The sequence below is a fragment of the Gordonia shandongensis DSM 45094 genome (assembly GCF_000423025.1).
Classification (GTDB): domain Bacteria; phylum Actinomycetota; class Actinomycetes; order Mycobacteriales; family Mycobacteriaceae; genus Gordonia; species Gordonia shandongensis.
Genome location: NZ_AUHE01000017.1, coordinates 1 through 57,671, shown reverse-complemented (window position 1 = coordinate 57,671; position 57,671 = coordinate 1). Strand labels below are relative to the sequence as shown.

Genomic DNA, 57,671 nt, shown 5'->3' with positions numbered 1-57,671 from the left:
CGGCGCGTCGAGCAGGAGCCGCTCCTCGCCGTATGCGCCGACGTCCAGGGGCGGATCGTCGGCCAGCGACGTGGCGCGCCAGAGTCGCGGGACGATGCGTCCGGCACGCGCGAAGTCGTCGGCGCCGTAACGGCCGCCGTGCAGTTGCAGCACGGTGAAGCCGAGGCGGTGCGCCGTCCGCGCGGCCTGTTCGGCGTCCATGTCGTTGACCACCAGGACGATGTCGAGCGGGCCGTCCGCGGCGAGGTCGCGGGCGGCCGCAACGATGCCGCGAGCCGCGTCGGCCGAGAGCGCACGCGGACTGCTCCGGTTCATCACGACGCCGATCGCGTCGGCGCCGGATCGCACCGCGGCCTCGACGGCGTCCACCGACGTCAGTCCGCACACCTTGACGTACACGGCGCCCATCATGGCACAGCGTCGGCCGGCATCGGACTCCGCGGCGATGCAGATGTGTGTTACCGTTCCGAGGAAATTAAGCGATCGCTTAATTCAGGTGGGGTCGGCGGATACGGAGGTGAGCGTGCCCAGCGACCCGGACGCACGAGCAGCCAAGTCCGAGCAGACGCGCGCACGGCTGCTCGAGGGCGCGATGACGGCGTTCTCCGAGCTCGGGTTCCATGGCACCAGCACCCGTCACATCGCGACCGCCGCCGGGATGAGCCCGGCAGCGGTCTACGTCCACTACGACTCCAAAGAGGAGTTGCTGTTCCGGATCTCACTGCAGGGCCACCGGGAGATCCTGGAGATCGTCCGTGTCGCCGCGGCATCGTCGGACGACCCGGTGACGCAGTTGCACACGGTCGCCCGCGACTTCGCGATCTACCACGCCCGCCATCATGTGAGCGCTCGCGTGGTGAACTACGAACTCGCCTCGCTGAACGCCGACCACCTCGCCGAGATCGTCGCACTGCGCGCTCAGATCGACGACGTCGTCACCCGCGTGCTCGCCGACGGCATGGCGGCCGGCGTCTTCTCGACCCCGGACCCGCGGATGGCCGCCGTCGCCATGATCGGCAGCGGCATCGACGTCGCCCGCTGGTTCCGCGACGGTCGATCGTGGTCGCCGCACGATGTCGGCGCCTTCTACGGCGACGCGGCCCTCCGTCTCGTCGGCGCCACCGCGGACTCCCCCGAGACACCCGCAACCCCGTCCCCCGAACCCTGACATCCGAACCCTGACATCCGACCCCTGAAAATCAACCCCCTTGAAAACCCAACCCCCAACCCATCGAGGAGGTGGCGTCATGCGCCGCACCGTGTACACCGACGACCACGAGGCCTTCCGCTCCACCCTGCGGTCGTTCATCGAGTCCGAGGTCGTCCCCGTCTACGACCAGTGGTTCGACGACGGCATCGTGCCCAAGGACTTCTATCGTCAACTCGGCGAACTCGGCATCTTCGGCATCGAGGTGCCCGAGGAGTACGGCGGCGCCGGCATCGAGTCGTTCAAGTACGAGGCCGTCCAGATCGAGGAGATGGCCCGCGCGGGCGTCTCCTTCGGCGGATCGAGCGTCCACGTCGCCCTGTGCCTGCCGTACCTGCTGCAGTTGGCCACCGAGGAGCAGAAGCAGGCGTGGCTGCCGGGGATGGTCTCGGGCGAGACGATGTTCGCGATCGCGATGACCGAACCCGGCACCGGCTCCGACCTGGCCGGCATGAAGACCACCGCCACGCTCTCCGAGGACGGGACCCACTATCTGCTCAACGGGGCCAAGACCTTCATCACCGGCGGCGTCAACGCCGACCGCGTGATCGTCTGCGCCCGGACCGCGCGCCCGAAGGACGACGACCGCCGGTTCGGCATCAGCCTGCTGGTGGTCGACACCACGTCGGAGGGCTACGCGGTGGGCCGGAAGCTCGACAAGATCGGCCTCCGGACGTCCGACACCGCCGAGTTGTCGTTCACCGACGTGCGCGTGCCGGTCGGCGACCTGCTGGGCGAGGAGAACAAGGGCTTCTCGTACCTGGGGAACAACCTGCCCCGCGAACGCCTGTCGATCGGCTTCGGCTCGTACGCGCAGGCGGCCGCGGCCGTGCGGTTCGCCACCGAGTACACGCGCGAGCGGACGGTGTTCGGCAAACCCGTCGCGTCGTTCCAGAACACGAAGTTCGAGCTGGCAGCGTGCAAGGCCCTGGTCGACGCGATGGAGTCGATGGTCGACCGAGCCCTGGAGGCCCATGATGCGGGAGAGCTGACGGCCGCCGCCGCCGCCGCGGTGAAACTGTTCTGCACCGAGACGGCGTCGGATGTCATCGACCGCTGCCTGCAGCTGCACGGCGGGTACGGGTACATGAACGAGTACCCGATCGCCCGGCTGTACGCCGACAACCGCGTCAGCCGCATCTACGGCGGAACCAGTGAGGTCATGCGGTCGATCATCGCCAAGGACATGGGCCTGTAGGCCTTCGCGACCGTCCCCGCCGTGCCGGAGCGGCTCACACCACGTCGGCGCGGCGGGGATGGTCCTCGTCACTTCCCCTTGCCGCGAAAAGTGGGACTGACTAACAATCGTTAGCATGTCTTCCATCCTTTTCCGCCTCGGGCGGTTCTCGTTCCGCCATAAGTGGTGGGTGCTCGTCGCGTGGGTCGCGGCCGTGGCCATCGCCCTCGGCGGCGTCTGGCTGCTGAACCCGAAATTCGCACAGGACTTCGATCTGCCCGGCACCGACGGCGGCGTCGCGATGGAGCAGATCCAGGAGAACTTCCCGGCTGCCACCAAGCAGCAGGAGGAACCGTCGACCACCGTCGTGGTGCAGGCCGACGACGGGCTGGCGAAGCACGCGGCGCAGATCGACTCGCTCGTCGCGGACCTCGGGACCCTCGACGACGTCGATCGCGACGGTCTGCAGAATCCGGTGACGGTCGCCGAGAAGATGCCGCAGACGGCGTCCACGGTGCTCGGCGACGACGGCCGCATCGGCCTCATCACCGTCCACCAGTCGATGAACCTGATGGACGTCGACATGGACACCAAGCAGGCCCTGCTCGACGTGCTCGCCGAGCACCGCGGGGACGGGCTGACCGTCGAGGCGATGGGCGGGGTGATGTCGACCATGGAGCCACCCGGCAAGGCCGAGCTCGTCGGTCTCACCGTCGCCTTCGTCGTCATGATCGTCGCCTTCGGCGCGCTCATCGCCGCGTTCATCCCGCTGGTCACCGGCATCGTCGGCGTCGGTCTCACGATGCTCCTGGTGATGCTCAGCACCGAGGTGCTGTCGATCAACCAGGCCGCGACGGCCATCATCACCATGCTCGGCCTCGCGGTGAGCATCGACTACGCCCTGTTCATCGTGTCCCGGTACCGCACGGAGGTCGACCGCGGCGGCAGCCGCGACGACGCCGCCGGTCGCGCGGCCGGAACCGCCGGCTCGGCCGTGGTCTTCGCCGGACTCACGGTGATCATCGCCGTGGCCGCCCTGATGGTGATCGGCATCCCGATCATCACCCAGATGGGACTGGGCGCCGCCGTGGCGATCCTCGTCGCCGTCCTGGCCGCACTCACCTTCATCCCGGCTCTGCTCGGCGCGTTCGGCCGGTTCGCGTTCCTGCCGCGCATCCCGTGGATCAAGCACGCCGACCAGCACGCGCACGACGGCGACAGCCTCGGCGTGAAGTTCGGCCGCATCGTCGTCCGCCGCCCAGTGGCGTTCGTCGTCGCCGGCCTGGCGATCCTCATCGCCGCCGCCGTCCCGATGAAGAACATGCAGTTGGGCATGGACATGACCACCGACGATCAGGTGGCCGCCCAGAAGCTGGTGGCCACCGGTTTCGGCGAGGGCATCGGCGGCGAGCTGTTCGTCGTCATGCACACCGACTCCGGGACCATCGACGACGCCGCGAACGCCGCCGTCGAGACGATCAAGACCCTGCCCGACGTCGCGACGCCGCAGACCCTCACCTGGATGGGCAACGGCCCGTCACCCGAGGCCCCCAACCGCGACGCCGATTCGGCGCTGATCGTGGTCACCCCCACGAGTTCCCCGTCCTCGGAGGCCACCCACGACCTCGTCGAGGCCATCCGCGCCATCTCCGGCGACATCGAGAAGAAGGGGGCCGAGATCCACGTCGGCGGGCAGACCGCCATCATGTCGGATCTGTCGGCCAAACTCGACGCCGCGCTCATCCCCTACCTCGTGGTCGTCGTGGGCCTGGCGTTCCTCATCATGATCGGCGTCTTCCGCTCACTGTGGGTCCCGCTCGTCGGCACCCTCGGATTCGTGTTCTCGATGATCGCGACGTTCGGGATCACCACGGCGATCTTCACCGACGGCACCCTCGGGCTCATCGAGCACACCAAACCGATCCTGTCGTTCCTGCCGATCTTCCTGATCGGCGTGGTGTTCGGCCTGGCGATGGACTACCAGGTGTTCCTGGTGACCCGCATGCGCGAGGAATACCACCACGGGATGAACGCGCGCGACGCCATCGTCGCGGGCTACCGCCACGGCGCTCGCGTGGTCGCCTCGGCGGCCGTCATCATGATCAGCGTGTTCTCCGCGTTCATGCTCTCGAGCGACACCACCGCCAAGCTGATGGGGTTCGCACTGGCGATCGCCGTCTTCTTCGACGCGTTCATCATTCGCATGACGGTGGTCCCCGCTCTGCTGGCGCTCCTCGGCGATCGGGCCTGGCGGCTGCCGGCGTGGCTGGACAAGCTGGTGATCAACTTCGACATCGAGGGCGAGAAGGTCCGCAACCACGGGCTGCCGGTCACCGAGACGCCCGTCGACACCGACGCCGCGAGGTGAGCGTTCAGCGATGATCGCCGACGAGACGGTCCCGTCCCCGGAGCACGGCGCTCCGGGGACGCGGGCTCCCGAGACGCGGCCGGGGCTGCGCGAACGACAGAAGGCCCGCACGCGCGCGGACATCCGCGCGGCCGCGATCGACCTGTTCACCTCGCAGGGCTACGACGCGACGACGGTGGCGCAGATCGCCGACGCCGCCGACGTCTCGCACACGACCTTCTTCCGGTACTTCCAGTCGAAGGAACAGGTGATCGTCTCCGACGATCTCGACGAGAAGCGGGCCGCGGCGTTCGCGGCCATCCCCGCGGGTCTCGATCACTTCGCGCTGGTGCGGGAGATCCTCACGCGCATGTACCGGATCGAGGTGGACGACCCGTGGGCCTCCAACCTCGACCGGCTGCGCATCGTGCGCGCCGAGCCCTCCCTGCGCGCGATGTTCCAGTTGGAGTCCGACCGGGTGATCTCGGAGGTCACCGGGATGATCGCGGAGTACCTCGGCGTCGACCCCGACTCGATGCGGCTGCGGGTCTTCGTGGCCGCGGTGGCCGGCGTGATGTTCCACATGGTCGACATCAGCGAGAAGGAGCTCCCCGACCTCGAGGAGTACCTCGACGCCCTGGACTGCATGGAGCGCGGGTTCCCCCTGTAGATCGCTGTAGCCCGCTGGAGCCCCCCTGTAGATCGCTGTAGATCGCGGTAATTCTCCGGGGTGTCGAGATCCCCCGGTTTCTCCATCGGCCGCCGACGGGCCGCCACTAGTCTGAACGGGTGGACGCGCTGCTCGGTTTCATCGGTTCGTACTGGTGGCTGGTCTTCGTGTTCGGCGGCTCCATCGGGGGCGCCGTCCGCGCGGTCACCGCCTGGAACGAGCGACGGTCCGAGCGCCGGTTGGAGAAGTTCCGGCTCAAGCAGGAGGCGAGGATCGCGGCCGCCGAGGCCACCGGTCGCGGCCGGATCGACGCCGAGGCGCTGCGGCGCGACCTGGCTCGGTGCACGGCCGAGCATCGGGCCGCCGACGATCGGTGGTTCGCCTACGAGACCGATCTGGCGACGGTGATCGACTACCCGATGCTGATCGACATGCGCGAGCCCCTCACCGCGGAGTTCCATCGGGCGCGCACCCGGGCCGAACTCCTGCGGCCGACCGACGATGAGCTCTCCGCCGACGCCGCGGCCGCGGACGCCGTCGCGGCCTACCGCGATGCCGTGCACGAGTACCGCGCCGCTCTCGAGGTGGCCGAGGCGGAGGCGCGTCGCCGTCGCCGCGGCGATTTCGCCCCCGCCGAACGGGAACGGCTGGCTCGCGCTCGGCGGCTCCTCGACCTCGCGTCCGACGACGGCGCCTCTCCCGAGGAGCGGCAGGCGGCCTATGCGCGGGCGCGCCGGGAACTGGACGGTCTGATCGATCTCCCCGCGGCGGGCACCGCCGCCCTCGAGCACCGCCTGCGCTCGGCCCTGGAGGGTCCGCCGGGGAACGATTCCCCCGCGGACGATTCCCCCGGACAAATTTGAGACATCCGTCCCATATTGCGGTCGATCATTCGTACGATACGGCGAACACAACAGTCCGCCGAAGGAGAAGCCATGCCCTCATCGATCCGCCGCGCGCTGGCGTCGATAGTCGCCCTCATCGTCGCCGTGTCGGCCACCGTCGTCACCTCCGTCCCCGGACCCGCCGACGCGGCGCCGACCGGCGACCTCCTCGGCCCCCTCGGCACCCGCGGCGAGCGGATCGTCGACGAGCACGGCCGCACCGTCCTCATCCACGGCGTCAACAACGTCGACAAACAGGCCCCCTACATCCAGCCCGGCGACGGACTGACCCTCACGGCCCGCGACGCGAAGGACCTCGCGCGCCAGGGCTTCAACGCCGTGCGCCTCGGAATCTCGTTCGACGGACTGATGCCGACCCGCGGCCGCGTCGACACCGCGTACGTCGACCGCGTCGTCGACGTCGTCGACACCCTGGCCGCCGAGGGCATCCGCACACTGCTCGACAACCACCAGGACGGTCTGTCGTCGGTGTGGGGCGGCAACGGGTTCCCTTCGTGGTCGATCAAGGCACGGCCCTCGAAACTCGAACCGAACCCCGGCTTCCCGCTGTACTACATCATGCCGAGCATGAACCTCGCCTGGGACGAGGTCTGGACCAACCGATACGGCGTCCTCGACCACCTGGGCACCGCACTCGCCGCACTCACGTCCGCCCTCAAGGGTCACCGCGGCGTGATGGGCGTGGAGCTGCTCAACGAACCGTGGCCCGGCACCGCGGCGCCCACGTGCTTCCCATTCGGCTGCCCGGTCTTCGACCGCCAGTATCAGCGCGCCATGGAGAAGCTCACCCGCTACGTCCGCGGCGCCGACGCGCGCATGCCGGTGTACTGGGAACCGAACGTGACCTGGAACCAGCTGATGCCGTCGAATCTGGGACGCTCGACCATCCGCTCGTCGAACGTGGTGTTCGCACCCCACGACTACTGCATCGCCTCCCAGTTGGCGATCTACCTCGGGCTCCCCGAGGAGTTCCGAGCCCTGTGCACGCCGCAGCATGACCTCACCTGGCGCCACCTCGACGACTTCCGCGCCCGCACCGGACGCCCCGCGCTCGTCACCGAATTCGGCGACGGCGACCCGACGGTCCTCAACAGCACCCTCACCCGCGCCGACAGCCGTCGGGTCGGCTGGATGTACTGGCACTACTCGTCGCGGTACACCGGCTCGACGGTCGGATCCGACCCGCTCGCCGGCGAGGCCGGACGACTTCTGGTGCGCACCTATCCGCAGGCGACGGCGGGCCGCCCCGAATCGTTGAGCTTCGACGCGACCACCGGCGCCTTCGACTACACCTACCGACCCGACCGTTCGGTGTCGGCACCCACGGTGGTCTACGTCTCCTCGCGACACTACCCGCGCGGGTACACCGTGCGCGTCGACGGCGGAACACACCGTGTGACCAGCGACGGACGACTGCTGATCAGCGCGGACGGGACGTCGCCGGTGAGGGTTCGCGTCACCGCGAAGTGACCGCGACCGACAGCGGGGCGGGCCCCCTCGCCGCCCGCCGGCGTCCCCGCCCCGCCAACCGGTCGAAGCTGTTCACCTGAAGGCGCTACCATCCAGGCGTGCTGGAAGATCTGAACAAGAAGGCAAAGAAGGCCGGGCTCCACGTCGCGAACGCGAAGAAGGCTGACCTGTACAGCATTCGCAAGGTCAAGAACGGCAAGCTGGTCGCCAAGAACGTCGATGCAGAGGAAGCCCTGCAGGTGATCAAGAAGTACAAGTGACCCCCGCGATGAACGCCGTCGTGAACGCGCTGCTGAACCCGCCCCGGACCCTTCACGGACTTCGGCACCTCCTGGGCGGCGGAACGCGCGATCTGACCGGCGCGACGATCGTCGTCACGGGCGCCTCGTCCGGCATCGGCGAAGCCGCCGCACACCGTTTCGCGCAGCGCGGCGCGACGGTGATCGCGGTGGCCCGCCACCTCGACGCCCTGCAGTCCGTGTGCGGCTCGATCGCCGACGACGGCGGGCACGCCGTCGCAGTCACCGCAGATCTCTCCGACACCGCCGACGCCGCACGCCTCGCCGAGACGATCCTCGACCGTTTCGGACCGCCGGACGTCCTGGTCAACAACGCCGGTCGGTCGATCCGTCGACCCGTGATCGACACCGTCGACCGCTTCCACGACTACGAACGCACCATGGCGTTGAACTACTTCGGCCCCGTCCGTCTCATCCTCGGGCTGCTGCCCGCGATGATCGACGCCGGCCGCGGCCACATCGTCAACGTGGTGACCTGGGGTGTGACCGCCGGATCGATGCCGAAGTTCAGCGCCTATCACGCCTCCAAGTCGGCACTCGCCGCCTTCGGCCGGTCGCTGGACGCCGAATGCGATGGCACCGGCGTCCGCGTCACCAACGCCGGCTTCCCGCTGGTGCGGACGCCGATGATCGCGCCGACCGCCGACTACGACACCGCCCCCGCCCTCACCAGCGACCAGGCCGCAGACTGGCTGCTCGACGCCGTCGACTCCGGGGCCGCCGAAGTGTATCCGCGATACGCGGTGATCCTCCGCGGGGTGTCCGCGCTGTCACCGCGCGCCGTCGGCCGCATCATCGGCCGCGTGGGCATCTGACCGGCCCGAAGTAGCCCCGACACCATGACCGAGCATCTCTCCCGCCGCGACGTCGACTTCCTGCTCTACGAATGGTTGGGCGTCGACGATCTCACCGGCCGCGAGCGGTTCGTCGAACACTCCCGTGAGACGTTCGACGCCGTCCTCGACCTCAGCGAGGACATCGCGACCAAGAAGTTCGCACCGCACAACAAGAAGGCCGACCGGATCGAACCGCGGATCGCCGACGACGGCCGCGTCGTCCTGATCGACGAGATCGGCGAGGCCCTGGCCGCGCTGTCGGAGGCCGGGCTCATCGCGGCGACATTCGACGAGGAGATCGGCGGCATGGCGCTGCCGAACACCGTCGCCCGCGCGGCGACGACGTTCTTCCAGGCCGCGAACGCCGCGACCACGTCGTACGCCTTCCTCACGGTCGGGAACGCGAACCTGCTGGCGAAGTACGGCACACCCGAGCAGATCGACACCTGGGTGCGTCCGCAGCTGGCGGGCCGGTTCTTCGGCACGATGTGCCTCTCGGAACCGCAGGCCGGATCGTCCCTCGCGGACATCACCACCAAGGCGACGCCCGCCGACGACGGCACGTGGCGGATCAGCGGCACCAAGATGTGGATCTCGGGCGGCGATCACGAGCTCACCGAGAACATCGTCCATCTGGTGCTGGCGAAGGCACCCGGCGGCGGTCCGGGGGTCAAGGGGATCTCGCTGTTCATCGTCCCCAAGTTCCTGCCGGACGGCACCCGCAACGACGTCGCGCTGGTGGGCCTGAACCACAAGATGGGCAATCGCGGCACCACGAACACCCTGCTGAACTTCGGCGACGGCACGCACGCGCCGGCCGCCGAACCCGGCGCCGTCGGCTATCTCGTCGGCGAATCGCACCGCGGTCTCGCCTACATGTTCTCCATGATGAACGAGGCGCGGATCGGCGTCGGCTTCCTCGCGACAGCGCTCGGCCATGCGGGTTATCGGAAGTCGTTGGAGTACGCCAAGACCCGCACGCAGGGACGGCCTGTCACCGCGAAGGACCCGTCGTCGGCCCCCGTCCCGATCATCGAGCACGCCGATGTCACCCGCATGCTGCTCGCGCAGAAGTCGTACGTGGAGGGCGCCCTCGCGCTCGGGTTGTACTGCGCCCATCTGCTCGACGAGGAGCAGACCGCACCCGCCACCGCCGACCGGGAGCGCGCACACCTGCTGCTGGAGGTCCTCACGCCGATCGCCAAGAGCTGGCCGAGTCAATGGTGTCTGGAGGCCAACAGCCTCGCGATCCAGGTGCACGGCGGCTACGGCTACACCACCGAGTTCGACGTGGAGCAGTTCTATCGCGACAACAGGCTCAACCCGATCCACGAGGGCGCCCACGGGATCCACGGTCTGGATCTGCTGGGTCGAAAAGTGGTGATGGACGGCGGTCGCGGACTGGCGCTCCTGGTCGCGACGATCGGTGAGACGACCGAGCGGGGCCGCACCGCCGGCGGCGAGGCCGCCGCCATGGCCGACCGCCTGCACACCGCGACGACCCGCCTGGCGGAGGTCACGGCCGCACTCTGGGCGCCCGGCGATCCCGAGCTGGCACTGGCGAATGCCACCGTCTACCTCGAGGCCGCGGGCCACGTCGTCGTCGCGTGGCTGTGGCTCGACCAGTTCCTCGCGGCCGCCGACGAGGGTTCCTTCTACGCCGGTAAACGGGCCGCTGCCCGGTACTTCTTCGCCTACGAGCTGCCCGCGGTCGGACCGCGGTTCGAGCTGCTGGCCTCCCTGGACCGCACGACCCTCGACACCGATCCCGCCTGGCTCTGAGCGCGCACCGTCACCGGCGGTGAGACTCGATCCAGTCGGTCACATCGTGCAGGACGGCGTCGCGCTCGGGCTCGTTGAGGATCTCGTGGTAGAGGCCGTCGTAGATGCGGGTGGTCACATCGTCGCCGCCCGCGAGGCGGCCCACCATCCGCGTCCCCTCCGGGTCGACCAGGGTGTCCGCACCGCCGTGCAGCGCCAACACCGGCATCCGCAGCGACGGCAGCCGCGCCGGGAACGTGCCCATCATCGCGACGAGTGCGCCGCCGAGACCCGCGGGGATCTTGCCGTGCCACACCAGCGGATCGGCCTCGTACTCGGCGACGACCCGCGGATCGCGACTCACACCGGACGCCGACAACGTCGTCGCCGGCAGGCGCGGCAGCAGTCGGCCGAGGAGCGGTGCCAGCTTCACGAGGACCGTCGGCATGTCCGACCCCGGGGTCACCGCGGCACCGGAGAGGACGAGCCCGTCGAGGGCGTCGGGCCGGTCGAGCGCGTAGTCGAGGGCGATCGCGCCGCCCATGCTGTGTCCGAGCAGGAAGGTCGGCCGTCCCCCGCGGTCCACCGCGTCGACGACGGTCTGCAGGTCGGCGGCGAAGTCCGCGAAGTCGACGACCGCCAGTCGGCGACCGCCGGATCGTCCATGCCCCGCGTGGTCGGGGGCCACCACGAGGTAGCCGAGTCCGGTCAGCGCGGCCGCGACGTGCAGGTAGCGCTGCGCGTGCTCGCCGAGCCCGTGGCTCAGAACGACCACGCCCACGGGTTCGGCCCCGGGGCGGTGGACGTCGTAGACGATCTCGATGCCGTGACGACCGGTCACGGCGAGGGTCTGGGATCTCACGGTGCGTCGCTCAGCGGATCCCGAATCGGGATGCCACGCCCCGACCGACGGCTTCGATCGTGTGGCCGGCCGACTCGAGCATCGTGAGGGGTTTGAGGGCCTGTTCGGCGACGGCGACGACGGCCTCGACCCGACCGGTGACGGTTTCGAGGCGCGAGACGACGCTCGCCATGCGCAGCACGGTGTCGTCGACCTTCGCGATCGTCGTGTTCATCTGGTCGAGCGTCACGTTCAACCTGTCGATCGTGGAGTCGAGCCCCTCGATCGTGGCGCCCATCGAGGCCAGGACCGGGCCGATGTCGCCGACGATGCCCTCGACCTGATCGACCGTCTGGTCGGCGTTGAGCGCCGCCTGCGCGAGTTTGCGCAGACGCTGACGGTCGTTGCCGCGCCCGGGACGGTCGACGATCGGATTGATGGCCATGGCCCCAGAGTATGACGCTTCGTGCGCTGTCGGGGAATGAAACCTCGGATATGCGTGTTGAGCCGACCACAGTCGTTCAAATCTGAACTAAACTGGACGCGCAGCCAGGGAGACCCGCGAGGCGGGACTCCCCGAAGGAGGACACCATGCCCGCCGTCACCGCCGACACCCTCACCCTGCCCCGCATCAGCCGCCCCGGCCCCGACAGCGTGGGCCGCCCGGTCACCGGCATCACGACCGGACCGCACGGATTCGAGGGTGAGGGCTTCCCCGTCGTCCGCGCCTTCGCCGGCGTCCACCCCCGACTCCTCGACCCGTTCATCCACATGGACCAGATGGGCGAGGTCGATTACGAACCGGGGCAGCCCCGCGGCACCGACTGGCATCCGCACCGCGGATTCGAGACCGTCACCTACATGATCGACGGACGTTTCGCGCACCAGGACTCCACCGGTGGCGGCGGCGTCATCGAGAACGGCGCCACCCAGTGGATGACCGCGGGGTCGGGAATTCTGCACATCGAGACCCCGCCCGTGGAGCTCGTCGACTCCGGCGGTCTGTTCCACGGCGTCCAACTGTGGGTGAATCTCCCCGCCTCCGACAAGTTCCTCACGCCGAGGTACCAGAACCTGGAGAGCGGGCACGTGGAGCTCCTGTCGTCCGACGACGCCGGCACGCTCGTCCGGCTGATCGCCGGCGAGATCGACGGGCACACCGGCCCCGGAGCCACCCACACGCCGATCACCTTCGCCCACGCCACCGTCGCGCCGGGCGCCCGCCTGTCGACGCCGTGGCGTGCCGACTTCAACGCGCTGGTGTACGTCCTGTCCGGCCGCGGCACCGTCGGCGACGAGCAGCGACCCGTCCACCAGGGGCAACTCGCGGTCCTCGGAACCGGCGACCACCTGAGCGTCGCCGCCGACGACGGCCAGGACTCGCACCGGCCCGCCATGGAGGTGCTCCTCCTCGGCGGCCGCCCGATCCGGGAGCCCGTGGCGCAGTACGGTCCCTTCGTGATGAACACCCGCGAACAGCTCGTCGAAGCCCTCGAGGACTACCGGTCTGGGCGATTCGGCGTCGTCCCACCGGACGCACTGACACCGCACACGCGCTGATGTCCGACGACGTGCGCACCGCGGCGTGGCGGATGTTCATCGAGAACTCCGCCCGCCTGCAGATCGAGCTCGACCGGCGGCTGCGCGACGCCGGCATGAGCCTGCACGAATACCACCTCCTGCTCCGACTCCACGAGAGCCCGGGGCGTCGACTGCGCATGCACGAACTGCGTCGACACCTGGTCTTCTCGGCGTCGCGCCTCTCCTACCAGGTCGACGCCCTGTGCCGTCGGGGGTGGTTGCGGCGCGAACCCGCACGCGAGGACCGTCGCGGAAGCTACGCGATCCTCACCGAGGCGGGCACCGCGGCGTTCGAGGCAGCGGCACCCGCCCACGTCGCCGACGTCGACGAGCTGTTCTTCACCGCGGTCCCCGACGACGCGTGGGGACCGCTCGCCGACACCATGACGCACCTGTCCACCCACCTCGACCGATTCGAGCAACCATGACCCCACCCGCACCGACGGCGCGCCTCATCCCGTCGAGCAGCCGCCACTTCTGGGCGAACGAATGGCTCACCTCCCGGCAGTCGTTCCCCGGCACCGGGAACTTCGACCTGTTCGGCAATGCCCACGGCGTCCTCGCGATGCACAACGACGACGTGGTGGCACCCGGCGAGGGACTCGACGCCCACCGGCACCGGAACATGGAGATCGTCACGTGGGTGGTGGACGGCGCCGTCGCGCACCGCGATTCACACGGGACCGCCGAGACCCTGGCGGCGGGCACCGTGGGCGCGATGACCGCCGGCCGCGGCGTCACCCACTCCGAGCGGAATGCGAACACCACCCACCGGGGCGCCTCGGTGCGCGTGGTCCAGATGTGGGTGCCGCCGCACACCGACGACCTCGAGCCCGCGCACCGTTCGGCGGATCTCACCGACGCCCTGGCCACCGGTGATCCGGTGGTCGCCGTCTCCGGTCGCAGCGACGCCCCCGAGACCGCCCTGCCGATCCGGAACCGGTATGCCGCACTGCACATCGCGCGCCCGCACCCCGGACGTCCCGTCGAGCTGCCGGGTGCGCCCTTCGGCCACCTGTACGTGGTGCGCGGGGCCGTGACCGTCGAGGTCGCCGGGACCGACGCCGCATCGTTCGACACGAGCGCACCCGGCGGCGCGCTCTCGCAGGGAGATGCGCTGCGCCTCACCGACGCGGGACCGGTCACGGTCACCGCCGAGGGCATCGACGCCGCGGAGATCCTCTACTGGGAGATGCACGCGTCGTTCGACGTTCCCCGGTCGGTGTGACGGCCCCGAGCGCGGCAGCCGCGAGCACGACGGCACCGAGCACGGCAGCCGCGGGCGTGCCATCCTTGATGTCATGACCGATGGCTCCGCTCGTTCCGTCGTCGCGCCCGACCCGGCCGACCTGTCCGCCCGCGTGACGACCCTGATGGACCGCGCCCGCGACGATCTGGCGGCACTGGTGTCGTTCGCGTCGATCCATCTCGACGCGAGCCGCGCCGCCGAGTGCCGTGCGAGCGCCGACTGGGTGGCCGCGGCATTCGGCGACCTCGGATTCGACACGGAGGTCATCCCCACGTCCGACGGTTCGTTCGCCGTGACGGGATACCGCCCGGGACCCGAGGGCAGCCCCACGGTGGCCCTCTACAGTCATCACGACGTGCAACCGGCCGGCGATGAGTCCCTGTGGGATTCGCCGCCCTTCGAGCTCACCCCCCGTGACGGACGCTGGTACGGGCGCGGCAGCGCCGACTGCAAGGGCAATCTCATCGCGCACCTCACCGCGCTGCGCGCCGCGGCCGACGACATCGCCTGCGGTGTCCGAATCATCATCGAGGGGTCCGAGGAGGCCGGCGGTGAGGGGATCGAAGACCTCGTGGCCGAGCGTCCCGACCTCTTCGACGCCGACCTCATCCTGATCGGCGACACCGGGAACGTCGCGGTGGGCGTCCCGACCCTCACCACCAGCCTCCGGGGTGTGGTGAACGTGAAGGTCACGGTCTCGGCCTTGGAGAACGGCGTCCACTCCGGTGCCGCAGGCGGTCCCGCGCCGGACGCGATGGCCGCTCTGATCGCGGGGTTGGCGTCGCTGCGCACCGATGCGGGCGACACCGCGATCGACCAGCTGGCCGCCGATCAGCGGTGGAGCGGCGTCGACGTCACCGCCGCGCAGTTCCACGAGATGGTCGGCGCACTCCCCGGCACCGAGGTCCTCGGCAGCGGCACCCCCGCCGACATGGCGTGGGCGCGACCCGCCGTCACCGTCATCGGCATGGACGCCCCGAGCACCGCCGAGTGCGCGGCGGCGATCATGCCGACCGCCGCCGCGATGCTGAACCTGCGTGTTCCGCCGGGCACCGAACCGCGCGAGGCCTATGCGCGACTCGAGGCGCATCTGCGTGCGCACATCCCGTGGGGGTGCACCGTGGAGTTGGAGCCCGACGCGTTCGGTCGGCCGTTCTCGGCCGCCACGGACGGGCCGGCCTACCGGCGGTTGATCGATGCGATGTCGTCCGCATACGACGGCCTCCCCGTGGTGTTCTCCGGGCAGGGCGGGTCGATCCCCCTGTGCACGGTGCTCGCCGAAGCGGTGCCGCACGCCGAGATCGCCCTCCTCGGCGTCGAGGAGCCGCTGTGCGCCATCCACGCGCCCAACGAGAGCGTCGACCCCGAGGAGATCCGGCGGACGGCGCTCGCCGAGGCCCTGCTGCTGTCGAGGTTCACCGACCGCTGACGCCGGCAGTCCGGGTCCCACAGCCCGGGTACTACAGCCCGGGCACTACAACCTGGGCAGGGCCGGGCCGCACGCACCGACGGTCAGGTGCCGCAGGTTCTTCCGCACCCAGCCGGCCATGCGCGTCAGCATGCGTTGGCCGTCGACGAACGTTCCGCTCTTCGGGAGGGCCACGAGGCTGACGCCCATCGAACCCCGCGAGGTGGTCACGACGGCGAGCTGACGCACCACGTATCTCCCCGTCTCATCGGAGACCGGCCCCCACCCGCCCTTCACCGCTGTCCGGACGGTGCGCGAGGTGCTGCGCGCCAGACCCCACCGCTGATTCGCGGCCACCGACCCCATGTTCCGCAGGACCGGGTCGGCGCCGTCGAGGCACGGCAGGTTGGCGGCGAAGACCGACTGATCGGTGGTCGCCCACCGGGTGGCACCGGGGAAACCCGGCGGCCGGCTCAGCTCCGAGATGACCCTCGTGCGCGTGTCGCCGCCCTCGCGCAGTACGCCGGTCACCGCGTCGACCGCTTCGCGCGTCGATCCCAGCGACGTCCACAGCGTCTCGGCGGCGTCGTTGTCGGACCGGCGGATCGACGATGACTCCAGCCGCGCCAGATCGTCGACTCCCGCGCGTTCGGCGGCCACGGCAACGGGAACCTTCAGTGTCGACCAGGCACGTGCCGTCCGTACCGTTCCGAAGAACTGGCCTCGCGCACCGCCCGTCGGAGTGAGGGCCAGGCCGATCCGCCCCGGTGTCGCCTTCGTCAGGCTCCGGCTCAGCGACGAGAAGCTCTTCTGCAGGTCGACGGTGGGCGGCGGCGCAGGCAGTCCCGGGATCGACGGCAGTGTCGGCAGTGTCGGCAGGGGCGGCAGTGGGGGAAGTCCCGGTAGCGCCTGGGCCGTCCCGGCCCCCGCACCCGTCACCACGGCTCCCAGCATCACCGCGGTCACGCTCACCGTTCCCGCCACACGCGCCAACCGCACGACACCACTCCTCACCCCAAACACCTATCGCCACTCCAGTAACATCTGTAACAATAGGGTGCCCGGGGTGCCCCGTCATCGGCGCGTACTGGACCCGCAATCAGCGCGTAGCCGGAGCGTTACCTCGAGACGTCAGCGGCAGCGACCCGACGGCACGGCCGTGAGGTTCTCACCGATCCACTCGCCCACCGAGCTGAGCACCGCGGCACCCTCGGCATCCGAACCCGCGGCGGTCTGCGTCGCCATCGCCACGGCCACGCGCGCGCCGTTGCGGAGCGTCACGATCCCGATCTGCCTGACCAGATATCCGCCGTTCTCGGCCGGTCCCCAGCCGCCCTTCACGGCCGTCGCCCGCTTCTCGATCGCCTCCAGACCCCACTGCTGGTTGCCCGCGACACCGCCCATCAACTCCAGCACGTGGTCGGTGCCGTCCATGCACGGCAACGCCGCCGTGAACGTCGCCGCATCCCGAACCGACCAGCGCGTCTGGCCGAAGATCGAGAAGCCCTCGCGAGCACGCTCCGAGGGCACCGTCGACTTCTCGTCGCCCCCTTCGCGCAGGACCTCGGTCACGGCCGCGGCCGCCTGCTTCGGCGTTCCGAGCGACCCCCAGAGGGACTCGGCCGCAGCATTGTCGGAGTTCACGATCGCGGCCGCCTCGGCGTCACTCCGACCGTTCTTCCGCTCGGCTGCCACCGCGAGCGGCACCTTGATCGTCGACCACGCCACCCGCGGCGTCTGGTCGCCGAACACCACCGGATCACCGCCGCCGACCGGAACGATCGCGACGCCGACCGGCGACGACAGCGACGCCTGCAGCTTCGTGAAGCCCGCGGCCAGCTTCGCGCCGGAGTCGGTGTGCCGCGTCGACGGTTCCGACGGGGCCGACGACGCGCCCGGCGTCGACGTCACGGTCACCGTCGTCACCGGCTCGTCGTCGGACGATCCGCACGCCGCCGCCGACAGCGCGCACACCGCGGCCGTCACCGCGGCGACCGTTCGGCCGAACCGCCCGCGCCCCCACCGAACGGCCGTCACATGATCACCACCACTGCGTTGTTACCGCCTCGACACACCACGACCCCCGTCTCCGGCGCACAGGTCATCGTGTATCCCTCGCGCGTCACCGGGCTGTGCGCCCGGACGACCCGGGGTTCCCCCTTGGGGCCGCCGGCCACATACGCCCGGTACACGTTCTGCGCGAACTCGCAGGACGTGACACCGCCCCACACGCCGACCTGCCCGTTGCACGGCACGGTGCCCGGCGGCGGGCTGGGCACCTCGGACGGCGACGGCTCCGGCGGATCATCGGACTGCGAGGCGACGTCGGTGACCGTGGTGGTCGGCGCAGCCTTCTCGTCGCCGCTGTCCCGGAACCCGAACCAGTAGACCCCCATGGCGATCAGCGCCGACACCAGCAGTGCGATCAGCACCCCCAGAACCACCTGGACCGCGTTGCCACCGCGATCGTCCTCGTAGACATAGCCCTGCGGCCCGGTACCCATCGGCGGTCCGTAGCCCATCGGTCCCGAGAACTGTTGGGGACCCGAGAACTGTTGGGGACCCGAGAACTGCTGGGGACCCGAGAACTGCTGGGGGCCCGAATACGGGGAGGTCGGCGGTCGCTGCCCGATCACGGTCGGGTCGTACGCCGCGGCACCGGCACCCGTGACCGCCGTCGCCGAGGAGTCGCCGTCGGGCCAGTGCCCCTCCAGGGCGGCACGCGCAGCCTTGGCGAACGCACCCGCCGACCCGAATCGGGCCGCGGGATCCTTGTCGAGGCCCCGGGCGATCACCGCGTCGAGCGCCGGCGGCACCGCGGGGTTCACCAGGCTCGGCACCGGCACCGGCGACATCACCGTCGACCGGACCACCGAGCTGACCGAGTCGCCGGGATACGGCGGTCGGCCGGTCAAGATCTCGAAGAGGACCGCAGCCAACGCATAGGTGTCGGAGGCCGAAGTGGTCGGCACGCCGTCGAACTGCTCGGGCGCCATGTACGCCAACGACCCGATCGCGGTCCCCGCCTGGGTGAGCCTCGTGTCGTCGTTCTGATGCGCGATGCCGAAGTCCACCAGGTAGGCGAAGTCGTTCTCCGTCACCAGGACGTTCTCCGGCTTCACATCGCGGTGGACGAGCCCGGCCCGGTGCGCGGCGTCGAGCGCGCCGGCCACCTGCTCGACGACGGCGACCGCATCCCCGGGGATCGCGGCGCCGGTCCGGCGCAGCCGCGCCCGCAGATCCTCACCCTCCACGAGCCGCATGTCGAGGTACAGGACGCCGTCGATCTCACCGTAGTCGTGGATCGGAATGATGTGCGGCTCACCGAGTTTCGCCACCGCCTGGCATTCCCGACGGAACCGTTCCTCGTAGGTGGCGTCGCCCGCGAACTTCTCGTGCAACACCTTGATCGCGACGTCTCGATCGCGAACCGTGTCGTAGGCCCGGTAGACCTCACCCATGCCGCCGTGGCCGAGCAGCGCGTCGAGACGATACGGCCCGAACCGGGCGCCCACGCGCGATCCCTGCTGTGTCATGCGTCAATGATCCACCATGACTCGGACATCCGCGGCGTCGGGCGCACCGCCGTCCGTCAGACGGTCGACCCGATCAACCGCGTGGACGCCACTGATTCATCCCGAGAAAGACCATCACCAACTGCTTCTCGGCGCGCTCCACCAGAAGCCGTTCGGACGCATCCCGTCCATCACCGTCGAGGAGCTCGGCGACGGTGGTCATCATGATCGCGACGATCAGATCCGCGGCCACCTCGAGATCCTCGGCCTCCCACGGGGCCAGTTCGGGCACCCGAGCCAGGTCGATCGCCAGCTCGCGAGAGAACAGCCGCAGCTCCGTGCCGATGGCGCGACGCACCTCGGCGACTCCGCCGTGCTGTTCGCGGACCAGGAATCGGAACTGGGACTCGTCGGCCCGCACCTTGCCGAGCAGGATCGACAGCGACTCCATCGCCGTCGGCATGCCGCGGCCGGCCAGATCGCGACGGGCCTCGCGGAGCGCGCCGCGCAGGACCCGCATCGCATCCTCGACGAGGGTGACGCCGAGGTCCTCCATCGACGCGAAGTGCCGGTAGAAGGCGGTGGGCACGATACCCGCACCCCGCGCGACCTCCCGCAGGCTGATGCTGCCGAAAGAACGGTCGTCCACCAAGTCGATGGTGGTGTCCAGAAGCGCCTGGCGCGTCTGCTCCTTCTTCTCCGCCCGACTGCCGACGGACTCGCCGCGCGGCCGCTTGGAACGGCTGCGACGGGACGTCGTCCCAGGTGAATCGGGTGCGGGGGTCACAGCGCCCCAGTCTAGGCGGTCGACCGTCACGCATCGAACCCGGTGACCCGCCCGACGTGACGACGCCCACACGGCAGCACTGTTGACAGCCCATCGGGACGATGTGTCATGCTCATTTGTGTACAGTCGTTCACTGAACGATGCGAACACATTCATCCCCACGAACGAGGAGCACAAGGATGCCGAACACACTCGCCCGCCTCGTCGAGACCATCGTCGAGGCCACGGCGTCTCCGTACCCCGTCGACCGTTACCTGGAGCTCATCGACCCCATGCTCACCTGGCGCGACACCCGCGCCAAGGTCGTCGACGTCCGCCGCCAGACCGACCGGTCGGTGACCCTCACCCTGCAGCCGACCCGCCAGTGGACCGGCCACCGACCAGGACAATACGTCGAGGTCAGCATCGTCATCAACGGTGTACGCCAGCGACGTCACTTCTCGCCCGCCAACGCCGCGACCCGCTCCGGGGAACTGGAGCTCACCGTCACCGCGCACTCCGACGGCTTCGTCTCGCGCCACCTGCGCGAGAACGCCCGGCCCGGCATGGTGCTCGGCCTCGGCCGCGCCGAGGGCGACTTCACCCTCCCCACCGAGCTCCCCGACCACGTCGTCCTCATCAGCGGCGGCAGTGGGATTACACCTGTCCTCTCAATGATGCGCACGCTCGTCGCCGAGGGTTACCGCGGTGGGATCACCTTCGTCCACTACGCGCGGACACCGGACGACGTCCCCTACCGGGCCGAACTCGAAGCGCTGGGACGCACTGTCGACAACGTCGACGTGCGGCTTCACTACACGCGGACCGCGACCGGCGAGCACTTCACCGGTGCGCACATCGCCGATGTCGCCGGCATCGACGGTGCACAGCTGTACCTGTGCGGTCCGAGCAGCCTGATGGCAGCCGTCCGCGAATACGCCGACGCCGCCGGACTCGCCGACCGCCTGCACACCGAGGCGTTCAGCCTCGACACCTCGGTGGTCGTCGACCCCGACGAGCCGATCACCGGCGACGTCACCTACTCCGCGGCCGACGTCACCGCCCCCAACGACGGACGCACCCTGCTCGAGCAGGCCGAGGCCGCCGGCCTGACCCCCGAGTACGGCTGCCGGATGGGCATCTGCTTCTCCTGCACCAAGGTCCGCACCAGCGGCTGCACCCGCAACATCCTGACCGGCGAGCTCGACTCCGAACCCGACCAGCACATCCAGATCTGTATCAACGCCCCCGTCGGCGACGTGGAAATCGAGGTTTAACCATGACTGTCACCCCCGCACACGACATCCGCACCGCACCGAACGCCGTGGCCCGCACCGCCGAGGACGCCACCGAGATCGTGCTGACCCACGAACAGGTGGAACAACTCGGCCGCGACCTCGACGCCCTGCGAGCACGCATCGTCGACGACCTCGGCGAAACCGACCGCGACTACCTCTACGGCATCATCCGCGCGCAGCGGAAGCTCGAGTTCGCCGGCCGCGCCATGATGTTCGCACCGTTCCTGCCGCCCGTCTGGCTGGCCGGCGTCGGCGCCCTCGGCGTGGCGAAGATCCTCGACAACATGGAGATCGGCCACAACGTCATGCACGGCCAGTACGACTGGATGCGCGAGGACACCTACAACTCACGCGAGTTCGACTGGGACACCGTCTGCCCCGGCGAACAGTGGAAGCACAGCCACAACTACCTGCATCACACGTTCACCAACATCCTCGGCCAGGACCGCGACATCGGATACGGCATCCTGCGCATGGCGCGCGATCAGAAGTGGAACCCGTACTTCCTCGGGAACCTCGGATACGCGACCGCACTGATGCTGCTGTTCGAGTGGGGCGTCATGCTTCACGACCTCGAAGCCGAGAACGTGATCGCAGGCAAACGCAAGTGGAGTGACATCAAGGGCCTCGTGAAGGGCATGTGGCGCAAGGCGAGCAAGCAGGTCGCCAAGGACTACATCATCTGGCCCGCCCTCACCGGCCCGTTCTTCGCGTCGACCCTCGTCGGCAACGCCGGGGCGAACCTGATCCGCAACATCTGGTCGTACTCGATCATCTTCTGCGGGCACTTCCCCAGCGGCGCCCAGACGTTCACCCCCGAGGAGTGCGAGAACGAGACCAAGGGTCGCTGGTACCTGCGGCAGATGCTGGGCAGCGCCAACATCCACGGCAGCTCGCTGTTCCACATCATGAGCGGCAACCTCTCGCACCAGATCGAGCATCACCTGTTCCCCGACGTGCCCGCCAACCGCTACCCGGAGATGGCGGTGGAGGTTCGCGAGATCTGCGAACGCTACGGACTGCCGTACAACACCGGACCGCTCCGCCGGCAGCTCGGATCGACCTGGCTGAAGATCGCCAAGCTCTCCCTCCCCAACTGGATGACCCGCGACGACGCCGACGTCGTGGTGACCGTCGAGCCCGCGCCGACGGCCGGAGCGGCCTGAGCTCCCCTGGCGTACCCTCGGGGTGCACGACAACCGTCGTGCACCCCGAGGACCTGCCCACCCAGCGGAGAACGGAGCCATCGTGGTCGGCCGCGCCGAGCGCAACAAAGATCTGATCCAGGACGTCGTGGAGAACGCCGCACACCGCGTCGGGAACATCTCGTCGATCATCACCGGCGCCGTCGCCGACGTCGCCCGCGAGATCGGCGACCTGGTGACCGACGGCTTCGAGATGCGCGACGCCGCACGGGCCGCCCGCAAGGCGTCCGACGAGCCCGACGACGCCTGATCGCGCGGTGTCCGAGCATCACCGGGTTCTCCGCGACGTCTTCGGCTACGACGAGTTCCGTGGCGACCAGGAACGGATCGTCTCCCATGTGATCGGCGGCGGCGACGCCGTCGTGCTCATGTCCACCGGCGGCGGCAAGAGTCTCTGCTACCAGATCCCCGCCCTCGTCCGCGACGGCTGCGCGGTCGTCGTCTCCCCGCTCATCGCGCTGATGGCCGACCAGGTGGGGGCACTGCGTCAACTCGGCGTCCGCGCCGCATTCCTGAACTCCACACAACTGCCCGACGAGCGCGCGGAGGTGGAGCGGACCTACCTCGACGGTGATCTCGATCTGCTCTACATCGCACCCGAACGTCTCAGCGCACGCGGCACCCGCGAGTTCCTCTCCCGCGGCCGACTGTCCCTGATCGCGATCGACGAGGCACACTGCGTCTCCCAGTGGGGACACGACTTCCGACCCGACTACCTCGCCCTCGGCGACCTCGCCGAACTGTGGCCCGACGTCCCGCGGATCGCGCTGACCGCCACCGCGACGCGACGCACCCACGAGGAGATCACCGCGCGCCTGCACCTCGAACGGGCCGAGCACTTCGTGTCGAGCTTCGACCGCCCCAACATCACCTACCGGATCGAACCCAAGGCGCAGATCACGCGCCAACTGCTGGAGTTCATCCGCACGGAGGGCAGCCCCGACGGGCAGCCCTCGACCGGAATCGTCTACGCCCTGAGCCGGGCGACCGTCGAGAAGACCGCCGCCTTCCTCGCCGCCAACGGCATCGACGCGATGCCCTATCACGCCGGCCTCGACCGGCAGGTCCGCGACGACACCCTGCACCGCTTCCTCCGCGAGGACGGCGTCGTCGTCGTCGCGACGATCGCCTTCGGCATGGGCATCGACAAACCCGACGTCCGGTTCGTCGCGCACATCGACCTGCCGAAGAGCATCGAAGGCTACTACCAGGAGACCGGGCGCGCCGGACGCGACGGTCTGCCGTCCATCGCGTGGATGGCCTACGGTCTGGCCGACGTCGTCAACCAGCGCCGCCTCATCAGCCGATCCGACGGCGACGAGGCGCACCGCCTGGTGCAGACACGCCTCCTCGACGCGATGCTCGCGCTCTGCGAGACGCACACCTGCCGCCGCCGACAGCTCCTGGGATACTTCGACGAACACATCGAGCCCTGCGGGAACTGCGACACCTGCCTGCAGCCTCCCCCGACATGGGACGGGACCGTCGCCGCGCAGAAACTGCTGTCGACGGTGTGGCGCCTGCGCCGCGAGTTCGGCCAGGAGTACGGCGCCGGACATCTCATCGACATCCTGTGCGGCGCCGAGAACGCCCGCATCACGCAGCTCGGTCACGATCGCCTGTCGACGTACGGGATCGGCACCGAACTCGATGCGAACGGCTGGCGCTCGGTGGTCCGTCAGCTGGTCGCCGCCGGCACCCTCGTCCCGCACGGCGACTACGGCGTCCTGCGGATGAGCGAACAGGCCGGACCGATCCTCCGCGGCGACGTGACGGTGACCCTCCGCGAGGACGTCACCGCCCCGGCCGCACGCCGGGCCCCCGCCCGCCGTGCCGCCGTCGACCTCGCCGACGACGACCTCGAACTGTTCGAGACCCTGCGCCGGTGGCGTGCCGCCGTCGCCCGCGAGGCCGGGCTGCCCGCCTACACCGTCCTCGGGAACCGCACCCTCGAAGAGCTCGCCCGCATGAAGCCGACCGACTCCGACGGTCTGCTGGCCGTCAGCGGGATCGGCCGCAGCAAACTCGAGAAGTACGGCGAACAGGTCCTGGAGATCATCACCGCGACCCCGCGGGATTAGCCTCCGCCGCACCGGGCCGCGCCGTGCGGGCGTCGGCGACCGCCTCCTCGTGCACCTTGAGCTGATCGACGCGGCCCGCGTCCAACGCCCGATCGAGCGCGTTGTAGGCGTTCTCGGTCCCCACCGTTCGCATGGTGACGAGCAGATCGGTGACCCACGCGACGTCCTTCTTCGACGTCGGCTCCCAGCCCGCCCCGCGGCGGCGGATGATCTCCTCATGCGCCGCCTGCATCAGGACGCGGACCGCGCCGCCGAGACGATCGGCGAACTCCGCGTGGACCTCGATCAGCCGCGCCAGCGGCATCCCGCGGTCCACGAGCCGCCCCAGGTTGGCCACGATGGCGTCGTCGGCCGTCGCATACACCCCCGCCCGTCCGGTCGGCCGCACGATGTCGGCGTCGACCAGGGCGGCCAGCGTCGCCTCGTCCAGCGGACCGAGCATCGCCTCCAGGTCGGCGCGCGTCACCTGGGTCCCGTGCCCCTTGGACCACTGCTCGCCCAACACCTCCGAGAGGTCGAGCGCCTCGCCGATCCGAGCGCGCGGATCGGTCAGGAACGTCGCGCTGTGCGACAGCGTGAAACCGTTGCCCAACAGCTTGTTGATCGCCCGGAGCTTCGCCAGATGCCGCTCGGTGTAGATCGCGACCCGACCGCGACGCAGCGGCTTCGGAATCAGCCCGCGCTCCTGGTAACCGCGGATGTTGCGCGTCGTCGTCCCCGACTCACGCGCCAGGTCGTCGATCCGGTACTCGGCCATGTCGCCTATCGTGACACGGCGACGGCCGGCTCCCGGTCGTGTACCAGGATCCGGAAGTCCTGCAGGTCCACGCGGCGCAGCTGATTCACGTATTGCGTGGCGAATCCCGGGAACATCGTCGCGTTGAAGCCGTCGTCGGTGAGATACCAGCTCCGGCATCCGGAGTTCCACGTCGTGGACCCCAACCGGCGCTGCAGATCCCGGTTGTACCGCTCCTGCGCATCCGCGCGGACGTCGAGCGCCTTCCACCCGGCCCGCTCACGCTGCGCGATCACATCGCTGATGAAGTCGATCTGCGCCTCCATGTACACCAGCGCCGAGTTGTGGCCCGGCCCGGAGTTCGGGCCGAACGTGAAGAACAGGTTCGGGTACCCCGACACCGCGACGCTCCGGTACGCGAACGCGCCGTCACTCCACTCGGTGCCCAGGTCGCGACCGTCGAGACCGGTGATCGGGTACGGCGTCCCCTGCTTTCCGACCTCGAACCCGGTCGCGAACACGATGGCGTCGAACCGGTGCTCGATGCCCTCGACCGTCCGGATGCCGCGCGGCGCGATCCGAGCGATCGGCCACGTCACCAGCGTGCAGTTGTCGGCCTGCAACGCCGGGTAGTAGTCGCTGGTCATGAGCAGCCGTTTGCAGCCCGCCGCGAAATCGGGACTCAACTGTCGACGCATCCACGGATCGTCGACCTGCAGGCGCAGGTGCAGTGCGCTCACCGACTCGACGACACGCGTCAGGGGCGTGTTCCAGACGACGCCGAGCGCCACCGACTCGTGCGCCCAGAACCACGCGCTGCGCGCCAGCTCCTGCGCCCCCGGGACCGCCCGGAACACCCGCTTGGCCAGACCGCTCGTCGACCGGTTGACGCGCGGCAGCACCCAGCCCGGCGTCCGCTGGAACACCTTCACCGCCTCCGCGGTCTTCACCAGCTCCGGAACGATCTGGACGGCGCTCGCACCGGTGCCGACCACCGCGACGCGCTTCCCGGCGAAGTCGTAGTCGTGATCCCACCGTGCACTGTGGATGACCCGCCCCTCGTAGTCGTCGATGCCTCGGATGTCGGGGAGCGACGGGTTGGCGAGCGGCCCGGACGCCACGATCACCGACCGCGCGCGCACCGCTCGGCGTCGACCGGCGAACCGGATGGTCCACTCCCCGGTGTCCGCGTCGTACTCGACCCCCGTCACCTCGTGCCCGAACCGGATCTGCTCGGCGACCCCGAAGTCCTCGACCATCCGGTCGATGTACTCGAGGATCTCACCGCTCGACGAGTACGTGTGACTCCAGTCGGGGTTCTGCGCGAAGCTGTACGAGTAGAGGCGCGACGGGATGTCGCACGCCGCGCCCGGGTAGGTGTTGTCACGCCAGGTGCCGCCGACGCGGGTGCCCCGCTCGAACAGGACCACGTCGTCCACACCCCGCTGCCGCAGGCGGATCGCGGCGCCGATGCCCGCGAAGCCCGCGCCGATGATCGCTACCGAGATCGTCACGCCGTCCCCCTCACGCCGCCGGCTCGTAGGTCAGTTCCTGCGACCACGTCGGAGTGCGGTGCACCAGACCGAACGGAATCTTCCCGGTCAGCTTCACCAGCCCGTCGGCCACAGCGTGATACGGGACGAAGTCGCGGTTGACGACCAGCCGACCGTGCAGCGACACCAACTGGAACATCGGCAGTCGCCGCGCGAACGCACTGCGCTCCCCGACCGCCTGGTACTTGCGCATCGCGCCGTACAGCTTCTCCTCGTCGACGCCCATCGCGACGATGTTGTCGCGCATCTTGTTCAGCAGCGGAATGTACGACAGGACGCCCATCATCAACGACGGGCTGGCCCAGGCGCCGACGAACTCGGTGATCAGCTTGCGCACCTTCGCCTGCCCGAGCAGGTCCATCACCTCGTAGTCGACGGCCAGATGCCGCGACTCGTCGGAGTTGATCTTCTTGAACACCTCCTGCGCCACCGGGTCCTTGACCTCGTCGGTGATGAACTTGATCAACGCACCGTCGAGTGCCACCTCCAGCATCGGGATCACCGTCCCGAGCATCGACAGCGACATGTCGTCGGAGTACTTGTCGAGCCAGTTGATGACCAGCTGGACGTTGACGTTCGGCGACGGGATCTCGTCACCGTCGAGCATGCCCCACCGGCGCATCAATGCGAGCTCGGCGTTCGCGTGCTTCTGCTCCTCGGCGTGGAAGTACTCGTAGATCGTCTTCAACGTCGGATTCGGCGCCTTCTTCGCCATCGCCGCGAAACCACGAGCACCGACGTTCTCGATCCACATCAGATCCGAGAGGAAGGGCTTGAGCTTCGCATGCAGTTCGGGCTCGATCAGTTCAGCGCCGGGTGCATCCCAGTCGATGTCGACGAGCGCCCACTGGCGGTCCTTGATCATCTGGAGCATCCGTTCCAAATCCATGGCCATGACGGGATCCTTTCGCGGTGTCTGGTGCTCAGCGGTGAGCGGAAACGGTGGTCGACGGGGTCGCCGCCTCGTCGGCGCCGTCGGGGTCGTCGGTCGGGAGAAAGCGGGCGAGGACGCCGGCGCCGCGGGTGTAGAGCGCCGGAGCGTGGCGTTTGAGATGCCAGATCACGGTCGCGTCCAACTGCGGCACCACATACAGGCGGCCGAGGTCGTTGGCGTCGAGCGTCTGCGCCGCCACCGACTCCGGGGAGACCCCCGTCCACGCCATCAGCGTGCTCGCCAGTCCGCGGCCCGCCGCCGTGATCCGACCGTCGCGGGCGACGTTGGTCTTCACGAACGTCGGACACAGGACCGTGACCGCCGAACCGGAGCCGGCCACCTCGGCCGCAAGAGTCTCCGACAGCGACACGACCCCCGCCTTGGACACGTTGTACGGCCCCATCGACGGGGCCGCGGCGAACCCGGCCGCCGACGCCACGTTGATGATCCCGCCGCGCCGCGCACGGCGGACGAGGGGGGTGAAGACCTCGCACCCGTGGACCACGCCCCACAGGTTGATGCCCAACGCCCAATTCCAGTCGTCGACACCGACGTCGCCGACGGTGCGGCCGCCGATGCCGACGCCCGCGTTGTTGATCACGAGGGTCGGCGGCCCGTCGAACATCCGCTCCGCGGCCCGTGCCAGGTCTTCGACCTGGCGGCGATCGGCGACGTCGCAGCGATGCGATTGCGCGATGCCGCCCGCCCCGACGATCCGCGCCGCCGTGTGCGCCGCGCGGTCGGCGTCGATGTCGGCGCACAGCACCCGTCCGCCGCGACGCGCCAACTCGAGGGCGAACGCGCGGCCGATGCCGCTGCCCGCCCCGGTCACCACCGCGTCGGCGTCGTGACTCCGCCGGTCGCGGACCAGGTTCACCAGCAGTCGGTCCAGTCCCATCATCGAATGTCTCCTTGCAGTCGTGGGGTCGACGTGGTCTTCCGGAGGAAGTCGCGCACACGCAGCAGGGCGGCGTCCGCCTCCGGTCCGAGCCGCGGCAGCGCTTGGAAGACGTGCATCTGGCCGGGCCAGATCTCGAGGTCGGCGCGGCCGCCGGCGGCGACCACCCGGGTGGCGAGATGCCGGGCGTCCGCCGACAGCATCTCCGCGCCGCCTGCCTGGATGAGCATCGGCGGGGCGGCGGCCGCACCGCGATAGTCGAGTTCGATCCAGCGGTCGTCCGGGGCGGCGTCGCGGGTGTAGAGATCCAACAGTTCGCGCGCGGCCGCCGCGGTGATCAGCGGATCGCGCCGCCGCCGCTCCTGCCGGGCTGCGAGACCGAAGGTCACGTCGACCACGGGCGAGAACATCACCGCGGCCGCCGGCCCGGGCTCACCGTCGGCGGCCAGGTTCAGCACGAGCGCCGCCGTCAGGTGACCGCCCGCGGAATCGCCCGCGACCACCAGGTCAGACGGCGCGTACCCGGAGTCGATGAGCCACCGCCACCCGGCGACCACGTCGTCGGACGCCGCCGGGAATCGGTTCTCCGGCGCCAGCCGGTAGTCGACGACGAAGCAGGGCAGTCCGGTGACCTGCGACAGGCGGGCGACGAAGCTGCGGTGCGTCGCCGGCGAGCACAGGACGTATCCGCTGCCGTGCAGGAAGTACACGGCCTGCGGGCCGGACCGATCGACGCCGGGTGCGCACACCCACTCGCCGATCACGGCCCCGTCGCGCACCGGCGTCACCGTGGTTCCGCGCGGCATGCGCCCACCGGCCGCCATCAGCGCGGCGATCATCCGTCGAGACGCCCGCACACCCCGGCGTCCGGTGCCGATGCGTTCGGTCACCGAGCCGAGTCCGACACGCGTCACCGCCGCAGCGGCCCGCGTCCGGGGCGAGGCTCGTCGGGGCACCGGTCGTGCTCGTCGTTCTTCGGATCGCATCACACGCTTCATGCCACCACCGACTGTTACAATTGTCAATGGCAACATCGGGGGTGTCGGCGATCACGTCCCGCCGTCGACCGGCACCCGACCCCCGCGCGACCGGTGTCGACCGCCGGCGGTCAGCGCCCGCACGTCGGCGAGGACGTCGGGCCAGGCGTAGAAGACGTCCTCGTAGGTGAGCCGAAGCGTCGACCATCCGTCCACCAGGGCGCGGCGATCCCGCCGCCGGTCCGTGCGATAGCCGTCGGCGGTCGCGTGGTGCCGCCGACTGTCGCACTCGATGATCAGGGTGCCGATCCGCAGGTCGGCGCGACCGACTCCCGGGATGCGGGGTTGAACCACCACCGAGAACCCCGCCGACCGGAGACGCACCCGGGTGACGCTCTCGGTCCCCGACTGCGCCCGGCCGTCGACCTTCGCGATCCACCGGCCGACCGTCGCCCCGGTCCCGGCCAGCTGATCGGACAGATCGGCTCGGGTGAGCCCGGTGGTGTTGAGGTACGAGTCGCACACCGCCACCCACTCGTCGACGGGCAGGCACCGCGTCGCATACGCCAGAGCGGTCGGCACCGGATCGACCGCCGTTCGCGCGCTGCGACGCACTCCGACCCGCGGCCGGCACGCCGGCAGACGGCCGGACATGTTGCTGCTTCGGCGCAGGTGAAGGTCCCGGTGTCCCGGCGGCACCCAGAGACCGTGGAAGCGCAGGGCGTCCACGCACGTGAGGACGCCACCGTCGCGAACGGCTGCGGCCGCACGGTCGTCCCGTCCCGGCGCGGCGAACCATCCGGATCGCAGCCGTTCCAGCGCGCCGACCTCGACTGCCCGCCGCATCGCCGGATCGTCATAGCCGCGAGCCAGCAGTTGGGCCCGTGTGTAGATCCCCGGATCCCGGCCCCCGATGTCGGTCATCGCCCATCCCCCGTCGACGCCTCATGTGTCGCACCCTTCCGTCACTGAGACGTTCGCGGCGGGCTCCCGGATCCCCGACACGCCGCAATGCCGCTGAGATCAGGACGGATCTCGACCGCTGGCTGCACTATGTCGTCGCCGCCCGTTATCTGGACTGATCTCAGCGCGAGCCTTTCGTTCAGCGTGAGAGAAAACCTGGGCTGGTCGTGCACGCGCTCGTACGGTGAGGTGTCTGCACAACTGAGGTGTCTGCACAGCAAGGAGCGCACCGTGACCGACCCCGCCGTCTTCACCCGCATCGATTCGCCGGTCGCCGTCGACGGGCCCGCATCGTGGCATCGGGGCCTGCTCGACTTCCCCGACCCCGTGAACGATTACGCGGCGCGTTCCACCGCCGGACTCGTGATCGCCCTGGCCGCCGCGGCCGTCGCCGTCGATTCGCCGTGGCTGTACGGGCTGCTCGCCATCGGCTTCGCACTCCGCGTGGCCGGCGGGCCCGCGGTACTCCCCGTTCGGCCGGCTCGCCGTGCACGTCATCGTGCCCCGACTGTGGCGCAAGACGAAGACGGTTCCGGGTCCGCCGAAGCGTTTCGCCCAGACGATCGGGCTGGCGTTCTCGGCGACCGCGGTCGCGCTCAGTCTCTCCGGGTACGGCCTCGCGGCACAGATCGTGGTCGGCGCGCTGATCGCCGCGGCCTTCCTGGAGTTCGCGTTCGGACTGTGCCTCGGCTGTGTGGCCTTCGGCCTCCTGCAGCGCGCCGGGGTGATCCCCGCCGACGTCTGCGAAACGTGCGCCGACTTCCGGCGGTGAGCAACGGCTCGAGCGTCAGCTCCCCAGCAATCCCAGAACAGCGTGATTCAACCGTTTCGAGGGCACCGCAGGAAGACTGTGGTGTGAGGCACCGGGCAGGATTCGGACGTTCCACTGTGGGTACTGCGCCGCGACCCGTCGACCGATGAGGTGCGACCGATGCACTCGACTACGTGCCGCCAGGATGATACCGATTCGCGGGCCGCTTTCGAGTCCAGCGAGGGTTTCAGACCCCACCTTCGGGACGATCAAGTTCCGGATGCTGAACTCCGTTGCCGCAAGATCCGTCAGTCGGATCCACTCGTCATCGAGTTCCAGTTCGGCGGCCTCCCACTCGACGAGTCTGCGGCGTCGGCCACCTCCGGGGATCACGATGCCCGGAAACGCTCGCAGCACGTACCGAATACTCATCCGAGCGAAGATGGAGTTGGGATCTACCAGGATCAACCTTGACACTCTCGCCGGCGCACGGCTCGCAACCGCAGTCCCCACTATCGCACCGTATGAGTGACCAACGATCGCAACCTTCTCCACTCCCAGTCCGTCGACGACCTCCCAGAACCAGCGCGCCAAGTGTTCAGCGGTTCTAAAATCCTCGTCCGACGGGACACTCATGCCCGCATCGCCCAAGACATCGACCGCGTACACACGCCAGCCCACCTCAGCCAATGCATGCGCCATCGACCCCCACACGGTCGACGTCGCTCCGGCTCCCGACAAGAGCACGATCGGTGGACCGTCGGTTCGGCCAACGGCATTCACACGAGTCCGGCCGAAGCGAGTCGGAACCATCCGACGTTCGGCCTGCAATGGCCACGCCGCCAAACTCTTCTCGTACAGGTCAGCAAAAGTATCCACCGAAACCACTTCTCTCGTTTATCGAGATACTAGCAAGTCGAGGTTCTGCTGTATGGTGTTCCGGTATGGCGCCTCCCGATCAGACGACGATTCACCTGATACGGAATCTCGTGTCCAGCGGAGGCCTTGCTGCGGAAAGGTTCGCCGACCGACATGATCTCGGATCGACCGACTTGCGAGCACTCATCGCGCTACTCGACTGTGAACGCAGCGGCATCGCCGCTACCCCGGGCCACCTCAGTCGGCACCTGAATATCAATTCGGCATCCACCACGACACTCGTCGACCGACTCGTCGCACGTGACCTCGTGCACCGAGGCCCCGATGCGGATGATCGGCGGCGAATTCTCATCACCGTCACCGAGTCCGCTCGCGAGATGGGCGAACAATTCTTTCAGTCGGCCTTCGATCGCATCTCACTCGTCGAATCCAGACTCACCGATGCCGACCGCACCGTCGTCCGCGACTTTCTCCGGGATGCGACCGACGCGCTCTCGTGCGCCGACTTCCGGCGGTGAGCAACGGCCCCACCGTCTGGCGCTGACCGTCAACGCAGGCTCAGGGCGATCCCGTCGAGGATGTCGTGCTCGGAGACCACCATCGCGGTGATCGCTGCGCGGTCCGCGAAGTGTCGAGCCAGTTCGCGCGTCACCAGCGCGCCGCCGCCGATCACATCCGCGCGCCCCGGGTGCATCGGCCCGAGACCCAACCGCTCCTCGCGGGACATCCCGACGATGCGACCGCAGAGGACGTGCAAGTCGGCGAGCGGGATGCGGGCATGGTGGATCCTCGCCGGATCATACGAGTCCAAGCCCAGATGAAGCGCCGCGAACGTCGTCAGCGTGCCCGCGACACCCACCCACGTCCGCGCCGCAGAGACGTCCACCGCGGCGAAAGCCCTCCCCAGCTCATCCCGGGCGACCTCGACCGCGCGATCCACCTCGTCGAGCGTCGGCGGATCGGAGGCCAGCGCCCGCTCGGTGAGCCGCACACAGCCGATGTCCGCCGAGTACGCACCCGTCACACCGTCGGCGTCACCCACGACCACCTCGGTGCTCCCGCCGCCGAGATCGGTGACCACGAACGGTCCGTCCGCGGCATCCAGACCGCGGACCGCACCCCGAAACGACAGGCGCGCCTCCTCGTCCCCGGTGATGACCTCGGCGACCGCACCCGACTCCACCCGACCGAGAAGCTCGGCCGTCATCGCGAAGAACACGTCCCGATTACTCGCATCGCGCGTCGCCGACGTCGCGACCATCCGCACCCGCTCCACATCGGCGGCCAACATCCGCTCCACATAGGCCGCCAACGCCTCACGCGTCCGCTCGATCGCCTCGTCGGCGAACCGTCCAGTCGCATCGACGCCCTGGCCCAAACGGACCACCACCATGTCCCGATCCACATCCACCAGCGTTCCGGAATCGTCCAGATCGGCGATGAGCAGACGAATCGAGTTCGTGCCGCAGTCGACCGCGGCCACCCGAGTCACCGCGAGCCCCCAGCCGTCGGCGACTCCCCGGCGGACGACGCAGCCGGCGGCCAGTCGGCTGGCACGGCGACGCCGCGGAAACCCTCCTCATCGGCCAGCAATGCGACGGCCTCATCCCCCAGCGGATTCACCCCCGGCCCCTTCGCCAGCGAATGCGCCACCAGCACATGCAGGCACTTCACCCGGTCGGGCATGCCGCCGCCCGCGAAATCCGTGCCCAGCGACTCGATCGCGTCGCGCTCCGCCAGATAACTCTCGTACGCGCCGCGATAGGCGGCAGCCAACGCGACATCGTCGGCCAGCCGCGCCGTCATCGCACGCATCACACCCCCGGACTCCAGGCGACTGCACGCGCCCGTCAACCGCGGATCGGTGAGGTAGTACAGCGTCGGAAAAGGCGTCCCGTCCGGGAGACGCGGTGCGGTCTTCACGACCGCCGGCGCCCCGTCGGGCGTGCGGTAGCTGATCTCGAGAACCCCTCGCGGTTCACGTCCGAGCTGTCGCGCCACTACCTGCAGATCGTCGTCGGCGATGCTCACCGGGCGTGACTCCTACTCGTTGGGCGGTGTCGACACCGCGTCCATCAACTGCTCGTACCAGGGCGTCTCGTTGCGTTTACGCTCCGCCCGCTCGGCCCGCTCCTGCGCGTCACGGCTCGGGTCGATCACCACGACGGGCTTCTCCCCCTCCCTGACGTACCCGAGCCGGGCGCGAGCCTCCTTCTCGATGTACGCCGGGTCGTTCTGCTGCGCCAGCTTGTTCCGGTACTCCTGCGCCTCATCGCGAAGCTCGGCGTTCGACTGCTGAAGCTCCGAGAACTCGTTGCGCTGCGCGATGTACGTGCGCACCGGCACCGCCAACGTCAGCATCAAGAAGATCACGATCGCCACCGACGCACCGATCGTCGTGACGCTGATCCCGCGGCCGCGGCCGACACGGATCAACCGCCACCGCGGCGCCGGGAGATCGGCGGACTCGTAGCCGGCCGCCGACCCGGCCCCGCGATGACCGTCATCACGCGAGGCCCCCTGGTCGGCCGACCGACGACGCGGACGCCCACCGACGTGGGAGGCGCTGCGCCGCGCCTCCAACGGTGCCGCCACATCCTCCGCATTCACCGCTTCGGGAGCCTCGGCCGCCCTCGAAGCCGCCGACGTGGGGCGGGACCGGGCGCGACGCGACGACGGACGGGACGTCCCGGCGGATCTCCTCCGCCGATCACCCCGTCCGCGCCCTCCGCGCCCGGTCTCGCCCACTGCCATGACCTCTAGCTAATCACGCACCGAACGAGAAGCGTGGGAACGCCAGGTCACCGGCGTAGCGCGCGGCGTCACCGAGACCCTCCTCAATGCGGAGCAGCTGGTTGTACTTCGCGACACGCTCCGAGCGGGCCGGCGCACCGGTCTTGATCTGGCCCGAACCGCACGCCACCGACAGGTCGGCGATCGTGGTGTCCTCCGTCTCGCCGCTGCGGTGGCTCATCATCGACTTGTAGCCGTTGTTGTGGGCGAGCGCGACCGCGTCGAGCGTCTCGGTGAGCGTGCCGATCTGGTTGACCTTCACCAGCAGAGCGTTCGCGATGCCCCTGGTGATGCCGTCCTCGAGGCGCTCCGGGTTGGTGACGAACAGATCGTCGCCGACGAGCTGCACCTTGTCGCCGATGGCTTCGGTGAGCGCCGCCCACCCGGTCCAGTCGTCCTCGCCGAGACCGTCCTCGATCGAGACGATCGGGAAGTCGGCGATCAACTTCTCGTAGAAGGCCACCATCTCCTCGGCCGAGTACGGCTTGCCCTGGAACTGGTAGGCCCCGTCGCGGTAGAACTCCGTCGACGCCGAATCGAGGGCGACGACGATGTCGGAGCCGAACGAGTAGCCGGCCTTCTCGACGGCCTCGGCCAGCACCGCGAGCGCCGCCTCCGTGTTCGGCAGGTCGGGCGCGAACCCGCCCTCGTCACCGAGCGCGGTGCTCAGCCCCTGCTTGTGCAGAACCGACTTCAGCGAGTGGTACACCTCGGCACCCCAGCGCAGCGACTCGGTGAACGACGACGCACCGGTCGGCGCGATCATGAACTCCTGGAAGTCGATGCCGTTGTCGGCGTGGGCGCCGCCGTTGATGATGTTCATCATCGGCACCGGCATGATGTGCGCGTTGGGGCCGCCGACGTAGCGGAACAGCGGCAGTCCGGCCGACTCGGCGGCCGCCTTCGCGACCGCCAACGAGACACCGAGCAGGGCGTTCGCGCCGAGACGGGACTTGTCGGGGGTGCCGTCGAGGTCGACGAGCGTCTGGTCGAGAACGCGCTGATCGTCGGCCTCGATGCCGATCACCTCGGGCGCGATGTCGCCGAGGACGGCCTCGACGGCCTTCTTGACGCCCTTGCCGAGGTAGCGGTCGCCGCCATCGCGCAGTTCGACGGCTTCGTGTTCACCGGTCGACGCGCCCGAGGGCACCGCGGCACGCGAGAACGTGCCGTCGTCCAGGACCACCTCGACCTCGACGGTCGGGTTGCCGCGGGAGTCGAGGATCTCGCGCGCGCCCACCTGCTCGATAATTGCCACTTGTCAGCCCCAATTCAGTTCGTCGGGTCGGCGGACCGGTGGTCGCCGACAGGTACGTGTCAAGGATAAACGCAGTTCAGTAGCGGACGTTCACGGAGTACGCGTTCGCGTGGTTGCGGACGTCGAGCACGTACTGGGTGGAGTTGTTGTAGGCGTGCACGCCCTGCTCCCAGCCCTCCGCGGTCGTCATGTCCCCGCCGGCGTATGCGCACAGGTAGCGCGCCGCCGAGAGCGCGGCGTCGTCGATGTTGTCCGGGTCGGCGCGACCGTCGCCGTTGGCGTCGACGCCGTATCGCAGCCATGTCTCGGGGATGAACTGGAACGGCCCCATCGCGCGGTCGTATTTCCTGTCGCCGTCGAGCCGTCCCCCGTCGGTGTCGAGGATCTCGCGGTTCCCGTTGGTCCCGTCGAGCTGCGGCCCCCGGATCTTGGGGCGGACGTCACCGTTGGCGTCGACGCCCGATCCGCCGTGTCGTCCGTGTTTGGTCTCCACGGCGGCGATCCCGGCGAGTGTGGTCCAGCCGATGCCGCATTCGGGGTGCTGTTGCCGTTGGATCTCGGCGGCGTTGCCGTACGCCTCCACCGAGACCAGCGGGATGCTCGTGGCGTCGGAGATCGGGGTGGCCCACTCGCGCATCAACTCGGCGGTGCGTCCCGGCGCATTGATGTCGATGTACGGCTGCTGCACCCCGACTCCGGGCGGAAGACCATCGGGGATGTCGGGTTTGTCCCACGGCATCTGCATGCCGCACGATGCCGTGACTGCGACGATCATCACTGCCGCGGGGCCGACGAGCCGGCGACGACGGCGCGCATTGGTGACCGCACGCGCGGCTCTCGCGCCGCCCGCCACCGTCGATCTCGCCACCGATTCACTCCTCCGCATCGCTTCTGACCAGGCCCAAGGGTGCCATATCGGAGTGTCAACGACCGAACCGACGCGCGGGTTCCCCGTCGGCGCCGTGACGGTCGGGCGGGGCGACGGACGCCGCGGATGCCGCCCGGGTGACGGGTACTGACCCGACCACCGAGACCAACACTTAGGCCAGCCTCACCCAACATGCGTTATTCTGAGTTGCGCACCACAAGTCAGAGTTCGCCGGCAGCGACGGGCTCGTTCCCGGCAGGAATCGATCTATGACGAGTGTGATCGCACAGGGGACCCCATCGGTCATCACCCAGATGGTGGGCAGCGGACTCATCGGGGTCCGCGAAGGCCTCGAAGCCGGAATCGTCGTGATGGTGCTCGTGGCGTTCGCCGTGAAATCCGACCGCCGTGACGCCCTCCGATGGATCTGGCTCGGCGTCGCCGCCGCCCTGGCACTCATGATCGGAACCTTCCTGATCATCCAATTCGGTTCGTCGACGATCTCCCCGTTCGCCGCCGAACTGCTCGCCGGCATCGCCTCGCTCATCGCGGTCGGCATCGTCACCGGGATGGTGCTGTGGATGCGACAAGCCGCCGCCCACATCTCCGGCGACCTGAAATCGGGGATGACCGCCGCCCTCACCGCCGGCGGTGTCGCCGTCTTCGGGTTGGCGTTTCTCGCCGTCGGACGCGAGGGTTTCGAGACCGCCCTGCTGATGGTCAGCTACGCGGAGAGCGTCTCGGGCGGAATCCGGCCACTGCTGGGACTGCTGATCGGCATCGTCATCGCCGTCGTCCTGACATGGCTGCTCTATCGCGGCGCCATCGCCATCGACTTCCGCACGTTCTTCACGTACACGGGGTTCTTCCTCATCGTCGTCGCCGCCGGGATCCTCACCTACGGGATCGGCGCACTCCAGACCGTCGGCTGGCTACCGCTCCTGGAGGGCACCGCGTTCAACGCCTCGTCCTGGTACGACCAGAACGCCTGGTACGGGGTCATCCTCGGCGGCGTCTTCAACGTCCGCCCCGACCCGTCGTGGCTGCAGGTGATCGCGTGGGTCGCCTACCTCGGGGTCGTCGGACCACTGTTCGCCGTCCGCGGACTCCCCGACAGGTCGGCCGCGTCACGGTCCGCGCCTGCCGACGAACCGGCCGCCTGACACCGGCCGACCCCGACAGCCGTCACCGATCCTCGACGTTCCCGTTCGACGGTCACCACCGGAAAGGAAGTCCATGCCCCACTCCGCCCCCACCGTGCGCACCCCCGCCGTGCACATCCCCATCGTGCGCATCCCCATCGTGCGCACGGTCGTCGCCCTCGGTGCCGTCATCGCCGTCCCCCTGACCGTGGTCGCGTGCGAAGCGAAGTCGACCGGCGACGGTGCGGTCGCCGTGACGTCCACCGACGACGCCTGCGACCTCTCGACGACCGACCTCACCACCGGCCGCACCGATTTCGAGATCACGAACAACGGCGGCAAGGTCACCGAGTTCTACGTGTACGGGCAGAACAATCGGGTGCTCGCCGAGGTCGAGAACATCGCCCCGGGGATGAAGGGGAAGTTGAGCGCGGAGTTCACCGACCCGGGTACGTATTCCGTCGCCTGCAAGCCCGGCATGGTCGGCACCGGCATCCGGTCCGACGTCTCCGTCACGGGCGAGGCCACGCAGAAGAGTCAGGCGCCCGCCGACGTCGAAGCGGCCAAAGCCCGCTATCTGGAGTATGTGCGCGGGCAGCTCAACGGACTGGTCTCGCAGGTCGCGACGTTCACCGGCGCGGTGAAGGGCGGCGATCTCGATGCAGCGCGCGCCTCATTCGGCCTCACCCGGACGTTCTACGAGCGCATCGAACCGGTCGCCGAGTCGTTCCCGGACCTCGATCCCAAGATCGACATGCGGTGGGACGACACCGAGGGCGGCACGCAGGAGTTCACCGGCTTCCACCGGATCGAGCGGTTCCTGTTCCCGCCGAAGCCCGACGAGGTCGGCGACGAGCCCGGCCAGGTCTCGCCCGACGATGCGGCGCGCGCCGCGACCGACGACACCAAGGGCGCGATCGACACCGTCGCCGATCGGCTGCTGGCCGATGTCACCGAGCTCCGTGACGAGGTGGCGAAGAAGGACTTCGAGTTCGAGACGCAGATGTTCGTCGCCGGCCCCCAAGCGCTCATCGACGAGATCGCCAAGACGAAGGTCAAGGGTGAGGAGGACCGGTACAGCCACACCGACCTGTACGACTTCGCCGCCAACATCGACGGCTCGGAGACCCTGATCGGTGAGCTGGCCCCGATGATCGCGGCGCGCGACCAGAAGCTGATGGACACGATCACCGCGCAGTTCACCGCGATCCGGGGCGCGATCGAATCGCTGCGGCAGGGAGACGGATACGTCTCGTACGCCACGGTCGACGCCGCGACCCGTCGTGAGCTGTCCGACCGGGTCGACGCGCTCTCGGCAACGCTTTCGCGGGTGCCGGGTCTGGTGATGCAGAAGTAGATGAGCCGATCGGCCGCCCACCGGCGAGCGGCGAGGCAGGAGAGGTGCGTTGAGCGACGAGAACACAGTGCAACCGGGACATCCCGACGGACATCCCGGCGGACATCCCGACGAGGGGGCGCCGGAGGCGTCGGCCGGTGTCTCGCGCCGCACGGTGCTCGGTGTCGCGGGGGCCGGCGTGGCGGCCGGGCTCGCGGGCGGCGGCGCCCTGGGCGCCGCGATCGGCGGCCGTCGGGGCGACGACCCCGAGCGGGTCGTGCCGTTCCAGGGAGCGCATCAGGCGGGGATCACCACCGAGGCGCAGGATCGACTGCATTTCGCGGCGTTCGACGTCATCACCGATTCTCGTGACGCCCTGATCGACATGCTCAAGAAGTGGACGACCGCTGCCGAACGCATGACGCGCGGCGAGGCCACCGAACCAGGCGGCGCTCTCGACCTCGGGCCGTACACGCCGCCCGCCGACACCGGCGAGGCGCTCGGGTTGTCGCCGGCGCATCTGACGCTCACGATCGGGTTCGGACCGGGATTGTTCGGCCCCAGCGCTTCGGATCCGCACCGCGCCGACCGGTTCGGTCTCGCCCGTCGCAAACCGGCTGCGCTGGCGGATTTGCCGATCTTCGCGCAGGAGAAGATCGAACCCGCACGCTCGTACGGTGACATCTGCATCCAAGCCTGCGCCGACGACCCCCAGGTCGCCGTGCATGCGATCCGGAATCTCGCACGAATCGGTGTCGGCGTCGTCTCGGTGCGGTGGTCGCAACTCGGATTCGGCCGGACGTCGTCCACCACGAGATCGCAGGAAACGCCGCGCAACATGTTCGGGTTCAAGGACGGGACCGCGAACCTCCGCGCGGAGGACACCGGGGCGCTCGACAGGTGGGTGTGGGTCGGCCGCGACGACAATCCGCCCGCCGCGCAGTGGATGACCGGCGGTACCTACCTGGTGGCGCGGCGCATCCGCATGGACATCGAACCGTGGGATCGCGCGCATCTGCAGGAACAGGAGACCATCGTCGGCCGCACCAAGGGCTCCGGTGCGCCGCTAGGCCAGGATGACGAGTTCGACGACCCCGATTTCCAGATCACGTCGTACGGGGCGCCGATCATCCCGGCGACCGCGCACGTCCGGTTAGCGCATCCGGCGCAGAACGACGGCGTCCAGATCTTGCGGCGCGGCTACAACTTCACCGACGGGTCCGACGGTTTCGGCCACCTGGATGCCGGGCTGTTCTTCATCGCCTTCAACCGAGACACGTTCAAACAGTTCGTCCCGATCCAGCACAAGCTGTCGCGTAAGGACGCGATGACCGAGTATCTGATTCCGAACGGCTCCGCGAACTTCGCCATCCCACCGGGACTCGCGGCCGGCGAGTGGTGGGGGCAGCGACTGTTTGACGCCTGACGGCTATTCGACATCCGATCGGGTCCGCCGGGGCGGCGGGTGTCGCCCCGCGGTATCGCCTAGGAACTCGGCGTGGTGGATGTGGTTCACGTCGGTGATCGTGATGACCAACTCCGACCGCAGTGAACCGTCGAGGGTTCCCGTCTGGGCGCGTCCAGCCCGCACCAACGCCAGTAATGCATCGTGCTGGCGCTGCGCCAGGCCTCGCCGGTCACGTTGTGCAGCCGCTGCCAATGCCGTCGGGTCGGCGGCCGATTCCGGACCGGCCGGCGACGCCGGGTCGTCGGGGTTATTCATCCCAAGCGCGGCCCACCCCTGGAGGACGACCCCCAGTTCTGCGCGCAACACCGGCGTCATGCGGGCATGCAGACGGCTCATCAATTGCCGATCCTGCCCACCTACGACGAGCGACCGGAGACGATGCCGGTCGGCGTCGTCGGTTAGCTGCCCGTCCGGATCGAGGTGCGCCAGCAATCGCACCCCGACCAACCGGATTCCCTCGGGAGTTAGGTCGCGGGCCGCGGCCGCCAAGTCTGCCTCGGCCTGTGCCCGCGTCTCCGGGGTGACTGCTGTCGGAATCCGCTGACAGATCTCGTCGATGACCATGACGTGCTCGGTGCCGATGGCGCCGTCCGCAACGGCCGCAGCGGTCGCCGGTCGTGCTGGTTCGAGTGTCTGCCCCGATATCCCGGTGAACGATCCGATGGCTTGCGCGGTCACTCGTTGCCGACGTGCCGCGCCGCCACCCATCCGCAACCCTTGAGCCAGGTACTGGTGCACCGACAGGTATCCCGCAGTCCGAAATGCTCCCCGATCCGAGACCTCGACGACGACGTCGGCAGCCGCCGCGTCCAACCGTCGACGCACCCGCTGCAGCGTGTGTGCGGCGACCAATAAGCTTGTCTCGGTGACTGGCGTCCACCCGGTCGCGGTCAGCTTGGCTGCCGCGGCCTCTAGGACCGCCACCAACGACCCCGGATCGTCGGGCAGCTCGGGTTCCGGCTTCGCATCCATCGAGATGCTGTCGAGATCCGACATCGCCCCCACCCCTTGCCGACCCGATCGGTGAGATACACCGCACCGTGTTCGTACTGTTGTGTGAACACTAGCGCGTGCCTACGACAAAAACGGGCGGGTGGGTCCCTATTCGCCGGCCGCACTCCACTTCTCGTGCACGACGATGTCGGGCACCTTCTTCTTGACCTTGACGCCCTTCACCTTGCGCTTCTTGCCCTTCTTCCCGCGAGCCACGGGGTCTTCGTCGACGATGGTCTCCTCGTAGTCATCGTCGGCATAGCGATCGTCGGCATCGCTTGCGTCGGCATGGTTCTGATCGGCATGGTTCTGATCGGCGTAGTCCTCATCGGCGTAGTCGGCGAGGTCGGCCAGATCCTCGTCGTCCGCATCGTCGAGGAGGACCTCCTCATCGTCGGCGCCGTCGTCACAGTCTGTCGCCCCGGGGGCGGCGGCCTCGTCGAGGAAGTCCATGCCGAGGTATTTGCGCCAGGTGTTCTCGTCGCGGGGCACCACGCCGTCCTCACCGGCGGCCGCTTCGGCGCGCCGGACGTCGTCCATCAGGGCGATCGCGCGGCGGCGCAGATCGTCCTCCACGCTGCTCGCCATGTGCTTCCGGAAGGGCACGTCGACCCGGTAGAGCGACGGGCTCACCGCCGCGACGGGGAAATCGGCTCCGGCGAGACGTTCGAACACCTTCTGGACCAGGCTCAGTGCGGGCTGCGTGGTCACGACACCGTCGAGCACGCTCGACGCCGCGCGTTCGGCCGCCTTGGCCTGTTCCCATTCGTCGATCTGCCTGTCGAGATCACTGTGGTCACCGCCGAGCACGCCGGGCGTCCGGGACGACACCTTGTCGATGAAACTCTGCGCCACGTCGTCGATGTCGAACGAGTCGACGGCGGCGTCCGCGGCGATCCGCGCGTGAAACAGCACCTGCAGCAACACGTCACCGAGTTCGGAGCGCAGTTCCGCGGACGTACCGTGGTCGATCGAGTCGAGGAGCTCGTACACCTCCTCGAGGAGGTAGCGCCGCAGGGAATGGTGCGTCTGCAGCCGCTCCCACGGCCCCGTCCGACGCAGCGTGTCCATCAACTCGACCGCTTTGAGCAGAGTGCCGCCCGATTTCGGGTGCCCCTCGACGACGATCTCCCCGGCGCGGATACGCGCCTGCACCGCCGGGTGTTCGCGGTCGGAGCTGACGAGAGTCTTGGTGCCGTCGTCGCCGACGAGCGCGGTGAGTTCGTACGACGGCAACTCCCACAACACCGACGGGTGCACGTCCTCGGTCACCGCGACGGTGTCCGCCAGGAATGCCACCGCGCCGGCGGGGATCAGGTCGGGCCGGGTCGGGTCGAGCAGCACGACGGCCATGAAATCTCCTCCCGCGATCACTATCGACTCCGAGGCTAGTCGCTCGACGGCCGGCACCCGCCCGACCGCGCCGAAGCGGGGCGATAATCCCTCGGCCCGAGGCCGTCGATCAGCGGACGACCTTCTCGGCGGCCGCCGCGAACAGCAGTTCACAGACGTCGACGAGTTCGGCGACGTCCTGTCGGCGGTCGCCGAGCAGCCAGTCGACGAGCAGGTGGTTCACCGCGCCGACGAGAGCAACGGCCAGCGAGCGTTCGCGGGAACCCAGTTCGTGGCCGCCGGCGGCCCACACCGAGGAGACGACGGCGGCGAAGTCACTGAGCACGTCGTGTCGGCGTCGCTCCATGGTCGACGACACCCCGACCACCTCGATGAGCACCACGCGTGCTCGCCGCGGGTCGTCGGTGAGGTAGCCGATGAAGGCGGCCAGTCCGGCTCGCGCCACGGCGTCGATGTCGTCGCCGTCGACGGCTGCGACGGCCGCGACGGTGGCCTCGCGCATCGCGGTCGACAGGTCGTCGTACAGGGCTGCGAGGGCGTCTTCACGGTCGGCGAAGGACTGGTAGAAGTACCGTTCGGTGAGTTCCGCGGTCAGGCAGATCTGCTTGACGGATGTGGCCGCATAGCCGGCGGTCCCGAAGTTCTCCAGCGCACTGGCCAGGAGCGCTGCGCGCCGCAGCTGCGTCCGTTGTTCGAGCGCGATGCCCGCATACCGCCTGCCCACGCCTGCTCCTTCGTCTGTCGCCGCCCGACCTCGTGCCCCCGGCCTGTGTAACCCGGCCTGTTGTACCCCGGCCTGTTGCACCCCGACCTCTTGCCCCGCGCAGACGCATCGTGGCATAGTCGCACCAACGAATGTGACATATCGTCATGTCATTACGGATGGAGGCACGATGAGCGACCCGTCGGACCTGGCAGGACAGGTCATCGCCGTGACGGGCGGAGCCCGCGGCATCGGCCGGGAGATCGCCCGACAACTCGCCGCCGCCGGGGCGCGCGTGGCCGTCGGCGACCTCGGCGACACGGCCGCGGCCGCGGCGGCCGAACTGCCCGGCGAGGTGATCGGGCTGAGCCTCGACGTCACCGACTCCACCTCGTTCCGCGCCTTCGTCGACACCGTCGAAGACCGCTTCGGTCCGCTCGACGTGCTGGTCAACAACGCCGGCACCATGTGGGTCGGCCCGTTCGACGCCGAGTCCGACGCCGCCACCGACCGCATGCTCGGAGTGAACCTGGGCGGGGTGATCCGCGGCGTCCGGACCGTCGCACCCCGGATGCGCAGCCGCGGCCGCGGCCACATCGTCACGATCGCGTCGGCCGCCTCCCGCCTCTCCCCGCCCGGCGAGGCCACCTATGCGGCCACCAAGCACGGCGTCCTCGGCTACCTCACCGGCGTCCGCGAGGAGTTGCGCGGCACCGGCGTCCAGTTGTCGCTGATCATGCCGGGCGTCGTCGAGACCGACCTCGCCGCCGGAACCGCCACCGGCGCGGCCCGGATGCTGACGCCGTCGGAGGTGGCCGCCGCCGTCGTCCGCACCGTGCGTCGTCCCCGATTCGAGGTCACGATCCCCGCCTACGTGGGCCCGCTCACCCGCTGGGCGGGCGTTCTGCCGCAATTCCTCCGCGACCAAGTGCTGCGCGTCCTGGTCCCCGACCAGGTGGCTTCCGCCGACACCGCGGCCCGCGCGGCCTACGAGTCGACGACCTTCCGCCCCTCCCCGCCCGCCGACACGGGCGAGCCCGGCACCACAGACACGGGCGAGCCCGGCACCACAGACACCGAAGGAGACCCCGCATGACCCCCGAGACCACGTCCACCCCGCACTCGACCTCAACCCTGCGCCCGATCCCCGAATTCGACGGCGTCCACGAGATCTGGCCGCGCGGCGACCGACTCGAAGCCGTCCGTTCCGCCGCCGAGAAGTACCACGAGCGCTTCGTGCGGCAGGGACGGGTCGAGGCCATCCGCACCGTCGACATCGCCACGGCACCGTACCCGTCGCGCTTCGCGTTCCAGGGCTACTCGATCCACGCGAACCCGTTCATCTCGATCACCAACCGGATGATGGTGATCCAGTTCCAGGGCTTCGACGGCGAACTCAAGACCCTCGTGTGGGAGCCGACGGTGGCCGCGGGTTCCGCGGAGGCGCCCTTCTACGACAAGATCCAGGCATTGGGCAACAAGTTGGGCGTCGCGAAGTTCTTCGCGACCTACTACAACGATCCGGACGATGTGCTCCCGAGCCTCGGCCTGCGCAATGAGGACGTCGACTACGTGAGTTTCGACCACCTCCACGTGCAGGACGTGCGGATGATCATGGGGTCCACCGAACCGATCGAGGGCGAGAGCACGCCGCGCGAGCCGCTGTTCCCCAACGCGAAGCTCCTCGTGCACCGTAAGGAACTCGGCACCTTCGAGTCGATGCACCCGATGCAGTGGGCGTGGTACGTCGACAACGGGATGGCCGGCGTCCCCGAGGATCGGCTCGAGGTCTTCGACGGCGACGTCGAACTGGGCGTCGGTGTCAGCCTCCTGTGGACGCCGGGGCACACGGACGGGAATCACTCCCTGTGCGTGAACACGCCCGACGGCGTGTGGGTGCAGTCGGAGAACGGCATGGCCCCCGACAACTGGCAGCCGGAGCTGTCGAAGATCCCGGGGGTCAAGCAGCAGGCCGCGTTCTACGGCCGCGAGGTCGTGCTCAACGCCAACACGCTGGAAGACACCCTCGATCAGTACGACTCGATGGTGAAGGAGAAGACGATGGCGTCACGGTCGGCACGCGACCCGCGCTGGGCGCAGGTGTTGCCGTCGTCGGAGTGCGCGCACTTCAAGCGCCAGTGGCCGCTCGTCCCGTCGTTCTCGCACGGCACCCTCAACTACGGGGCGATCGAGGTCCCCGAGCGACGCTGACGGTCGTCACCCGAGTTCGGCGAGGACGGCCCGCAGGGCGGGATCGTCCTGACCGCTCGACCGCCAGACGGTGTGCACCTCGCGGCGCGGCGCGCCCTGCAGCTCCCGCACGACGACGCCGTCGGGGACGGTCGGGCGCGCCAGCCGCGGGATGAGCGCGACGACGTCACCCGCGGCCACCAGCGCCATCTGGGTGCCGAAGTCGTCGACCGAGTGCACCACGTCGGGGGCCGTCTCCGATCCGGCGAACAGCCGCTCGAACCAGCGGTGGCAGACGGTTCCGGCCGGACTCGTCACCCAGCGGCAGCCGTCGAGCCGGTCCCGCCCGACCGGGCTCGTCTCGGTGGCGAGCGGATGCGATTCGGGGAGCACCAGGTCGCCGATGTCGGTGTGCAGGTGGGCGCGTTCCAAGGTGTCGGGGACGGCGACGGTCACACCGTCGGCGTCGTGCACCATGGCGAGGTCGGCGCTCCCGGACTCGACCGCGTAGACGGCGGGCTCCGGATCGAGTTCCACCACCTGGACGCGGACCTCCGGATGTTTCGCGTGCACGCCGCGGAGCGCGGGGGCGATGATGCCGCGGACGCCGGTGCTGAACGCTGCGATCCGCACCACGCCGCGCGGCGCGCCGGCGTCCACCGAGCGTGCCGCCGACAACGATCTCTCGAGGGCGTTGAGGACGTCCGGCGCGTACTCCACGAGCGCCTGCCCGGCGGGGGTCAGGACCACGCGCCGTCCCGCGGGCGCCGTGAGCCGCACGCCGACCTGCGCTTCGAGACGTTTGATCTGCTGGGAGATCGCCGACGGCGTGAAACCCAGCTCGGCCGCGGCCCGCGCCATGGTCCCCAGGTCGGCGATCGCGCGCAGCGCCTTCAGGGCACCCACATCAATCATGCAGCCATTCTAACGATTGAGGTCCAGATCCCTTCGCTTGTCCTGAACGGTCGGTCGGCGTCAGGATGGAGGCATGCAGAACACGACGCGTCCCGCGCGCGAGGTCTTCGGAACGAACCTCGTCGCCATGCCCACACCGATGAACCCCGACGGGTCTCTCGACGTGAAGGGCATCGACGCCGTGGCCAAGCATCTGGTCGCCACCGGGTGCGACGGCATCGTGGTCGCGGGGACGACGGGCGAGGCCCCCACCCTCGACCACGATGAGCTGCTCGCCCTCACCGCCCACGTCCGCACCGCCGTCGGGCACGCCGCACGGATCGTCGTCGGCGTCGGGACCAACCACACGGCGAAGAGCATCGCGATGGCCCGCGACGTCGCGGGGGTCGGAGCCGACGCCCTGCTGATCGTGACGCCGTACTACTCCAAACCCTCACAGGCCGGGATCGTGGCGCACTGCACGGCCATCGCCGACGCCACGGACCTCCCGGTGATGCTGTACGACATCCCGGGCCGCACCGGCATGCCGTTGACTCGCGAGACCATCGTCGACCTGGCGCGCCATCCCCGCGTCCTCGCCGTCAAGGACGCCAAGGGCGACCTCTTCGAAGCCATGTCGGTGATGGCGGAGACGGGGATCGCGTACTACTGCGGCATCGACGAGCTGAACCTGCCGTACCTCGCGGCCGGCGCCTCCGGGCTGGTGAGCGTCGTGGGCGCCGTCGCCGCCGACCACCATCGTGCGCTCATCGGCGCCGTCGACGCCGGCGACCTCGGCACCGCGCGCATGATCAACGACACCGTGCGACCGCTGACGATCGCCCTGATGAAGTCGGCACCGGGCGTCGTGACCGCGAAGGCGGCGCTCCGCGAGGTCGGGGTCACCGCGTACGCCGCCGTGCGCGCGCCCCTCCTCGAGGCCACCGACGCCGAGGTCGCGATGGTCCGCGAGGCTCTCATCAGCGCGGGCCGGCCCGTGCGCGATCGACTCCTGGCGGTCTGACGGCCGCCTCGTCGTCCTCCTGCTCCGCGCCACGGGTGGTCCGCCGTCAGGGCTGTTCCCAGTCAGGGGTGGTTGTCGACCGACTCCACGACCCACCCGGTGTCCGACCTCGTCAGGACCACCCACGATCCGGTGTCGACCTGCGGCGTCAGGGTCGGATCGAAGGCGGCGAGCAGCGGCCGGATCACGGCGTCGTGACTGACGACCAGCAGCGGCCCCTCCGCACGATCGGCCTGCGCGTCCAGGGCGCGCAGAGCGCGGTCGCGGACCGTCTCGCGCGGCTCGACGCCCGGCGCATCGTCGATGCTGCCCCAACGCTCGACCACGTCGGCGCGGAGCTGTCCGGTCCACTCGCCGTAATCACGGTCGTTGAGGCCCTCGTCGACCTGCACGTCGGTGACGCCGACCGTCTCCGCGATCGCCCGGCCCGTCGCCACCGCCCGTTTGAGCGGACTGGTGATCACGCGGGTGATCCCCGCGTCGCGCAGCGCCTCGCCCGCCGCTCTCGCCTGCGCGACACCGGCCTCGTCGAGTTCGGGGTCGGCCAACCCGCGAATGCGTCCCTCCGCATTCAACACCGTTCTGCCGTGCCGGATCAGGACGACCCTCGACATTCTCGACATGCGCGCTCCCGGCGTTCGATCGTTCACCACCGACCGCCTCCACCCGATCGTAGGACGTGCGTGCGACGTCAGTCGACCGCCGCCTCCACCGGCACGATCGTCTGCAGGAACGTGACCAGGTAGTCGACGAGGTCGGTGTCGCGCAGCCGCGCCGAACCGACGCCGCCGGTCCGCGGGATCGGCAGGGTCACCACGTCGGTCGCGGCCCGATACGACGCCGCCGCGTACAGGCGCGCCAGGCGCACCTGCTGACTGTCGAGCAACGGCAGCGGCGACACGCGGATCGACTGTCCGGCCACCCCCACCTCCGTGACGCCCCGCTCCCGGCAGCGCAACCGGAGACGGGCGATCGCCGCGAGACGCTGCGTCTCCACCGGCGGTTCGCCGTACCGGTCGGTCAGTTCGCTCATCACCTCGTCGACGTCGTCGTCCGCGGTCGCCGACGCGAGCTTCCGGTACGCCTCGAGGCGGAGTCGGTCGGCCTCCACGTATTCGACCGGGATGTGCGCGTCGACCGGCAGGTCGATCCGGACCTCGCCGACCTCCCGGGTCTCGACGGGTTGACCGTCGGCCGCCGCGCGATAGGCTTCGACGGCCTCGCCGACCAGCCGGACGTACAGGTCGAAGCCGACGCCCGCGACATGCCCGGACTGTTCGGCCCCCAGCACGTTGCCGGCACCGCGCAGTTCGAGATCCTTGAGCGCGACGGCCATGCCGGCACCGAGCTCGTTGTTCTGCGCGATCGTCGCGAGCCGATCGTAGGCGGTCTCGGTGAGCGGTTTGTCACCGTTGTAGAGCAGATACGCGTATCCGCGCTCGCGACTGCGTCCCACGCGACCGCGCAGCTGATGCAACTGCGAGAGTCCGAGGTTCTCGGCGTGGTCGACGATGAGCGTGTTCGCGTTGGAGATGTCGAGTCCGGTCTCGATGATGGTGGTGCAGACCAGGACGTCGTACTCGCGGTCCCAGAACCCCTGGACCGTGCGTTCGAGGCGGTCCTCCCCCATCTGCCCGTGCGCCACCGCCACCCGCGCCTCGGGCACGAGGTCGGCCAACTCCTTGGCCTTCCTGTCGATGCTCGAGACCCGGTTGTGCACGAAGAACACCTGCCCGTCACGCAGCAGCTCGCGACGGATCGCGGCGCCGACCTGCTTGGCCGAGTACGCGCCCACATAGGTGAGAACGGGGTGCCGTTCCTCGGGCGGCGTCAGGATCGTCGACATCTCACGGATCCCCGCCATCGACATCTCCAGTGTCCGCGGAATCGGCGTCGCCGACATCGTCAGCACGTCGACGTGCGTGCGGAGCGCCTTGATGTGCTCCTTGTGCTCCACGCCGAAACGCTGTTCCTCGTCGACGATCACCAGACCTAGATCCTTCCAACGGATGCCGGTCTGCAGCAGCCGGTGCGTGCCGATCACGATGTCGACCTCGCCGGACGCCATCTGTTCGACGACCTCCGCCGACTCCGCGGCATCGGTGAAACGCGACAGGCCGCGCACGGTCACCGGGAACCCCTCCATGCGTTCGGCGAAGGTCTGCAGGTGCTGACCGGCCAGGATCGTCGTCGGCACCAGGACGGCCACCTGCTTGCCGTCCTGGACGGCCTTGAACGCCGCGCGGACCGCGATCTCGGTCTTGCCGTATCCGACGTCGCCCACCACGACGCGGTCCATCGGGACCGGGCGTTCCATGTCGGCCTTCACCTCACCGATCACCGTCATCTGGTCGACGGTCTCGGTGTAGTCGAAGGCGTCCTCCATCTCCCGCTGCCACGGGGAGTCCCCGCTGAACGCGAATCCCGGGGCGGCGTGCCGGGCCGCGTACAGCTGGACCAGCTCGCCGGCGATCTCGCGGACGGCCTTGCGCGCCTTGCGTTTGGTGTTGGCCCAATCGGAGCCGCCGAGCTTCGACAGGGACGGCTGCTCGCCGCCCACGTACCGCGACAGCTGGTCGAGGGAGTCCATCGGCACGAACAGGCGGTCGCCGGGCTGGCCGCGCTTCCCCGGGGCGTACTCGATGACGAGGTATTCGCGGCGCGCACCCGACACGGTCCGCTCGATCATCTCCACGAACTTGCCGATGCCGTGTTGATCGTGGACCACCAGGTCGCCCGCCGACAGCGCCAGTGGGTCCACCTGGTTGCGCCGTTTGGCGGGCAGCCGGCGACCGTCCTTCGCTCCGACGACACGGGCACCGGTCACATCGGCCTCGGTCGCGACGACCAGACCCGCCGTCGGGAGGACGATGCCGTGCCGGAGGGCGCCGTGATAGACGCCGACCGCGTCTTCGGGCGGCTCCTGCCCCGCCTCCATCAGGCGGGCGGCGACCTCCGCCTCGCCGAGACGATCGACGAACCGCGCCGCCGTGCCGCGGCCCGCCGCGACGAGAGCCGCACGTCCCCCCGAGGCCACCTGTCCGCGGAGGGACGCCATGAGTTCGGTGAGCTCGTCGGGGTCGCCGTGCGGCGCCGGACCGGGCCGCAGGTCGAGTTCGAGCTCCTCACCGGAGCCCGTCGCCAGCGGACTCAGGGTCCACCAGGCCCGACCGGCCGCGAGCGTCGACTCCCGAACCTCGTCGACGCCTCGGTACGCGCTGGCGCTCAGGTCGATCGCCGGCTCGCCGGCGGCCACCGGCGCCGCCGCACCGAGCGCCGCCGCGTCCCACGACGCCTCCAGGAACTCGACCCCCGTCCGCGCGAGATCGGCCGCACGGGTCCGCACCTTCTCCGGATCGAGGACCAGGATGCGGGTCCCGTCCGGCATCACCTCCGAGAGCATCTCCATGCGTCCGTCGACGAGCGCGGGGATGAGCGCCTCCATACCGTCGGTCGGGATGCCCTCGGCGAGCTTCGCGAGCATGTCACGCAGGCCGTCGTCGGACGTCGACTCGGCGAGGTCGGCGGCCTTGGCCCGCACGGCGTCGGTGAGGACGAGCTCGCGGCACGGGTGGATGTGCACCACCGACGTGTCGATCTCCGGCTGCGTGCGCTGATCGGCGACGGAGAACGCCCGGACGTCGGTGATCTCGTCACCCCAGAACTCCACGCGGACCGGGTAGTCGGCCGTGGTCGGGAAGACGTCGAGGATGCCGCCGCGCACGGCGAACTCGCCGCGGGCGCCGACCATGTCGACCCGCTCGTAGGCCATCTCGACCAGCTGCTCCACGAGCCCCTCGAACTCGGTCTCGGCCCCCTCGGTGAGGGTGACCGCCCGCATCCGCCCCAACCCGGGCGCCATCGGCTGGACCAGCGACCGGACGGTGGCGACGACCACCCGCAGCGGTGCGACGCTCGGATCGGCCAGCCGGTTGAGGACCGCCAGGCGGGCACCGACGGTGTCGGCGCTCGGCGAGAGTCGTTCATGCGGGAGCGTCTCCCACGACGGGAACTGCGCCACCACGGGCGTCCCGCCCGGCCCCGGCGGCAGCAGTTCGGTCACCTCGGCCGTCAAATCGTCGGCCTCGCGACCGTTGGCCGTGACGACCAGGACGGGGGCCTGCGCACCCAGCGCCAGATGCGCGATCACCAGGGGGCGAGCGGCATCCGGCGCCGTCACGTCGAGTCGCACGTCCGCGTCCCGCTCACGCAGGGCGTCGAAAGCGGCGTCGCGCAGGGCGACGGACGTCAGTCCCGACAGGGACGGGCCGGTGACCGCAGACGGGGGCACAGCGGGAGAAGGCGCAGCAGGGGTGGACACTCCCCTGATTCTAGGCAACACCTCCCGCATCGAAGAGCGCCGCACCCAACGGTCTGCCCGCCGTCGCCCCCGGCAGGATCGCGTACACCGCCGATCCGATCGGTGTCGTCCACTCGTTGAGGTCGTCGTGCTCGGCGAGACGCCGCTGCACGGGCACGAACTGACGGACCGGGTCGCGTTGATATGCGGCGAAGATCAACCCGCTGTTCGACGTGTCCGCGGAGCCGGGAACGGCCCCGCTCGGCGGATCGTCGTAGTTGTAGCTGCGTCTGAGAAACTGCTCCTCGCGCGACCTGCGATGAGCCCGGGCCATGTGCGACGACGCCGGGATCACGCTCACACCGCCTCGGGACGCCTGGAAATCCGGGGCGTCGAATTCGTCGTTCCCGGTCAGCGGAGCACCCGTGTCGAGCCGTCGACCGACCGAGAGCTCCCGGCCGCGACGGTCGAGGGCCTCCCACCCGTCCATGTGCATCGCGATGCGCCGCAGCACCACACTGGTGCCGCCGGCCATCCACGACTGCTCCCGACCGTCGTCCCACAGCAGCTCGTCGTGGTCGTCGAGCGACGGTTGGACGGTGCCGTCGACCTGACCGAAGAGATTGCGCATGGTCCCCGACACCGTGCCGCGACTGTTCCGGAAACCGCGTTGAACCCAGCGGACCCGGACGCTGCGACGGACCGAGGCGGTGAGCACCCGGACGGCGTGGGCGAGCGTCACCGGATCGTCGGCGCCGACCTGCAGCAGCAGGTCGGTCTGTCCCCAGCGAGGATCGAGCCGGTCGATCTCGAACGCCGGGAGCGCCGTGAGCCACGACGGTCGGTGCGGCGCCAGTGCCGACGCCCGGAACACCCGGTCCCCCAGCCCGACCGTCACGGTCAGCGACGCCGGCAGCCGGGCGAGCTCCGGTTCGGTGTCCGAGAGCCCCGCGGCGCCGCGCGTCAGCCGTGCGGCGTCCTGCGTCCACACCCGCAACACGCCGGCCGCCGTGCCGACGTCCCCCGGATCGACGAGGTCGAGACCGACGAACTGTGCGTGGGCCTGCGGCGCCGTCGTCACCCCGGACTGGTGTCGACCGTGAAACGGCAGGGTCTCGTCGCCGAACGCGGCCCGCTGCGGACGCCGTTCACGGGCCACCCCGAGGGCACCGGCCCCGACACCCGCACCGGCGAGGCCCGCACCACCGGCGAGCAGGGCTCGCCGCGAGACGCGCCGCTGCTCCCCGGTCATCGGTGACCGCCGTCGTGTCCGGGAGCGTAGTTCTCCTGATTCCCGTCGAAGTCGCGGGCGAGCGCATCGAATCGACGCGTCGACCCGTCGGCGAAGCGCATGGTGACCGCGACGCTGCGGCCCGTGGTGATCGGCGTCGGGATCGCCATCAGCATGAAGTGCTCTCCGCCGGGCGTCAGGGTGAGGCTGCCGTCGGCGGGGATCACGAAGCCGCCGTCCTTCCGACGCATCGTGGTGCCGCCGCCACCGTTGTCGACCACCTCGTGCATCTCGGTGGTCTGCGCAGCGTCCGAGTGCGCCGAGACCACGCGGATGTCGTGGTCCGACGAATTCGTGAGCGTCCCGAAGGCCGCGGTCATCCCCGACCGGGCGGCCTTGACCCACTGGTCGGACACCGACACGGCGTCGGCGTCGGACGTCGATTCGGCGTCGCTGCCGCAGGCTGCGACGAGGGAGCCGGTGAGCGCCACGGTGGCGCACAACGCTCCGACCCGGAGACGCCGGGCGCGAGTGCGAGCGGGACGGGCTTCGGAATGTGAGGTGCTGGAGAAAGAAGACATGCGGGTACTGCTCATCGCCATGGGAATGCCTCTCGTGCATGGGCGTCATGCCCCGCGGCGTCCAGCGCTGCGGGGTGTGGTGGTCAGTCGGGGGTCAGACCGGGCAGGGCGGGCCCCGGACACCGGATGCCGTCGACATCGGTTCGGGGTGCAGTCGATCGTCACGGCGGTCGGTCCTGCGGCCGACCACGGTCGCCGGCGCCGAGACCGGGGCGTCGACCAGCAGCCGGGCGAGGTCGAGCCGACCGCTGCACGCCCGGCTGAGGCGTTCCGCGAGGAAGAGGATCGCCCCCGCGGCGGGGACGGCGACGATGTGCCAGAACAGCATGGCGGGTCCCGGAATCGATTCCGCGGCACCGTGTGCACCGTGCCCGTCGATCAGTGACAGCACCAGGTGGGCGCCCGCCTGACCGACGGACAGGGTCGCCAGTGCGCCGACCCAGCCGATCCGGACGCGGCCGCGGATGCGGTCGGCCTCCACCGACCGCACCTGACGACCGCGCACCAGCCCGACGCCGAGCGCCAGACCGAGAAGCAGCACCGTCTGCGCTGCGGTCGGTATGTGCGAGCCGCCCAGCGAGTGGGCGCCGACGCCGAGGATCATCGAGACCACGGCCGCCAGCACGCCGTGCGCGGTCGCGGGGACCGCCTCGGTGCCGGGCGTCGGTCGAATCAGCACGCCACCAGGGTACTACCGACGGTCGTAGCCCTGGAAGCCCTGCGCGTCGGCACGGTTCCACCGCCGGGCGGCCCGAGCGGAACCCTCTCGGTTTAGGCTCGACAGATGCGCAACGACCAGGGCGACCCGGAGATCGAGGTCACCGACTCCCGCCTGAGCGGCCACCTGCGGCCCCGACACCTCATCATGATGAGCCTCGGCTCAGCGATCGGCGCCGGCCTCTTCGTCGGCTCCGGCGAGGGCATCACGCTCGCCGGCCCCGCCGCCCTGATCGCCTATGCGATCATCGGCCTGATCATCGTCTCGGTGATGCGGATGCTCGGTGAACTCGCCGCCGCCGACCCGAACCCCGGCGCCTTCTCCTACTACGTCGGGAAGGCCCTCGGTCCCGGAGCCGGCTTCATGATGGGCTGGCTGTGGTGGATTCAGATGACGATCGTCGTCGCCACGGAGTCCCTCGCCGCCGCCGAACTCCTCACGGGGATGATCGGCATACTGCCGGCATGGGGCTGGGCCCTCGTCTTCGTCCTGGTGTTCAGCGCACTCAACCTCTCGGGCGTCAACCACTTCGGCGAGTTGGAGTTCTGGCTCGCACTGATCAAGATCCTCTTCATCGTCCTGTTCCTGGTGATCGGCGCCGCCTTCCTGTTCGGGTGGCTCACCGAACCGTCGCCCGGTCTGGACAACATCGGCGAGTTCGCTCCGAACGGCATCGGCGGCATCGCCGGCGCGCTCCTGGTGATCGCCTTCGCGTTCGGTGGTATCGAGATCATCGCCGTCGCCGCCGCCGAGACATCCGATCCCGGGCCCAGCGTCACCAAGTCGATCCGCACGATCGTCTGGCGCATCCTGCTGTTCTACGTCGGATCGGTCGCCATCATCCTGCTGGTCCTCCCGACGGGAGACGAACGCATCAAGACCGATCCGTTCGTCGGCGTGTTCGACGCCGTCGGCCTGCCGTGGATCGGATCGGCGATGGGTGCGGTCATCGTGATCGCCCTCTTGTCGGCGATGAACGTCAACCTCTACGGGGCCTCCCGCATGCTGTTCTCGCTCGCCGACCGCCGCATGGCGCCCTCGGCGGCTCGCCGGAAGGCGCGCAACGGGGTGCCCGTGACCGCGGTCCTCGCGAGCATCGTCGTCGGCTTCGTCTCCGTCCCGGCCTCGTACGTCTGGGGAACCGCCGTCCTCGAACGCTTCCTGTCGATGGTCGGCTCCACCCTCCTCGTCACCTGGTTGGCCATCACCGCCGCCCAGATCGTCCTGCGACGTCGGGCCGACCGCGCCGGCACCCCGTTGCCCCTCAAGATGTGGGGTTACCCGTATCTGTCGTGGCTCACCCTCGTCGCGCTGGCCGCGATCGTGGTCCTCGCCCTCGTCACCGAATCGGTCCGCGAACAGGTCGTCTCGACCACCGTCCTGGTCGGCGTGCTCTGGGCGATCGGGACGGTCATCGACCGGGTTCGTCAGCGCCGGACCTGACGTCCGGCGCGACGGTCGGCGGGGTGGTCTCCTTGTACTCCGAGCCGACCAGCATCGGCGCCGGGTCGAGGCGAGTCAGACCGTTCCAGCACAGGTTCACCAGGTGTGCGGCGACGACCTCTTTGGCGGGCTCACGGACGTCCAGCCACCACTGGGCCGTCACCGACACCATGCCCACCAGCGCCTGGGCATAGAGCGGAGCCAACGCGGGGTCGAATCCCCGGCGTTCGAAGTCGCCGGCCAGGAGGTGCTCCACCTGGCTGATCGCGTCGTTGAGAAGGCTCGAATACCGCGTGTCCTCACCGACGCCGCCGGTCGACTCGCCGCGGACGAGGATGCGGAAGCCGTCGGTCCGTTCCTCCATGTAGGTCAGGAGCGCCAAGGCGACCTGCTGAATCCGGTACAGCGACCGGTTCTTGGTCAGCGATGAGGTCACCATCTCCAGCAGCGTCTCCATCTCCCGGTCGACGACGACCGCGTAGAGCCCCTCTTTGCCGCCGAAGTGTTCGTAGACGATCGGTTTGGAGACCCCCGCACGTTGCGCGATCTCCTCGATGGAGGTGCCTTCGAATCCCCGTTCGGCGAACAGTCCGCGCGCGACCTCGATCAGCTGGAGGCGACGCTGTGCGCCCGTCATCCGGGCGCGCGGGGCCTTACTGACCTCTTCGCTCCCGTCGGCGGGTCTGCTGATTCCCATGCCCCAATGGTAGGCGTGCCGGTGAATGCAGGAGAGCCCCGGGCCGGTGTTACCCGGTCCGGGGCTCTGCTGAACAATGGTGTTCGGCGGTGTCCTACTCTCCCACACCCATTACAGTGCAGTACCATCGGCGCAGGTGGGCTTAGCTTCCGGGTTCGGAATGGGACCGGGCGTTTCCCCACCGCTATAGCCGCCGTAACTCTATGAAACTGTCCCGCACACCCCCCGCGGCTTGCCGGCAGGGGTGCTGGTGTTGTTTCAGAAGTACATAGTGGATGCCATCACACACGCGTGTCACGCACACAGGGCGCGTCACAGGCGTGTGGTGTGTGTTTCGTTCACCAGTCGACCACAGTCGACCGGTCTGGTGTT

General features: G+C 69.4%; 54 protein-coding genes, 1 rRNA gene and 1 pseudogene (1 of these 56 running past the window's edge). 26 read left to right on the top strand and 30 right to left on the bottom strand.

The genetic code is table 11. From position 1 onward, the window contains the following. On the bottom strand, positions 1-411 hold the 5' portion of the coding sequence (locus G528_RS0113080) for a phosphoribosylanthranilate isomerase (RefSeq protein ID WP_342663121.1). It extends 225 nt beyond the left edge of the window; the window shows 411 of its 636 coding nt (coding positions 1-411); it begins with the start codon at positions 409-411; its stop codon lies beyond the left edge, outside the window. 106 nt (positions 412-517) lie between these two features. Here G528_RS0113080 and G528_RS17515 point away from each other — a divergent pair, with 106 nt between their 5' ends. The 9 genes from G528_RS17515 to G528_RS0113035 all read left to right on the top strand — a co-directional run bounded on the left by G528_RS17515 (position 518) and on the right by G528_RS0113035 (position 10,693). Then, positions 518-1,168, top strand: coding sequence for a TetR/AcrR family transcriptional regulator (locus G528_RS17515; protein WP_245569772.1), 651 nt, complete (start codon positions 518-520; stop codon positions 1,166-1,168). 79 nt (positions 1,169-1,247) lie between these two features. Further along, positions 1,248-2,405, top strand: a complete 1,158-nt coding sequence (locus G528_RS0113070) for an acyl-CoA dehydrogenase family protein (RefSeq protein ID WP_026919365.1) — start codon at positions 1,248-1,250, stop codon at positions 2,403-2,405. Positions 2,406-2,520: 115 nt separating this feature from the next. Further along, on the top strand, positions 2,521-4,752 hold the full coding sequence (locus tag G528_RS0113065) for an MMPL family transporter (protein ID WP_026919364.1): 2,232 nt from the start codon (positions 2,521-2,523) through the stop codon (positions 4,750-4,752). A 10-nt stretch (positions 4,753-4,762) separates the two neighbouring features. Further along, on the top strand, positions 4,763-5,401 hold the full coding sequence (locus G528_RS0113060) for a TetR/AcrR family transcriptional regulator (RefSeq protein WP_035720027.1): 639 nt from the start codon (positions 4,763-4,765) through the stop codon (positions 5,399-5,401). 119 nt (positions 5,402-5,520) lie between these two features. Beyond that, the gene (locus G528_RS0113055) at positions 5,521-6,264 is read left to right on the top strand and encodes a hypothetical protein (RefSeq protein WP_035720024.1); all 744 of its coding nucleotides are present in this window, start codon (positions 5,521-5,523) and stop codon (positions 6,262-6,264) included. Between the two features lie 72 nt (positions 6,265-6,336). Further along, the gene (locus G528_RS0113050) at positions 6,337-7,776 is read left to right on the top strand and encodes an endoglycoceramidase I (RefSeq protein ID WP_051198817.1); all 1,440 of its coding nucleotides are present in this window, start codon (positions 6,337-6,339) and stop codon (positions 7,774-7,776) included. A gap of 98 nt (positions 7,777-7,874) precedes the next feature. Continuing rightward, positions 7,875-8,036, top strand: coding sequence for a hypothetical protein (locus G528_RS18660; RefSeq protein ID WP_169515276.1), 162 nt, complete (start codon positions 7,875-7,877; stop codon positions 8,034-8,036). Between the two features lie 8 nt (positions 8,037-8,044). Next, positions 8,045-8,890, top strand: a complete 846-nt coding sequence (locus G528_RS0113040) for an SDR family NAD(P)-dependent oxidoreductase (protein WP_035720054.1) — start codon at positions 8,045-8,047, stop codon at positions 8,888-8,890. 24 nt (positions 8,891-8,914) lie between these two features. After that, complete coding sequence (locus tag G528_RS0113035; RefSeq protein WP_026919359.1) at positions 8,915-10,693, top strand: acyl-CoA dehydrogenase; 1,779 nt, start codon at positions 8,915-8,917, stop codon at positions 10,691-10,693. 10 nt (positions 10,694-10,703) lie between these two features. On the opposite strand, the gene G528_RS0113030 is transcribed toward G528_RS0113035, so the two are convergent. Both G528_RS0113030 and G528_RS0113025 read right to left on the bottom strand, forming a co-directional pair. Further along, positions 10,704-11,534, bottom strand: a complete 831-nt coding sequence (locus tag G528_RS0113030) for an alpha/beta hydrolase (RefSeq protein WP_026919358.1) — start codon at positions 11,532-11,534, stop codon at positions 10,704-10,706. 10 nt (positions 11,535-11,544) lie between these two features. Then, positions 11,545-11,958 (bottom strand): hypothetical protein, encoded by a 414-nt coding sequence (locus tag G528_RS0113025; protein ID WP_026919357.1) that lies wholly within the window; start codon positions 11,956-11,958, stop codon positions 11,545-11,547. A 146-nt stretch (positions 11,959-12,104) separates the two neighbouring features. On the opposite strand from G528_RS0113025, the gene G528_RS0113020 reads away from it, so the two are divergent. The 4 genes from G528_RS0113020 (at position 12,105) to G528_RS0113005 (ending at position 15,772) form a co-directional block, all read left to right on the top strand. After that, complete coding sequence (locus G528_RS0113020; protein ID WP_026919356.1) at positions 12,105-13,073, top strand: pirin family protein; 969 nt, start codon at positions 12,105-12,107, stop codon at positions 13,071-13,073. Beyond that, positions 13,073-13,522 carry a MarR family winged helix-turn-helix transcriptional regulator gene (locus tag G528_RS0113015; RefSeq protein ID WP_026919355.1) on the top strand — a complete coding sequence of 150 codons (450 nt, stop codon included), beginning with the start codon at positions 13,073-13,075 and terminating at the stop codon, positions 13,520-13,522. Before G528_RS0113020 ends, G528_RS0113015 begins: the two co-directional genes overlap by 1 nt. Further along, positions 13,519-14,322, top strand: a complete 804-nt coding sequence (locus G528_RS0113010; RefSeq protein ID WP_026919354.1) for a pirin family protein — start codon at positions 13,519-13,521, stop codon at positions 14,320-14,322. The genes G528_RS0113015 and G528_RS0113010 overlap by 4 nt, the downstream gene beginning before the upstream one ends. A gap of 73 nt (positions 14,323-14,395) precedes the next feature. Then, the gene (locus G528_RS0113005) at positions 14,396-15,772 is read left to right on the top strand and encodes a M20/M25/M40 family metallo-hydrolase (RefSeq protein ID WP_035720022.1); all 1,377 of its coding nucleotides are present in this window, start codon (positions 14,396-14,398) and stop codon (positions 15,770-15,772) included. A gap of 45 nt (positions 15,773-15,817) precedes the next feature. Here the strand turns inward: G528_RS0113005 and G528_RS0113000 are convergent, their stop codons facing one another. The 4 genes from G528_RS0113000 to G528_RS0112985 form a co-directional block, all read right to left on the bottom strand. After that, on the bottom strand, positions 15,818-16,750 hold the full coding sequence (locus G528_RS0113000) for a serine hydrolase (RefSeq protein WP_245569771.1): 933 nt from the start codon (positions 16,748-16,750) through the stop codon (positions 15,818-15,820). Between the two features lie 132 nt (positions 16,751-16,882). After that, the gene (locus G528_RS0112995; RefSeq protein WP_245569770.1) at positions 16,883-17,788 is read right to left on the bottom strand and encodes a serine hydrolase; all 906 of its coding nucleotides are present in this window, start codon (positions 17,786-17,788) and stop codon (positions 16,883-16,885) included. Beyond that, on the bottom strand, positions 17,785-19,287 hold the full coding sequence (locus G528_RS0112990; protein ID WP_026919350.1) for a serine/threonine-protein kinase: 1,503 nt from the start codon (positions 19,285-19,287) through the stop codon (positions 17,785-17,787). Before G528_RS0112990 ends, G528_RS0112995 begins: the two co-directional genes overlap by 4 nt. Positions 19,288-19,360: 73 nt before the next feature. Continuing rightward, the gene (locus G528_RS0112985; protein ID WP_035720020.1) at positions 19,361-20,053 is read right to left on the bottom strand and encodes a TetR family transcriptional regulator; all 693 of its coding nucleotides are present in this window, start codon (positions 20,051-20,053) and stop codon (positions 19,361-19,363) included. 179 nt (positions 20,054-20,232) lie between these two features. Here G528_RS0112985 and G528_RS0112980 point away from each other — a divergent pair, with 179 nt between their 5' ends. The 4 genes from G528_RS0112980 to recQ all read left to right on the top strand — a co-directional run bounded on the left by G528_RS0112980 (position 20,233) and on the right by recQ (position 24,616). Next, the gene (locus G528_RS0112980; protein ID WP_026919348.1) at positions 20,233-21,309 is read left to right on the top strand and encodes a ferredoxin reductase; all 1,077 of its coding nucleotides are present in this window, start codon (positions 20,233-20,235) and stop codon (positions 21,307-21,309) included. Between the two features lie 2 nt (positions 21,310-21,311). Beyond that, the gene (locus tag G528_RS0112975; RefSeq protein ID WP_026919347.1) at positions 21,312-22,496 is read left to right on the top strand and encodes a fatty acid desaturase family protein; all 1,185 of its coding nucleotides are present in this window, start codon (positions 21,312-21,314) and stop codon (positions 22,494-22,496) included. Positions 22,497-22,578: 82 nt separating this feature from the next. Beyond that, complete coding sequence (locus tag G528_RS0112970; RefSeq protein WP_026919346.1) at positions 22,579-22,785, top strand: hypothetical protein; 207 nt, start codon at positions 22,579-22,581, stop codon at positions 22,783-22,785. Between the two features lie 7 nt (positions 22,786-22,792). Then, positions 22,793-24,616: a DNA helicase RecQ gene (gene recQ, locus G528_RS17510; RefSeq protein ID WP_035720018.1), complete on the top strand. Its 1,824-nt coding sequence runs from the start codon at positions 22,793-22,795 to the stop codon at positions 24,614-24,616. On the opposite strand, the gene G528_RS0112960 is transcribed toward recQ, so the two are convergent. The 6 genes from G528_RS0112960 to G528_RS0112935 all read right to left on the bottom strand — a co-directional run bounded on the left by G528_RS0112960 (position 24,594) and on the right by G528_RS0112935 (position 30,638). Then, positions 24,594-25,373, bottom strand: a complete 780-nt coding sequence (locus G528_RS0112960) for a MerR family transcriptional regulator (protein WP_026919345.1) — start codon at positions 25,371-25,373, stop codon at positions 24,594-24,596. The two genes, recQ and G528_RS0112960, sit on opposite strands and share 23 nt — an antisense overlap. Positions 25,374-25,378: 5 nt before the next feature. Beyond that, entirely contained in the window at positions 25,379-26,866 is a 1,488-nt protein-coding gene (locus G528_RS0112955; RefSeq protein ID WP_026919344.1) for a flavin-containing monooxygenase, read from the bottom strand. Between the two features lie 10 nt (positions 26,867-26,876). Further along, positions 26,877-27,800, bottom strand: coding sequence for a reductase (locus G528_RS0112950; protein WP_026919343.1), 924 nt, complete (start codon positions 27,798-27,800; stop codon positions 26,877-26,879). A 28-nt stretch (positions 27,801-27,828) separates the two neighbouring features. Then, the gene (locus G528_RS0112945) at positions 27,829-28,740 is read right to left on the bottom strand and encodes an SDR family NAD(P)-dependent oxidoreductase (protein WP_026919342.1); all 912 of its coding nucleotides are present in this window, start codon (positions 28,738-28,740) and stop codon (positions 27,829-27,831) included. Further along, positions 28,737-29,651 carry an alpha/beta hydrolase gene (locus tag G528_RS17505; protein ID WP_245569769.1) on the bottom strand — a complete coding sequence of 305 codons (915 nt, stop codon included), beginning with the start codon at positions 29,649-29,651 and terminating at the stop codon, positions 28,737-28,739. Before G528_RS17505 ends, G528_RS0112945 begins: the two co-directional genes overlap by 4 nt. A gap of 135 nt (positions 29,652-29,786) precedes the next feature. Further along, positions 29,787-30,638: a type IV toxin-antitoxin system AbiEi family antitoxin domain-containing protein gene (locus tag G528_RS0112935; protein WP_026919341.1), complete on the bottom strand. Its 852-nt coding sequence runs from the start codon at positions 30,636-30,638 to the stop codon at positions 29,787-29,789. A gap of 297 nt (positions 30,639-30,935) precedes the next feature. Here G528_RS0112935 and G528_RS17500 point away from each other — a divergent pair. Beyond that, a pseudogene (locus G528_RS17500) lies at positions 30,936-31,449 on the top strand (DUF4395 domain-containing protein). A gap of 15 nt (positions 31,450-31,464) precedes the next feature. Here the strand turns inward: G528_RS17500 and G528_RS0112925 are convergent. Beyond that, the gene (locus G528_RS0112925; protein WP_281170364.1) at positions 31,465-32,241 is read right to left on the bottom strand and encodes an alpha/beta fold hydrolase; all 777 of its coding nucleotides are present in this window, start codon (positions 32,239-32,241) and stop codon (positions 31,465-31,467) included. Between the two features lie 131 nt (positions 32,242-32,372). Between G528_RS0112925 and G528_RS0112920 the strand changes: the two genes are divergently transcribed. Beyond that, complete coding sequence (locus G528_RS0112920; RefSeq protein WP_026919339.1) at positions 32,373-32,825, top strand: MarR family winged helix-turn-helix transcriptional regulator; 453 nt, start codon at positions 32,373-32,375, stop codon at positions 32,823-32,825. 29 nt (positions 32,826-32,854) lie between these two features. Here G528_RS0112920 and G528_RS0112915 read toward each other — a convergent pair whose 3' ends face one another. From G528_RS0112915 to G528_RS0112895, 5 genes are all read right to left on the bottom strand, one after another. Then, entirely contained in the window at positions 32,855-33,799 is a 945-nt protein-coding gene (locus G528_RS0112915) for a Ppx/GppA phosphatase family protein (RefSeq protein WP_026919338.1), read from the bottom strand. Further along, complete coding sequence (locus tag G528_RS0112910) at positions 33,796-34,338, bottom strand: DUF501 domain-containing protein (protein ID WP_026919337.1); 543 nt, start codon at positions 34,336-34,338, stop codon at positions 33,796-33,798. Before G528_RS0112910 ends, G528_RS0112915 begins: the two co-directional genes overlap by 4 nt. A gap of 12 nt (positions 34,339-34,350) precedes the next feature. Continuing rightward, entirely contained in the window at positions 34,351-34,902 is a 552-nt protein-coding gene (locus tag G528_RS18480) for an FtsB family cell division protein (protein WP_245569767.1), read from the bottom strand. Between the two features lie 172 nt (positions 34,903-35,074). Next, the gene (gene eno, locus G528_RS0112900; RefSeq protein ID WP_026919336.1) at positions 35,075-36,358 is read right to left on the bottom strand and encodes a phosphopyruvate hydratase; all 1,284 of its coding nucleotides are present in this window, start codon (positions 36,356-36,358) and stop codon (positions 35,075-35,077) included. Positions 36,359-36,434: 76 nt separating this feature from the next. Further along, positions 36,435-37,133, bottom strand: a complete 699-nt coding sequence (locus G528_RS0112895) for a lytic transglycosylase domain-containing protein (protein ID WP_051198835.1) — start codon at positions 37,131-37,133, stop codon at positions 36,435-36,437. Between the two features lie 362 nt (positions 37,134-37,495). Here G528_RS0112895 and efeU point away from each other — a divergent pair, with 362 nt between their 5' ends. The 3 genes from efeU (at position 37,496) to efeB (ending at position 41,130) form a co-directional block, all read left to right on the top strand. Next, positions 37,496-38,389, top strand: coding sequence for an iron uptake transporter permease EfeU (gene efeU / locus G528_RS0112890; protein WP_026919334.1), 894 nt, complete (start codon positions 37,496-37,498; stop codon positions 38,387-38,389). Positions 38,390-38,462: 73 nt separating this feature from the next. Beyond that, positions 38,463-39,725: an iron uptake system protein EfeO gene (gene efeO, locus G528_RS0112885; protein WP_084638210.1), complete on the top strand. Its 1,263-nt coding sequence runs from the start codon at positions 38,463-38,465 to the stop codon at positions 39,723-39,725. A gap of 67 nt (positions 39,726-39,792) precedes the next feature. Continuing rightward, positions 39,793-41,130 carry an iron uptake transporter deferrochelatase/peroxidase subunit gene (gene efeB, locus G528_RS17490; protein ID WP_051198813.1) on the top strand — a complete coding sequence of 446 codons (1,338 nt, stop codon included), beginning with the start codon at positions 39,793-39,795 and terminating at the stop codon, positions 41,128-41,130. 3 nt (positions 41,131-41,133) lie between these two features. On the opposite strand, the gene G528_RS17485 is transcribed toward efeB, so the two are convergent. The 3 genes from G528_RS17485 to G528_RS0112865 all read right to left on the bottom strand — a co-directional run bounded on the left by G528_RS17485 (position 41,134) and on the right by G528_RS0112865 (position 44,242). Further along, the gene (locus G528_RS17485) at positions 41,134-42,168 is read right to left on the bottom strand and encodes a DUF222 domain-containing protein (protein ID WP_156890442.1); all 1,035 of its coding nucleotides are present in this window, start codon (positions 42,166-42,168) and stop codon (positions 41,134-41,136) included. 105 nt (positions 42,169-42,273) lie between these two features. After that, positions 42,274-43,518, bottom strand: a complete 1,245-nt coding sequence (locus G528_RS0112870; RefSeq protein WP_026919332.1) for a nucleoside triphosphate pyrophosphohydrolase — start codon at positions 43,516-43,518, stop codon at positions 42,274-42,276. Positions 43,519-43,627: 109 nt separating this feature from the next. Continuing rightward, positions 43,628-44,242 carry a TetR/AcrR family transcriptional regulator gene (locus tag G528_RS0112865; protein ID WP_026919331.1) on the bottom strand — a complete coding sequence of 205 codons (615 nt, stop codon included), beginning with the start codon at positions 44,240-44,242 and terminating at the stop codon, positions 43,628-43,630. 169 nt (positions 44,243-44,411) lie between these two features. Between G528_RS0112865 and G528_RS17480 the strand changes: the two genes are divergently transcribed. Together G528_RS17480 and G528_RS17475 are read left to right on the top strand one after the other, a co-directional pair. Continuing rightward, complete coding sequence (locus tag G528_RS17480; protein WP_051198809.1) at positions 44,412-45,317, top strand: SDR family oxidoreductase; 906 nt, start codon at positions 44,412-44,414, stop codon at positions 45,315-45,317. Then, positions 45,314-46,432, top strand: coding sequence for an MBL fold metallo-hydrolase (locus G528_RS17475; RefSeq protein ID WP_035720015.1), 1,119 nt, complete (start codon positions 45,314-45,316; stop codon positions 46,430-46,432). Before G528_RS17480 ends, G528_RS17475 begins: the two co-directional genes overlap by 4 nt. Before the next feature lie 6 nt (positions 46,433-46,438). Here G528_RS17475 and G528_RS0112850 read toward each other — a convergent pair whose 3' ends face one another. Further along, complete coding sequence (locus tag G528_RS0112850) at positions 46,439-47,326, bottom strand: LysR family transcriptional regulator (RefSeq protein WP_026919330.1); 888 nt, start codon at positions 47,324-47,326, stop codon at positions 46,439-46,441. Positions 47,327-47,399: 73 nt separating this feature from the next. On the opposite strand from G528_RS0112850, the gene dapA reads away from it, so the two are divergent. Continuing rightward, positions 47,400-48,329 carry a 4-hydroxy-tetrahydrodipicolinate synthase gene (gene dapA / locus G528_RS0112845; RefSeq protein WP_026919329.1) on the top strand — a complete coding sequence of 310 codons (930 nt, stop codon included), beginning with the start codon at positions 47,400-47,402 and terminating at the stop codon, positions 48,327-48,329. 62 nt (positions 48,330-48,391) lie between these two features. Here dapA and G528_RS0112840 read toward each other — a convergent pair whose 3' ends face one another. The 5 genes from G528_RS0112840 to G528_RS0112820 form a co-directional block, all read right to left on the bottom strand. Next, positions 48,392-48,952, bottom strand: a complete 561-nt coding sequence (locus G528_RS0112840) for a histidine phosphatase family protein (protein ID WP_051198807.1) — start codon at positions 48,950-48,952, stop codon at positions 48,392-48,394. 68 nt (positions 48,953-49,020) lie between these two features. After that, positions 49,021-52,650 (bottom strand): transcription-repair coupling factor, encoded by a 3,630-nt coding sequence (gene mfd / locus G528_RS0112835; RefSeq protein WP_245569766.1) that lies wholly within the window; start codon positions 52,648-52,650, stop codon positions 49,021-49,023. A 10-nt stretch (positions 52,651-52,660) separates the two neighbouring features. After that, the gene (locus G528_RS0112830; protein WP_026919326.1) at positions 52,661-53,881 is read right to left on the bottom strand and encodes a Dyp-type peroxidase; all 1,221 of its coding nucleotides are present in this window, start codon (positions 53,879-53,881) and stop codon (positions 52,661-52,663) included. Continuing rightward, positions 53,878-54,363 carry a copper chaperone PCu(A)C gene (locus G528_RS0112825; protein ID WP_026919325.1) on the bottom strand — a complete coding sequence of 162 codons (486 nt, stop codon included), beginning with the start codon at positions 54,361-54,363 and terminating at the stop codon, positions 53,878-53,880. Before G528_RS0112825 ends, G528_RS0112830 begins: the two co-directional genes overlap by 4 nt. A 172-nt stretch (positions 54,364-54,535) precedes the next feature. After that, entirely contained in the window at positions 54,536-55,120 is a 585-nt protein-coding gene (locus tag G528_RS0112820) for a hypothetical protein (RefSeq protein WP_026919324.1), read from the bottom strand. Positions 55,121-55,225: 105 nt separating this feature from the next. On the opposite strand from G528_RS0112820, the gene G528_RS0112815 reads away from it, so the two are divergent. Further along, complete coding sequence (locus G528_RS0112815; protein WP_026919323.1) at positions 55,226-56,602, top strand: amino acid permease; 1,377 nt, start codon at positions 55,226-55,228, stop codon at positions 56,600-56,602. Here the strand turns inward: G528_RS0112815 and G528_RS0112810 are convergent. Beyond that, entirely contained in the window at positions 56,571-57,299 is a 729-nt protein-coding gene (locus tag G528_RS0112810) for a TetR/AcrR family transcriptional regulator (RefSeq protein ID WP_026919322.1), read from the bottom strand. The two genes, G528_RS0112815 and G528_RS0112810, sit on opposite strands and share 32 nt — an antisense overlap. A gap of 81 nt (positions 57,300-57,380) precedes the next feature. Continuing rightward, positions 57,381-57,497, bottom strand: a 5S ribosomal RNA gene (gene rrf, locus G528_RS0112805). Between the last annotated feature and the right edge of the window lie 174 nt (positions 57,498-57,671).

Coding starts and splice junctions, on each gene's coding strand:
- G528_RS0113070 (WP_026919365.1), top strand. CDS start 1,248: ATGCGCCGCACCGTGTACACCGACGACCACGAGGCCTTCCGCTCCACC.
- G528_RS0113065 (WP_026919364.1), top strand. CDS start 2,521: ATGTCTTCCATCCTTTTCCGCCTCGGGCGGTTCTCGTTCCGCCATAAG.
- G528_RS0113060 (WP_035720027.1), top strand. CDS start 4,763: ATGATCGCCGACGAGACGGTCCCGTCCCCGGAGCACGGCGCTCCGGGG.
- G528_RS0113050 (WP_051198817.1), top strand. CDS start 6,337: ATGCCCTCATCGATCCGCCGCGCGCTGGCGTCGATAGTCGCCCTCATC.
- G528_RS0113040 (WP_035720054.1), top strand. CDS start 8,045: ATGAACGCCGTCGTGAACGCGCTGCTGAACCCGCCCCGGACCCTTCAC.
- G528_RS0113035 (WP_026919359.1), top strand. CDS start 8,915: ATGACCGAGCATCTCTCCCGCCGCGACGTCGACTTCCTGCTCTACGAA.
- G528_RS0113025 (WP_026919357.1), bottom strand. CDS start 11,958: ATGGCCATCAATCCGATCGTCGACCGTCCCGGGCGCGGCAACGACCGT.
- G528_RS0113020 (WP_026919356.1), top strand. CDS start 12,105: ATGCCCGCCGTCACCGCCGACACCCTCACCCTGCCCCGCATCAGCCGC.
- G528_RS0113015 (WP_026919355.1), top strand. CDS start 13,073: ATGTCCGACGACGTGCGCACCGCGGCGTGGCGGATGTTCATCGAGAAC.
- G528_RS0113010 (WP_026919354.1), top strand. CDS start 13,519: ATGACCCCACCCGCACCGACGGCGCGCCTCATCCCGTCGAGCAGCCGC.
- G528_RS0113005 (WP_035720022.1), top strand. CDS start 14,396: ATGACCGATGGCTCCGCTCGTTCCGTCGTCGCGCCCGACCCGGCCGAC.
- G528_RS0112990 (WP_026919350.1), bottom strand. CDS start 19,287: ATGACACAGCAGGGATCGCGCGTGGGCGCCCGGTTCGGGCCGTATCGT.
- G528_RS0112980 (WP_026919348.1), top strand. CDS start 20,233: ATGCCGAACACACTCGCCCGCCTCGTCGAGACCATCGTCGAGGCCACG.
- G528_RS0112975 (WP_026919347.1), top strand. CDS start 21,312: ATGACTGTCACCCCCGCACACGACATCCGCACCGCACCGAACGCCGTG.
- G528_RS0112960 (WP_026919345.1), bottom strand. CDS start 25,373: ATGGCCGAGTACCGGATCGACGACCTGGCGCGTGAGTCGGGGACGACG.
- G528_RS0112950 (WP_026919343.1), bottom strand. CDS start 27,800: ATGGCCATGGATTTGGAACGGATGCTCCAGATGATCAAGGACCGCCAG.
- G528_RS0112945 (WP_026919342.1), bottom strand. CDS start 28,740: ATGATGGGACTGGACCGACTGCTGGTGAACCTGGTCCGCGACCGGCGG.
- G528_RS0112935 (WP_026919341.1), bottom strand. CDS start 30,638: ATGACCGACATCGGGGGCCGGGATCCGGGGATCTACACACGGGCCCAA.
- G528_RS0112925 (WP_281170364.1), bottom strand. CDS start 32,241: ATGGTTCCGACTCGCTTCGGCCGGACTCGTGTGAATGCCGTTGGCCGA.
- G528_RS0112920 (WP_026919339.1), top strand. CDS start 32,373: ATGGCGCCTCCCGATCAGACGACGATTCACCTGATACGGAATCTCGTG.
- G528_RS0112895 (WP_051198835.1), bottom strand. CDS start 37,133: ATGATCGTCGCAGTCACGGCATCGTGCGGCATGCAGATGCCGTGGGAC.
- efeU (WP_026919334.1), top strand. CDS start 37,496: ATGACGAGTGTGATCGCACAGGGGACCCCATCGGTCATCACCCAGATG.
- efeO (WP_084638210.1), top strand. CDS start 38,463: ATGCCCCACTCCGCCCCCACCGTGCGCACCCCCGCCGTGCACATCCCC.
- G528_RS17485 (WP_156890442.1), bottom strand. CDS start 42,168: ATGTCGGATCTCGACAGCATCTCGATGGATGCGAAGCCGGAACCCGAG.
- G528_RS0112870 (WP_026919332.1), bottom strand. CDS start 43,518: ATGGCCGTCGTGCTGCTCGACCCGACCCGGCCCGACCTGATCCCCGCC.
- G528_RS17480 (WP_051198809.1), top strand. CDS start 44,412: ATGAGCGACCCGTCGGACCTGGCAGGACAGGTCATCGCCGTGACGGGC.
- G528_RS17475 (WP_035720015.1), top strand. CDS start 45,314: ATGACCCCCGAGACCACGTCCACCCCGCACTCGACCTCAACCCTGCGC.
- G528_RS0112850 (WP_026919330.1), bottom strand. CDS start 47,326: ATGATTGATGTGGGTGCCCTGAAGGCGCTGCGCGCGATCGCCGACCTG.
- dapA (WP_026919329.1), top strand. CDS start 47,400: ATGCAGAACACGACGCGTCCCGCGCGCGAGGTCTTCGGAACGAACCTC.
- G528_RS0112840 (WP_051198807.1), bottom strand. CDS start 48,952: ATGTCGAGAATGTCGAGGGTCGTCCTGATCCGGCACGGCAGAACGGTG.
- G528_RS0112830 (WP_026919326.1), bottom strand. CDS start 53,881: ATGACCGGGGAGCAGCGGCGCGTCTCGCGGCGAGCCCTGCTCGCCGGT.
- G528_RS0112815 (WP_026919323.1), top strand. CDS start 55,226: ATGCGCAACGACCAGGGCGACCCGGAGATCGAGGTCACCGACTCCCGC.
- G528_RS0112810 (WP_026919322.1), bottom strand. CDS start 57,299: ATGGGAATCAGCAGACCCGCCGACGGGAGCGAAGAGGTCAGTAAGGCC.